The organism is Nocardia sp. NPDC052566 (assembly GCF_044547285.1).
GTDB lineage: Bacteria > Actinomycetota > Actinomycetes > Mycobacteriales > Mycobacteriaceae > Nocardia.
The window spans coordinates 1483348-1538436 of record NZ_JBIUAF010000002.1; the positions used below are offsets into that span (position 1 = coordinate 1483348).

The 55089-nt window shown below is 68.9% G+C and carries 49 protein-coding genes and 1 riboswitch (1 of these 50 only partly in view); of the genes, 24 read left to right on the forward strand and 25 right to left on the reverse strand.

Annotated elements, in window-relative coordinates; translation table 11 throughout:
* A protein-coding gene (locus tag ACIG5A_RS13875; RefSeq protein ID WP_397240521.1) for a hypothetical protein crosses the window boundary here: on the forward strand, positions 1 to 93 show its final stretch. The gene continues 801 nt to the left of window position 1, outside the view; the window shows 93 of its 894 coding nt (coding positions 802–894); the start codon falls outside the window, past its left edge; it ends in the stop codon at positions 91 to 93.
* Here ACIG5A_RS13875 and ACIG5A_RS13880 read toward each other — a convergent pair whose 3' ends face one another.
* Genes ACIG5A_RS13880 through ACIG5A_RS13890 form a run of 3 tightly spaced genes read right to left on the reverse strand, consistent with a single transcriptional unit; the run spans position 94 to position 2728 of the window.
* The gene (locus tag ACIG5A_RS13880) at positions 94 to 603 is read right to left on the reverse strand and encodes a hypothetical protein (RefSeq protein WP_397240522.1); all 510 of its coding nucleotides are present in this window, start codon (positions 601 to 603) and stop codon (positions 94 to 96) included. It lies immediately after the preceding gene.
* A complete protein-coding gene (locus ACIG5A_RS13885) occupies positions 600 to 2369 on the reverse strand; it encodes an alpha/beta hydrolase (protein ID WP_397240523.1) in 1770 nt (589 codons plus the stop codon). The genes ACIG5A_RS13880 and ACIG5A_RS13885 overlap by 4 nt, the downstream gene beginning before the upstream one ends.
* Entirely contained in the window at positions 2369 to 2728 is a 360-nt protein-coding gene (locus ACIG5A_RS13890) for a hypothetical protein (RefSeq protein ID WP_397240524.1), read from the reverse strand. Before ACIG5A_RS13890 ends, ACIG5A_RS13885 begins: the two co-directional genes overlap by 1 nt.
* A gap of 97 nt (positions 2729 to 2825) precedes the next feature.
* Between ACIG5A_RS13890 and ACIG5A_RS13895 the strand changes: the two genes are divergently transcribed.
* A complete protein-coding gene (locus ACIG5A_RS13895) occupies positions 2826 to 4718 on the forward strand; it encodes a PQQ-binding-like beta-propeller repeat protein (RefSeq protein ID WP_397240525.1) in 1893 nt (630 codons plus the stop codon).
* Here ACIG5A_RS13895 and ACIG5A_RS13900 read toward each other — a convergent pair.
* The 22 genes from ACIG5A_RS13900 to ACIG5A_RS14005 form a co-directional block, all read right to left on the reverse strand.
* Positions 4693 to 5265, reverse strand: a complete 573-nt coding sequence (locus tag ACIG5A_RS13900; protein ID WP_397240526.1) for a hypothetical protein — start codon at positions 5263 to 5265, stop codon at positions 4693 to 4695. The genes ACIG5A_RS13895 and ACIG5A_RS13900 overlap by 26 nt on opposite strands.
* A gap of 152 nt (positions 5266 to 5417) precedes the next feature.
* A complete protein-coding gene (locus tag ACIG5A_RS13905; RefSeq protein WP_397240527.1) occupies positions 5418 to 7445 on the reverse strand; it encodes a CocE/NonD family hydrolase in 2028 nt (675 codons plus the stop codon).
* Positions 7446 to 7575: 130 nt separating this feature from the next.
* Entirely contained in the window at positions 7576 to 7854 is a 279-nt protein-coding gene (locus tag ACIG5A_RS13910; protein WP_397240528.1) for a hypothetical protein, read from the reverse strand.
* A gap of 132 nt (positions 7855 to 7986) precedes the next feature.
* On the reverse strand, positions 7987 to 9132 hold the full coding sequence (locus ACIG5A_RS13915; protein WP_397240529.1) for an LLM class flavin-dependent oxidoreductase: 1146 nt from the start codon (positions 9130 to 9132) through the stop codon (positions 7987 to 7989).
* Positions 9129 to 9944, reverse strand: a complete 816-nt coding sequence (locus ACIG5A_RS13920) for a DUF1684 domain-containing protein (RefSeq protein WP_397240530.1) — start codon at positions 9942 to 9944, stop codon at positions 9129 to 9131. The genes ACIG5A_RS13915 and ACIG5A_RS13920 overlap by 4 nt, the downstream gene beginning before the upstream one ends.
* Positions 9941 to 11326 carry an NtaA/DmoA family FMN-dependent monooxygenase gene (locus tag ACIG5A_RS13925; RefSeq protein WP_397240531.1) on the reverse strand — a complete coding sequence of 462 codons (1386 nt, stop codon included), beginning with the start codon at positions 11324 to 11326 and terminating at the stop codon, positions 9941 to 9943. Before ACIG5A_RS13925 ends, ACIG5A_RS13920 begins: the two co-directional genes overlap by 4 nt.
* Positions 11327 to 11360: 34 nt before the next feature.
* Positions 11361 to 12467 carry an LLM class flavin-dependent oxidoreductase gene (locus ACIG5A_RS13930; protein ID WP_397240532.1) on the reverse strand — a complete coding sequence of 369 codons (1107 nt, stop codon included), beginning with the start codon at positions 12465 to 12467 and terminating at the stop codon, positions 11361 to 11363.
* Complete coding sequence (locus ACIG5A_RS13935) at positions 12467 to 12718, reverse strand: hypothetical protein (protein ID WP_397240533.1); 252 nt, start codon at positions 12716 to 12718, stop codon at positions 12467 to 12469. The genes ACIG5A_RS13930 and ACIG5A_RS13935 overlap by 1 nt, the downstream gene beginning before the upstream one ends.
* Complete coding sequence (locus ACIG5A_RS13940) at positions 12715 to 14355, reverse strand: dipeptide ABC transporter ATP-binding protein (RefSeq protein WP_397240534.1); 1641 nt, start codon at positions 14353 to 14355, stop codon at positions 12715 to 12717. The genes ACIG5A_RS13935 and ACIG5A_RS13940 overlap by 4 nt, the downstream gene beginning before the upstream one ends.
* Positions 14352 to 15221 (reverse strand): ABC transporter permease, encoded by an 870-nt coding sequence (locus tag ACIG5A_RS13945; protein WP_397240535.1) that lies wholly within the window; start codon positions 15219 to 15221, stop codon positions 14352 to 14354. Before ACIG5A_RS13945 ends, ACIG5A_RS13940 begins: the two co-directional genes overlap by 4 nt.
* On the reverse strand, positions 15214 to 16203 hold the full coding sequence (locus ACIG5A_RS13950) for an ABC transporter permease (RefSeq protein ID WP_397240536.1): 990 nt from the start codon (positions 16201 to 16203) through the stop codon (positions 15214 to 15216). Before ACIG5A_RS13950 ends, ACIG5A_RS13945 begins: the two co-directional genes overlap by 8 nt.
* 2 nt (positions 16204 to 16205) lie before the next feature.
* Positions 16206 to 17828 carry an ABC transporter substrate-binding protein gene (locus tag ACIG5A_RS13955; RefSeq protein ID WP_397240537.1) on the reverse strand — a complete coding sequence of 541 codons (1623 nt, stop codon included), beginning with the start codon at positions 17826 to 17828 and terminating at the stop codon, positions 16206 to 16208.
* Positions 17825 to 18895, reverse strand: coding sequence for an LLM class flavin-dependent oxidoreductase (locus ACIG5A_RS13960; protein WP_397240538.1), 1071 nt, complete (start codon positions 18893 to 18895; stop codon positions 17825 to 17827). The genes ACIG5A_RS13955 and ACIG5A_RS13960 overlap by 4 nt, the downstream gene beginning before the upstream one ends.
* Positions 18892 to 19434, reverse strand: a complete 543-nt coding sequence (locus tag ACIG5A_RS13965; RefSeq protein ID WP_397240539.1) for a GNAT family N-acetyltransferase — start codon at positions 19432 to 19434, stop codon at positions 18892 to 18894. The genes ACIG5A_RS13960 and ACIG5A_RS13965 overlap by 4 nt, the downstream gene beginning before the upstream one ends.
* Positions 19435 to 19441: 7 nt before the next feature.
* The gene (locus ACIG5A_RS13970) at positions 19442 to 20401 is read right to left on the reverse strand and encodes an ABC transporter substrate-binding protein (RefSeq protein ID WP_397240540.1); all 960 of its coding nucleotides are present in this window, start codon (positions 20399 to 20401) and stop codon (positions 19442 to 19444) included.
* 19 nt (positions 20402 to 20420) lie between these two features.
* Positions 20421 to 21194: an amino acid ABC transporter ATP-binding protein gene (locus tag ACIG5A_RS13975; RefSeq protein WP_397240541.1), complete on the reverse strand. Its 774-nt coding sequence runs from the start codon at positions 21192 to 21194 to the stop codon at positions 20421 to 20423.
* Positions 21191 to 22171: an amino acid ABC transporter permease gene (locus tag ACIG5A_RS13980; protein WP_397240542.1), complete on the reverse strand. Its 981-nt coding sequence runs from the start codon at positions 22169 to 22171 to the stop codon at positions 21191 to 21193. The genes ACIG5A_RS13975 and ACIG5A_RS13980 overlap by 4 nt, the downstream gene beginning before the upstream one ends.
* A 179-nt stretch (positions 22172 to 22350) precedes the next feature.
* A riboswitch (SAM riboswitch) is annotated at positions 22351 to 22443 on the reverse strand.
* A gap of 716 nt (positions 22444 to 23159) precedes the next feature.
* Positions 23160 to 24305, reverse strand: coding sequence for a glycosyltransferase (locus tag ACIG5A_RS13985; RefSeq protein ID WP_397240543.1), 1146 nt, complete (start codon positions 24303 to 24305; stop codon positions 23160 to 23162).
* Between the two features lie 3 nt (positions 24306 to 24308).
* A complete protein-coding gene (locus ACIG5A_RS13990) occupies positions 24309 to 25049 on the reverse strand; it encodes an LppM family (lipo)protein (protein WP_397240628.1) in 741 nt (246 codons plus the stop codon).
* Between the two features lie 50 nt (positions 25050 to 25099).
* Positions 25100 to 26092 (reverse strand): carotenoid biosynthesis protein, encoded by a 993-nt coding sequence (locus ACIG5A_RS13995; protein WP_397240544.1) that lies wholly within the window; start codon positions 26090 to 26092, stop codon positions 25100 to 25102.
* A gap of 214 nt (positions 26093 to 26306) precedes the next feature.
* On the reverse strand, positions 26307 to 27872 hold the full coding sequence (locus tag ACIG5A_RS14000) for a phytoene desaturase family protein (protein ID WP_397240545.1): 1566 nt from the start codon (positions 27870 to 27872) through the stop codon (positions 26307 to 26309).
* Between the two features lie 166 nt (positions 27873 to 28038).
* A complete protein-coding gene (locus ACIG5A_RS14005; RefSeq protein ID WP_397240546.1) occupies positions 28039 to 28650 on the reverse strand; it encodes a GNAT family N-acetyltransferase in 612 nt (203 codons plus the stop codon).
* 154 nt (positions 28651 to 28804) lie between these two features.
* Here ACIG5A_RS14005 and ACIG5A_RS14010 point away from each other — a divergent pair, with 154 nt between their 5' ends.
* The 22 genes from ACIG5A_RS14010 (at position 28805) to ileS (ending at position 54960) form a co-directional block, all read left to right on the forward strand.
* A complete protein-coding gene (locus tag ACIG5A_RS14010) occupies positions 28805 to 29245 on the forward strand; it encodes an SAV_6107 family HEPN domain-containing protein (RefSeq protein ID WP_397240547.1) in 441 nt (146 codons plus the stop codon).
* 122 nt (positions 29246 to 29367) lie between these two features.
* Positions 29368 to 29793 carry a DUF3040 domain-containing protein gene (locus ACIG5A_RS14015; RefSeq protein ID WP_397240548.1) on the forward strand — a complete coding sequence of 142 codons (426 nt, stop codon included), beginning with the start codon at positions 29368 to 29370 and terminating at the stop codon, positions 29791 to 29793.
* A 419-nt stretch (positions 29794 to 30212) separates the two neighbouring features.
* The gene (gene mraZ / locus ACIG5A_RS14020; protein ID WP_397240549.1) at positions 30213 to 30644 is read left to right on the forward strand and encodes a division/cell wall cluster transcriptional repressor MraZ; all 432 of its coding nucleotides are present in this window, start codon (positions 30213 to 30215) and stop codon (positions 30642 to 30644) included.
* Between the two features lie 181 nt (positions 30645 to 30825).
* Positions 30826 to 31824: a 16S rRNA (cytosine(1402)-N(4))-methyltransferase RsmH gene (rsmH, locus tag ACIG5A_RS14025; RefSeq protein ID WP_397240629.1), complete on the forward strand. Its 999-nt coding sequence runs from the start codon at positions 30826 to 30828 to the stop codon at positions 31822 to 31824.
* A complete protein-coding gene (locus ACIG5A_RS14030; protein ID WP_397240550.1) occupies positions 31821 to 32678 on the forward strand; it encodes a hypothetical protein in 858 nt (285 codons plus the stop codon). The genes rsmH and ACIG5A_RS14030 overlap by 4 nt, the downstream gene beginning before the upstream one ends.
* Positions 32675 to 34585, forward strand: a complete 1911-nt coding sequence (locus ACIG5A_RS14035) for a peptidoglycan D,D-transpeptidase FtsI family protein (protein ID WP_397240551.1) — start codon at positions 32675 to 32677, stop codon at positions 34583 to 34585. Before ACIG5A_RS14030 ends, ACIG5A_RS14035 begins: the two co-directional genes overlap by 4 nt.
* A 128-nt stretch (positions 34586 to 34713) precedes the next feature.
* Positions 34714 to 36339: a UDP-N-acetylmuramoyl-L-alanyl-D-glutamate--2,6-diaminopimelate ligase gene (locus ACIG5A_RS14040; RefSeq protein ID WP_397240552.1), complete on the forward strand. Its 1626-nt coding sequence runs from the start codon at positions 34714 to 34716 to the stop codon at positions 36337 to 36339.
* A 22-nt stretch (positions 36340 to 36361) separates the two neighbouring features.
* A complete protein-coding gene (murF, locus tag ACIG5A_RS14045) occupies positions 36362 to 37978 on the forward strand; it encodes a UDP-N-acetylmuramoyl-tripeptide--D-alanyl-D-alanine ligase (RefSeq protein WP_397240553.1) in 1617 nt (538 codons plus the stop codon).
* Positions 37979 to 38054: 76 nt separating this feature from the next.
* Entirely contained in the window at positions 38055 to 39131 is a 1077-nt protein-coding gene (gene mraY / locus ACIG5A_RS14050) for a phospho-N-acetylmuramoyl-pentapeptide-transferase (RefSeq protein WP_397240554.1), read from the forward strand.
* Between the two features lie 50 nt (positions 39132 to 39181).
* The gene (murD, locus tag ACIG5A_RS14055; protein WP_397240630.1) at positions 39182 to 40621 is read left to right on the forward strand and encodes a UDP-N-acetylmuramoyl-L-alanine--D-glutamate ligase; all 1440 of its coding nucleotides are present in this window, start codon (positions 39182 to 39184) and stop codon (positions 40619 to 40621) included.
* Between the two features lie 83 nt (positions 40622 to 40704).
* Positions 40705 to 42153, forward strand: coding sequence for a putative lipid II flippase FtsW (ftsW, locus tag ACIG5A_RS14060; RefSeq protein WP_397240555.1), 1449 nt, complete (start codon positions 40705 to 40707; stop codon positions 42151 to 42153).
* Positions 42150 to 43271, forward strand: a complete 1122-nt coding sequence (gene murG, locus ACIG5A_RS14065) for an undecaprenyldiphospho-muramoylpentapeptide beta-N-acetylglucosaminyltransferase (RefSeq protein ID WP_397240556.1) — start codon at positions 42150 to 42152, stop codon at positions 43269 to 43271. The genes ftsW and murG overlap by 4 nt, the downstream gene beginning before the upstream one ends.
* A gap of 203 nt (positions 43272 to 43474) precedes the next feature.
* A complete protein-coding gene (murC, locus tag ACIG5A_RS14070; RefSeq protein ID WP_397240631.1) occupies positions 43475 to 44941 on the forward strand; it encodes a UDP-N-acetylmuramate--L-alanine ligase in 1467 nt (488 codons plus the stop codon).
* 56 nt (positions 44942 to 44997) lie between these two features.
* A complete protein-coding gene (locus ACIG5A_RS14075) occupies positions 44998 to 45705 on the forward strand; it encodes a cell division protein FtsQ/DivIB (protein ID WP_397240557.1) in 708 nt (235 codons plus the stop codon).
* Positions 45706 to 46066: 361 nt separating this feature from the next.
* A complete protein-coding gene (gene ftsZ / locus ACIG5A_RS14080; protein ID WP_397240558.1) occupies positions 46067 to 47287 on the forward strand; it encodes a cell division protein FtsZ in 1221 nt (406 codons plus the stop codon).
* Positions 47288 to 47391: 104 nt separating this feature from the next.
* Positions 47392 to 48120, forward strand: coding sequence for a peptidoglycan editing factor PgeF (gene pgeF, locus ACIG5A_RS14085; RefSeq protein ID WP_397240559.1), 729 nt, complete (start codon positions 47392 to 47394; stop codon positions 48118 to 48120).
* Positions 48121 to 48122: 2 nt separating this feature from the next.
* A complete protein-coding gene (locus ACIG5A_RS14090; RefSeq protein ID WP_397240560.1) occupies positions 48123 to 48866 on the forward strand; it encodes a YggS family pyridoxal phosphate-dependent enzyme in 744 nt (247 codons plus the stop codon).
* A gap of 253 nt (positions 48867 to 49119) precedes the next feature.
* A complete protein-coding gene (locus tag ACIG5A_RS14095) occupies positions 49120 to 49923 on the forward strand; it encodes a cell division protein SepF (protein WP_397240561.1) in 804 nt (267 codons plus the stop codon).
* Positions 49924 to 50012: 89 nt separating this feature from the next.
* The gene (locus tag ACIG5A_RS14100; RefSeq protein WP_397240562.1) at positions 50013 to 50315 is read left to right on the forward strand and encodes a YggT family protein; all 303 of its coding nucleotides are present in this window, start codon (positions 50013 to 50015) and stop codon (positions 50313 to 50315) included.
* Positions 50316 to 50384: 69 nt separating this feature from the next.
* Complete coding sequence (locus ACIG5A_RS14105) at positions 50385 to 51239, forward strand: DivIVA domain-containing protein (protein WP_397240563.1); 855 nt, start codon at positions 50385 to 50387, stop codon at positions 51237 to 51239.
* A 75-nt stretch (positions 51240 to 51314) separates the two neighbouring features.
* On the forward strand, positions 51315 to 51515 hold the full coding sequence (locus tag ACIG5A_RS14110) for a hypothetical protein (RefSeq protein WP_397240564.1): 201 nt from the start codon (positions 51315 to 51317) through the stop codon (positions 51513 to 51515).
* A gap of 268 nt (positions 51516 to 51783) precedes the next feature.
* On the forward strand, positions 51784 to 54960 hold the full coding sequence (gene ileS, locus ACIG5A_RS14115; protein ID WP_397240565.1) for an isoleucine--tRNA ligase: 3177 nt from the start codon (positions 51784 to 51786) through the stop codon (positions 54958 to 54960).
* The last annotated feature ends 129 nt before the right edge of the window (positions 54961 to 55089 follow it).

The window sequence follows — 55089 nt, forward strand, 5'->3', positions numbered from 1 at the left end:
GACGCACTCGTGGTCGAGCTGTCTGTGTCCGCGGACGAGGGGTATCGCAACACGGCGGAATTCATCGCGCGAAAAGTCGGCGAGGTCCGGTGATCACTCCGCCGCGCACGGTGAGGTGACGGTGACGTCGAGGCGGGCCGGGGTGTTCGCGTCGCGGGCGGGGGTGAAGTCGCTGGTGATGGTGTAGCCGCGGGCGTCGCGGTAGTCGCGGTCGGCGGGGTGGTTGTCGACGACTCCGGGTGGTTGCCGGGTAAACCCCTGTGCCGTCATGGCATCCAGGCGCGACAGCACCTCGTCGATGAGTTCCGGTGACGGGTTGGGCTGGGTCGCGGTCGCGCGCAACCACCACGGGGGGCCGTAGCTCGTCATCGACGCGGTGTTGCGGCAGCCGATGCGTTCGGCGGTCCGCGGAATCGGCCGGGTGAGTTGCGGATTCGCCGCCGGCCAGACGGCGTACAGGTTGGCGAGCAGTGTCCGTTCGGCCTCGGCGACGGTCAGCCCGGTCGAGGTTTTCACCTCGTCGTTGCTCGGTCCGTCGGGGAAGACGCACGCAGCGGCGAGAAGTGCTGTGGCGCAGAGGAATAGGGTGCGTAGCGGTGTCATCGGACCGGGATCCTCGGTCCGAGCTCGGGATTGATCGTGACGTGCGGATTCCCGTAGGGATTGTCGTTCGCCCAGTACCTGCCCTGCAGGACGTCGTGGATCTCCCTGCCCCAGTTGTTGGCGTCGCCGATGTGCGCGTCCACGTGATTGGACAGGATCTCGCGGTCGACATACCCGGTCACCTCGCCGCCCGCGATGACCCCGACGATGTTCTGGAACGCGTCCGATGTCGGGTCGTTCCAATACTTTCCGTGCCCGTTGGGCCCGAATACCGGTTCGTTCCTGCGGAATCCGTCGCCGTCCTGATGGTAGTAACCGGTGTCGAGCCGGGTGACGCCCGGCGCCGTATCAGGGTCGGCGCCGAGGCTCTTCTGGCTGGTCGATTGGTAGGCGCCGATCGGGTCGGCCGGTGCGGTCATCGAGTACCGCTGGACGTTCGGGTTCGGGTCGTGCCAGCCGCCGGAGTGGCTGCCGGTGCCCGCGGAGGAGGCGTGCAGTATTCGGTCGGCACGCAGACCCTCCTGTTCGGCGGTGCCGACGATGGCGCCGCCGTAGGAGTGCCCGACGTAGGTCACCGGTGTCCCCGGTGCGTGGGCCGCGACCTCGCGATCGACCTCATGGCCGAAGTGTACGAGCTTCGGCGCCATCTCCTGCGTCCAGCGCTTGTCCGCGGCCTGTCCGAAGTCCTGTGGGAAGTCGCCCTCCATATACAGGAAGATCGGCGATTTGGTCTGGTGCGCGAGATTCCAGGCCGCGGTGGTGTTGGTGTCGGAGCCGTTGAGGTTGGTGCCGGTACCTGGCACGTACACGCCGATGCCCGGCACGCCGGGCGTCATGGCGCCGACCATCTCGATCATCCGCCCGTTGCCGTCGGGGGAGAACATGACGAATTTGCGGTCGATCATGTTGTCGGGGGCGGCCGAGCCGGGCCCGTCCGTGGGAATCGCCTGTGTCCGGCTGTCGGACTTGGCGGGATCGGGAATCGGGGCGAGCATGCGGCGCAGTTGATCGATGCGCGACTGGTTCCGGTCGGGTTTGCGCTCCTCGGCCGCGAGCGCGTTGCGGATGTTCAGTTCGTTGGCGGCGATCCGGGTGTCGAACGGGACGCCGTTCATGTTGCCGATCTTGTCCGGTGCGGCGATCACCAGCTGCTGCACATCGGCGGGGCTCATTCCGGCGAGGAAGGTGGCCACCTGATCCGGCGTCATCGTGGCGAGCATGGCGACCACCGCATCCGGATCGCGGCGCTCGCCGCCGGGGATGGTGACGTCCTGCTGGCCGTCGCGGATGGCGCCGAGCTGGGCCTGGACATCGCGCAGGGTCGCGCCGAAGGTGGTGTCGATCCGTTCGACCTCGTCCAGGCCGCTCATGATGTTCAGCTGGAATACGCCCGCGTCGCCCTCCTTTTCGGTGTTCGGCGCGGTGACGGTGCCGTCGGGCGCGACCGTGCACCCCTGCTGCACGGCGTGATCACGCTGGGACAGTACGTATTTCACCGCGTGTTCGAAGCCGCGATGCGCGTCGTCGGCGTCATCGGCGAAGCGCAGCAGCAGGTTTCGGACCTCGCGGCCGTGGTCGGTCTCCTCGTTGGTGCGCTGCCACGCCGCCTCCTTGGTCTTGCCGATCCAGCCGCCGGCGGCGTCGACGGCACGGGAGCAGTCGTCGAGTGAGCCGTCGAGCGCGTCCGCGTTCTCGCGTGCGACGTCGGCCGCGTGGCGCAGGGTGTCGAGCCGCCAGCCGTCCAATTGGGGCAGGGTAGGACGCATCAGCGGGGCCGCAGCCTTCCGATCTCGAATCCGATCTCCTCGTCCAGTGCGCCGACGTCGGCCGAGAACCGGTCGACGAGGTCGGCCAGCGTGGCGTATCGGGTTTCGATCGAGGTCATCGCCTGTTTCGCCGGATCAGCGGTGCCACGGACGGCGGCAAGCACCTCGCTGCCCTCGCCGACGGCCTCGGACAGCGTCGCCCATGGCAGCTTCGCGATATCGGTGGCCTCGCGCCGCCAGGTGGTGACGATGGTCTTCAGTTGATCCGGCTGGACGCCGAGGATGGGCGGGGCCGGTGGCGGCTGCGGCACCGGTCCGGTCGGTATGGATCCGCCGCTGTCATTCGGATCGGGGCTCATGGGTCCCCCCTTACTACTGGTCTTATTGTCTTCGACGCAGCGGGGCGCCGATCGGTTCCCGCTGGCCGAAGATCGACTCCGGTACCGTGAGGCTGCGATGAACGATCTGGGCGGCACACCGAATTCGGACGAAACACCGGCGTCGAACGGCGCGCCACGCTGGCGATCACGCGGTGCCGCCGGTGCCGCGGCCGTCGGGATCGGCCTCATCTCGGGCGGTACCGCCCTCGCCGTCTACAGCCGGTTCTTCGCCTCGGCCGAGCATCTGGACGATCGGATGGCCGACGGGTCCGACTGGTTCGGTTCGTTCCGTGCGCCCGTGGCCGGGGTGCCGGTCCGGTTCGCGACGGCGGCGATCCTGCTCGGTGTGGCATTGATCGCCGTTGCCGTCGCGGTCGCGGTCCGCGGCGGGCGCGCCAGGGCGGGATCGGGCCGGGCCGGCGTCTTCGCGCTCGCGGTGCTCGCCTGTGTGGCGGTGTGGGGCGGGTTCGCCGTCAGGGCCCATCTGCCCGGCATGTGGGACAGCATTCGGTTCGACTATCCGTGGTTCGCCCAGTTGCCGACCGCGCTGGCCGCCACTGCGCTGGTGCTCATCGGTGGTGTGCTGATGCTCGGGCTCGCGCTGTATCCGGTGAACGTGCGCCGGATCGGGCGCGGGGCGATGGCCACGCTGATCGCGGTAGGGCTCGCGGTGGCGGCGGGCGTCGCGGTGCTCGCGGTGCGTGCGGGTGATGACGACGCGAATGTGGACCACAGCACTGCGGCATCGGTGACCATCCCGCCCGTGCCGCGGCGGCTCGGCAATGAGCGGTATCGGGTGGCGCTGCCGGTGCAGATCGATGCGCGCGATGCCAACCGCAAGCGTGCGGCGGATGTGGTGGTGGCAGGCGCCGGGTTCGTGGTCGCCTCGACCGAAGGTCTCACCGCCTTCGACGGGGCGACCGGTCAACCGCGCTGGCATTACCTGCGTAAGAACGTGCGGCGCGGCGATCAACTCGGTGTCGAGTACATCCGGGCATCGCTGATGTCGGCCGACGGCGGGAGCGTCGTCCTCGCGCGCTGGGACAACAAGGGCTGGGTCGCGCTGGACGCGGTCACCGGTGCGGTGCTGTGGACCGATTCCGAATTCACCCGCAGGCTCCCGGATCCGGACCTGTCCTCGGCGTCGGAGAAGAATCCGTGGCGGATCGCCGACGACGAGTTCCGGCCGACCGCACGGTATCTGGTGCTCACCGATGGTTCGCATATCGAGCGGTACGACGCGCGCACCGGTGCGCGGATGTGGTCGGCCGACGGCTGTGGCGACCGGCGCCAGGAAGTCGCGGTCACCGACCCGGCGATCTATCGAATCACACACTGCGTCAACGGGAACGAGATGACGATCACGGCGAACGCGCTGGATCCGGGGACGGGCACGGTGACCGCCACCCGTGAGCTCACCCGCCTCGCCACCGAGAACGCGCCGCGGGTTTTCACCAGGACCATCGCCAATACCGTTGTCATCGACTGGTTCTCGGATTCGGTGCGGATGCGGGGCAGCATTGTCGTCGACCGGCCCGCACATCTGACCACGGCTCCCGATACCACCGCATCGTTGCACCCACTCGCCGCCGATCCGAACAGCGACGAGATTCTGGTCTCCCGGCCGACCCAGCCGGTCGATGTGCATGCCTACCAGGTTGTTTCGATCGACGGGACCGTCAAGTATCCGGTCGACGGAATCCAAGAGGACTACATTCACAGCTCTTCCGACGACATCTTCCTCGCCGACGAGCTCGTCCAGGCCGCACATTACGACGTGGACGGCGGCTCTCGCACCGAGGTGCGGGTGTGGAGCCGTACCGATGGCAGCCGGGTCGCCGCATACCCGCTCAGTCCTGGCGACGGTCACTACGAGATCACGATGCCGATGGCCGCTCCCGGCGCCGTCCTCATCCTCTGTATCGGACCGAAGAACGTCGATCTCATCGGGTTCGCGCCAGGCGCGTAGGCGCGATGAGCGGAGCCAGGGCGGCGAGCATGCCGAGGCCGGTCACCGGCAGCAGGTCGAGCGTGAGCAACGGCAGCAGCCCGCTGACCAGCATGACCGCGGGGCTCCACCAGCGCAGCAGCCCGGCCCTGGTCAGCAGCACGGTCAACGCGACCATGCCGAGGAAGAACAGCGGCGGCGCCCCGGCGTAGACGAGGAACTCCACGCCGGGGATCTCCTTGAATTGATGGCTGAGCCGCGACATTTCGGCCTTGTCCGCCGCCAGCGCCCCGAACGCGATATCCGCGCCGAACTGCACGATGGACGCCGCCAACCCGATCAGCGTCACGGCGACGCCGCCGGTGCGCCACCCGCCGCGTGGGAGCAGTTGCCCGAGCTCGAGTACCACCGGCACGAACAGCACCATGCCGGTCAGCCCGGCGAGATGCGCGGTCTGCCAGTCGATACCGGGTCCGTAGCGTCCGTCGGAGAGTCCGATGAGGCGCAGCACTCCGTATCCGGAGATACACGACGAGGCCGAAACAAGCAGCACACCTAGCGATTTCACGAGGAAATCGTGGCATCGGTGTGGGGTGCGTCACCTCAGGGAAAACCCTTGTTCCATCCCCGAAATCCTTGCCTCGGCCGCGCGGACACTTTTCGTCCGAATCGGTGGGATTCCGGCCGGATCCAGCGAAAAGTGCCAGCGCAGTTGAGCACTCACCAGCCCGATTCCGTACCTATCGGCACGTTGACAAAGCTCGGCACCGCCGGATCCAGTTGCAGATGCTGCGGTTTCAGCTCGGTGGCATCGAGGAACGGGCGGATCGGCACACCCTTGGGCAGATTGCTGGCGAAGATGTCGACCCGAAGCCGGTGTCCCGGTTGCAGTATCGCGTCCGTGGGGGCGAGACCCACGTCGAGCTGGGTCGCCACGCCCGGCACGATCGGCAGGCGCGCGGCCAGTGACATCAGCGGGAAGGGATCGGTGTAGTCGCCGTTGGCGGAGCGCTTGCTCTGCGCGTCGTCGACGGCGCGCAGCGAGGCGATGAGCTGCCCGGTGGTCAGCGTCGTCGAACGGCCGTCGGGGGCAACGTCGTTGAGGGTGGCGACCCAGTAGCCGTCGGTGGCGTCGTGGACGGTGTTCAAGTGGACGTTGATCGGTCCCGAGATCGGCGTCGGCGCGACGGCCGGGGGACCGGTGAACGTGAGCGCGTTGAGTTCCTCGATGCGCGCCTCCTTACCGCAGCCGGAGAAGACCAGGATGCCCGCGGTGCCCTGCGCCGAATCGGCGGAGCACAGGCTCGCGAGGCCGGGGCTGACCGTCAGGCGCGCGGTGCCGGTGGTGGGCTCCGGGGTGAGGCTGCCGTCGTGCACGCTGGTGTTCGTGGTGCCACTCGGGGTGGCGGACAGGTACATTCGCCGGTGCGTCGTACCCGGCCGGGGGAACTCTCCGGCGCTGGTCCAACCGGCGCCCTGCTGCCACATGGTTACCGGGCCGTAGTGGTCGATGCCGTTGTCGATGCCCTTGAGCCACTTGTCGAACCAGGCGCGCTGCAGCACGTCGATGCGCGGCGGCTCACCGTTCTTGCCGCGCATGTCGAAGCCGGTGCTCACGTGGTAGCCGTTGCCCATGACGAGCTGCTTCTGTCCCGGCGGTAGCGGGATGTCCTGGTAGATGCGCGGCGCGCCGTTGGCGAAGTTGTCGTGCCAGCCATCGATCACCAAGGTGGGCAAGGTGATTCGCTCGGGATGGCCGAGCCAGGCCTGGCGGATGGGACTTTCGGGGTTGAGCACCTGCTCCAGCTGTGGCGGCACAGTATCGAAGGATTCGGTGGTCAGTGTCTGAATTCCGACGTCCATGAACGACATCGGGCTGGCCAGGCGGTCGGCGAGCCATTTGGTGTCGAAGGTGCCCCTGGCGATCGACACCAGGTCCGGCAGCAGCTTGGCCGCGTTCACCGCGAGCAGATAGGGCAGCAGGATGCCGATGGCCGCACCGCCCGGCGCGATCATGTCGCGGACCAGATCATTGCCCGGCACCACCGGCACGATGGCTTTCAGTGCGGGCGGCTGCTTTTCGGCGGCCTGCACCTGGTTGATGCCGGAGTAGGAGGCGCCGGTCATGCCGACCTGGCCGTCGGACCACGGCTGCGCCGCCGCCCAGGCGATGACCTCGGGGGTGTCCTGCTGATCCTTCGGGCCCCACGGCTCCCAGATCCCCTGGGAGAAGCCGGTTCCGCGCACGTCGACGACGATCTGGGTGTAGCCGCTGCGCACCAGTTGCGGATCGACCGCGAAGCTGCGCATGAACCCGCCGCCCGCCACGCGGGTGGCATCGGTGAGCGCTTCCAGCGGCGTGCCGTCGAGTTGGAAGTCGCGCAGGAATCCGGTGATCGCGTCGGAGAGCACCGGAATCGACAGCCCGGTCTGCGCGATCATCGACAGCAGCTTCGTGTACGGCGTCATGTTCACGATGGTCGGAAAGGGTGTCCGGATCGGCCCGTTCGCGTCGGCGGGCCGATAGACGTTCGCCTCGAGCACCGTTCCGTCGCTCATCGTGATCGGCACGTCCCAGTCGATGTGCATCGACGGATACCGCTGCGGCCCATCGTGGAGCGCCGTCCACTGCGGCTCGCCCGTGGGCTCCGCCGTCGCGGACGGCGCCACCACCTGGCTCGAAACCACAAGCGACGCAAGCACACCGACGAACCACCGGCTTCCCCGGCGGACAGGTGAGTTCCTCATCGATTCCCCTCTCCGGCATCCGAACACGCAGAAATATACATGCACGACTGTATGTTTTTAACCGAGCGGCGGAGAATCGACATCCGACCAACAAGCGGCCCGTCGGGTTGGGCACGCTGCCGAACGGCGCTCAGGACGCGGTGTGCCGCCGGTATCGGCGGGCGAGCTCGGCGGCCGCGGTGAGCGCCGCGGCGGAGACCACGAAGCCCGCCATGAGCAGGCGGCCCGCGAGCGCGCCGTACTCGCGATGGTCGAACAGCGCCAGGGGCCGGGTGCCTCTGGTGATGGTGGCAAGCCCGTTGCCCGCGCCGTACAGGACGGTGAAGGCCGCCGCGAGCAGCAGCGGTCCGCCACCGCCGAATCCGGCGACGAAAGACAGCACGAGCAGTCCCATCTCGGTGGGCGTCATCGCCGGAGCACTGTCCGGCCGCTGCGGAACCCACCGCCAACCATTGCTCAGATCATGCACCAATTCGATTCGGCGGGCTGGCATTCGGTGCGTGGGCCCGATGGTGTGGCGTGCACCGCCGGGCCCACGCGGTCAGGCGGCTTTCACCGCCCGCAGGCCCCACGCATCGGCGAGGAGACGGTGGGACTCGAGCCGGTCCTCGTGGCGGTGGGTGACGCTGGTGACGAGGAGTTCGTCGGCGCCGCTGACCCGTTGCAGCGCTTCGAGTCTGGCGACGACGGTCTCCGGTGCGCCGACGAACTGGGTGGCCAGGCGGTCGTCCACGAGGCGGTGCTGCTCCGGGGTCAGTGGTGCGGCGGTGTCCGGGTCGAGATAGACGGCCGCGCCCGCGCCGCTGCGGATGCTGTGCACCCAGTGGCCGTAGGTGGAGGCGAGGTGCTGGGCGGTCGAATCATCGGGCGCCACCACCACATCCGCCGACACCAGCACGTAGGGCTCGGACAGCTGTTCCGACGGGCGGAATGCCGCACGGTAGGCGTCGACCGCGTCCAGCGCGGTGCCGGGGGAGACGTGGTAGGCGGCGGCGAACGGGAGGCCGAGTTTGCCTGCCAGTTCGGCGCTTTCGCTGGCCGAACTGCCGAACAGCCACAGCTCGACCTGTGCGTTCTCACCGGGCACCGCATGCAGCGCGACACCGCTACTCGTGGTGTAGGTGCCCCCGAGCAGTGCACGGATCTCGTCGACCTGGTCGGCGAAGTCCAGCGATTGCGCGCCGGGCAGCTGCAACGCCTCCAGGGAGGCGAGGAACTTCGAGCGGTCGGTGATCCGGCCGTAGTCGAACGGCGGCGGCACCACGACGCCGTCGCGCACCTCGGTGCGTCCGGTCGCCGTATCCGTCACGGAGCGAGCGCTTTTCGCGCGCTCCGCACCGTATTCGGTGCGCCGATGTCCGGAGCGGCCGATGCCGAGGTCGATCCGGCCCGGGTAGAGCGCATCGACGATGCCGAACGACTCCACGACCGAGATCGAAGTGTGCTGCCCGACCTGAACGGCGCCGGACCCCACGCGGATTCGCGAGGTCGCGGCGGCGACAAGTCCGATGAGGGCGGTCGACGAGGAACTGGCCACCGAGACGAAATGGTGCTCGGCGAGCCAATACCGGTGGTAGCCCCACTGTTCGGCGTGCTTGGCCAGATCGATGGTGTTGCGCAGCGCCTGCTGTGCGGTGGAGCCCGCGCTGATCGGCGCGAGGTCGAGGATCGATAGCGGGATGGTCATGAGCGCACCGCCGAATCCTGCCTGCGCGGATGCTGTTCGCCCGCTTCGATGGCCGCACGCAGCCGGTTCTCCGCGGGCGCGAGCGGGCAGGTCGCGTAGTCGGTGAACGCGCACGGCAGATTGGCCGCCCTGTTGAAATCGAGCCGCACGGTACCGTCCGCGTCCGCCGCACCGACCGCGAGCGAACGCGCCGCGGGATAGGTGGTGACGCCGCTGGTGGCGTCGGTGAACAGCACCCGCAGATCGCTGGGCGGGCCGAAGGCGATCACCCGCTCGGTCACCCCGCCGACGCCGAAAACGATGGTGCCCGCGGCGGTGTGATGGTGTTCGAGGCCGTCGACGACCGCGCCGGTGGTCACCGTGCGCGGTTCGGCGAACGGTTCGAACTTGCCTTCCAGCACCCAGCTCGGATCCGGAGCGTAGGCCGGAATCCCGTCGAAGCTCAACAGGCCCGGCGCGAGCGGATCGTGCACCCGCACCGCGTACTGCCCGGTGCGTCGGATCACCTCGAGCACCCGATCCTCGTGCAGCACAGTGAGTCCCGGCGCGCCTTCGGCCGGGGTGAGGATGTGCACGCCCGCGAGGCCCGCGCCGTCGTATTCGAGGCGGTCGGCGGGTTGCGCGGTGATGAACACCTTGTCGTCGGTGACCCACCAGGTGCCGGGCACCTCGGGCAGTCGCTCCGGTTGGTCGGTGAGCCAGTGCAATCCGGTGAGGCTCAGGAAACCGAGCGGGTCGCGCAGCTGATCCTCCCTGGCGTGATGCCAGGTCGCCCACTCGGTCTCGAACAGGGTGGTGGTGCTTGCGGTCATGATGCTCGGGCTCCTTCGTGGGCGGAGAGATAACGGTGGGGATGGCTGTGTTCCGGGTGTGACAGACCGAGATGGTCGCGCAGGGTGCTGCCGGTGTATTCGGTGCGGAAGCTGCCGCGCTCCTGCAGTTCCGGGACCACACGGTCGACGAATTCGTCGAGGCCGCCCGGGGTGAGATGCGGGACCAGGATGAATCCGTCGCTGGCGTCGGCCTGGACGTAGGCGTCGATCTGCTCGGCCACCGCGGCCGGGGTGCCGATGAACTGCTGGCGCGTGGTGACGTCGATGATCAGCTCACGGATGCTGAGGTTTTCGGCCTCGGCCTTGGCCCGCCACGCGTCGGCGACCGCGCGCGGATCCTTCGCGTGCCGCACCCGGCCCCTGGTGATGTTCACGTTGTCGGCGGGTTCGACCTCCGGCAGCGGACCGTCCGGGTTGTAGCCGGAAAGGTCACGGCCCCATACCTGTTCGAGGAAGGCGATGGCGGTCTGCGGGCCGACCTGTTGCCGGCGGATGTGCCGCGCCCGATCCTGGGCCTCCTGCTCGGTGTCACCGAGTACGAAGGTGGCGGCGGGTAGGATCTTCAAATCGTCTTGTCCACGACCGTATTTGGCGAGGCGCCCCTTGACGTCGGCGTAGAAGCGCTGGCCCGCCTCGAGCGTGCCGTGCCCGGTGAAGATGGCGTCCGCGCTCGCGGCGCCGAATTCGCGGCCGTCGTCGGAGTCGCCCGCCTGCAACAGCACCGGATGCCCCTGCGGGCTCGGCGGCAGGACGAAGCGGCCGATGATGTCGAACTGCGAACTGCGGTAGTGGGTTTCGGGGACGTCATGGGAGAACACGCCCGCCTCCCGGTCCACGGTCAGCGCCTCGGCGGGCCAGCTGTTCCACAGCGCCCTGGTGGCGTCGACCACCTCGGCGGCGCGCCGGTAGCGCTGGCTGTGCTCCAGATAGCCGCCGCGGCGGAAGTTCTCGCCGGTGAACGCGTCGGAGGAAGTGACGACATTCCATGCCGCCCGCCCACCGGAGAGGTGATCCAGCGAGGCGAACTGCTTGGCCAGTTCGAACGGTTCGTTGAAGGTGCTGTTGATGGTGCCTGCCAGGCCGAGCTTGTCGGTGACCCCGGCCAGCGCGTTGAGCACGGTGAAGGTGTCCGGCCTGCCGACCACGTCGAGATCGTGGATGCGGTCGCGATGCTCGCGCAGCCGCAGGCCCTCGGCGAGGAAGAAGAAGTCGAACAGCCCGCGCTCGGCGGTGCGGGCCAGGTGCACGAAGGAGTCGAAGTCGATCTGGCTCTCGGACTCCGGATCGGCCCACACGGTGGTGTTGTTGACACCGGGGAAGTGGGCGGCCAGATGCACGGTCTTGCGGGGTTTCGCGCTCATCACGACCTCCGTCGAATGGTGGATGCGGTGGTTGTCATGCCGCGCTCACCGCGTATCGGCTCACCGGCCTGGTGAGCCCGAGGCGGTCGCGCAGGGTGGTGCTCGCGCGGGCTTCGCGCGGTGGTGCGGCGGCAAGGTGTTTCAGTGCGGTGGGCAGCGCGAGCGGACGCAGGACAACGCCGTCGATGCCGTCGGCGAGTTCTTCGAGCAGTGCGCGCAGGGTGGCGGCGGTGCCGAGGTGGCGCAGGCCGTGCGCCTCCTGCACCGACCACTGATTCAGCTGGGCGAGTTCGTCTTTCGCCGCGGCGTCCGATTCGGCGAGGTGGATGTCGAGGTCGAGCAGCACCCCCACCTGGTCGGGATCGCGGTCGGCGGCCACCAGCGCGGTGCGCAATTCGGTACGGCGCGTGCGTGCTTCGTCGAGATCGGCCGCGGTGATGCGGATCAGGTCGGCGCGCCGGACCGCGACGGCGGTGCTCGCTGGATCATCGGCGCGCACCGCGACGATCGGCTGGCCCTGCGGGGAGCGCGGCGTGATCGACGGGCCCTTCACCGAGAAGTTGTCGCCCGCGTAGTCGATGTAGTGCAGCTTGTCCCTGTCGATGAAACGCCCGGTCGGCACATCGCGGATCTCCGCGTCGTCCTCCCAGCTGTCCCACAGCCGGGTGACCACCTCGATGGCCTCGTCCGCCTCGTGCCACAGCGCGTCGGCATCCTGAACGTCCTTGCGGCCGAACGCCTTCGCCTGTTCCTCGGTCGCCGAGACGGTGACCTCCCAGCCCGCTCGCCCGAGGGTGGCGAAATCGAGGCTGGCGATCGCCTTGGACAGGTGGAACGGCTCGGTGTGGGTGACCGGTGCCTGCGGCAGCAGCCCGATCCGGTGGGTGCGCGCCGCGACCCGCGCCGCGATCGCCACCGCGTCGAGCCTGCCCCTGGTCGCCCCGGCCCCGCCGGGCTGCAGTTCGAACGAGTCCGGCAGGAAAACCGCGTCGACACCGGCGTTCTCGGCGGCGGTGAGCGCATCGACCCAGTAGCCGCCGGTGAACAGCTCCTCGGCGCGCGAATCCGCCCGCCGCCACGACGCGGGATGCGCGCCGGTCCCGGCGAATTCGGCCGCCAGGAAGAAGTTCGAATCGGCCATCAGTAGAGTCCTTTCCGATCGATGAGGTCCCGCGCCGCTGTATGACTGCCATAGCTGACGGCATCGGGTGCGAACAGGCAGGAGTACTGCCACAGCTCGGCCTGGGTATAGGCGGGGACGGTATTTCGTGCCCGCAGCGCATCGAGCCGCGGTGCGAAGGGACGCGCGTGGTGGAACCGGTCGGCCGGCGCCGGGTGGGCGGCCGGGGCGGTGTCACCGCGCAGGCGGGACCACAGAGTGCGCAGCATCATGACGCTCCTTTCGCCGCGGCCGGAGTTGGTATGGCCGACAGCAGTTCCCGGGTGTACTCGTGTCGAGGTGTCTCGAAAATGTCTTCGGTGCGGCCGGATTCGACGATGCGGCCGCGGCGCATCACCGCAACGTGATCGCTGATCCGGCGCACCACCGCGAGATCGTGCGAGATGAACAGGTAGGACAGGCGTAACTCGGTCTGGAGGCGGTCGAGCAGCTCCAGAATCTGTGCCTGCACCGAGGCGTCCAGCGCGGAGACCGGTTCGTCGAGCACCAGCAGATCCGGATGCAGGGCCAGTGCCCGTGCGATGGCGACGCGCTGACGCTGCCCGCCGGACAGCTCCGCGGGTCTGCGCCGCGCGAACTGCTCGGGCAGCGCGACCTGATCGAGCAGCTCACGAACGCGCGCCTGCCTGGCGCCGCGATCGCCGATGCCGTACGCGCGCAACGGTTCCTCGATGATCGCACCGACACGGAAGCGGGGATCCAGTGAGGAGTAGGGGTTCTGGTACACCACCTGGAACCGCTGCCGCAGCGCGCGCAACCGCGACCGCTTGGCCTGGCTCAGGTCCTGTCCGTCGAACGTGACGGTGCCGCGGTCGGGTTCGGTGAGCCGCAGCGCTATGCGCGCGGTGGTCGACTTGCCCGAGCCGGATTCGCCGACCAGCGACAGCGTTTCGCCCCGGCCGAGCTCGAAGCCGACACCGTCCACCGCGGTCACCGCGCCGCCCGCCTGCGCGTGGAAACGCTTGTGCACCTGGCGCAGCACCAGCAGCGGTTCGGTGTCCCGTTCCCGCGGTTGCTGATACGCGCCGGGCGGTGTCAGGCTCGGCGACGCGGCGAGCAGCCGGCGGGTGTACGGATGCTGCGGTTCGGCGAGTATCCGTGCGGTCGGGCCGTGTTCGACGATCTCGCCGCCGCTGAGCACGACGAGCCGATCGGCCCGCTCGGCGGCGACCGCGAGATCGTGGGTGATCAGCAGCACCGCGGTGCCACGCGCGGCGATCTGCGTGGCGAGCTGATCCAGCACCCGCCGCGCCACGGTGGCATCCAGCGCGCTGGTCGGCTCGTCGGCGATGATCAGCTCCGGTCCGCACGCCAGCGCCGCCGCGATCAGCACCCGCTGACGCTGCCCGCCGGACAGCTCGTGCGGATATTGCGTGGCCCGCAGCTCCGGCCGATCGAGGCCCGACTCCGCCAGCAGTTCGACCGCCCGCCGCAACGCCGCCTTCCGATCCGCCTTGCGATGCACCACCAGCGCCTCGGCCACCTGATCCCCGACCCGCCGCACCGGATTCAACGACAACCCCGGATCCTGCGGCACGAACCCGATCCGTGCCCCGCGCAGCCGCCGCAGCGCCCGCTCGGACCGGTAGTCCACCGGCTCGCCGTCGAAAGCGACAGTGCCGCCCGCGATCTCGGCGTTAGCTCCGAGCAGCCCGATCACCGACTGCGCGAGTGTCGACTTACCGGAACCGGATTCACCGACGAGCGCGACCACCTCACCGCGCGCGACGGTCAGCGACGCGCCCGCCAGCGCCGTCACCGGGCCGTCGTCGGAGCGATATCGCACCTGGAGGTTGTCGATGCGCAGCAGTGGAGCAGGTTCGACATCGTTGACAACTTTGCCGCTCATGCTTGCCCTCTCCTTCCGGCGGCGCGGCCGAGGCGTTGCGCGGACAGGACGACCGCGACGATCACCAGGCCGGGCAAGGTGGTCATCCACCACGCGGTGGCGAGGAAGTTGCGGCCCTCGGAGATGAGCGAACCCCATTCGGGGGTGGGCGGTTTCGCGCCGTAGCCGAGGAAGCTCAGTGCCGAGACCGACAGCACCGCCATACCGAATTCCACGGCGGCCAGCGCGAGGACGGGCTGGTAGGCGTTGGGCAGCACGTGGCGGGCCAGCACGGTGTACCAGCGGACGCCCGAGGCGTGGGCGGCCTCGACGAAGGGGGACTGGCGCACCCGCAGGACCTCCGAGCGCATCACCCTGGCGAAGTTGGCGATGAGTGAGATACCGACGGCGATCGCGACATTGCGGGTGCCGAAGCCGAGCGCGGTCACCAGGGCGAGGGCGAGCAGCAGTGCCGGAATGGACAGCAGCACATCGACGAATCGCATGATGACGGTGTCGACGACACCGCCCGCCGCACCGGATAGCAGCCCCAGGATGGACCCCGCGATCAGCGCGATGGCAACGGCGGACAGCGTCGCGGTGAGCGAGAGCCCGGCGCCGTGCACCATGCGGGTGTAGAGGTCGCGGCCGAGGTTGTCGGTGCCGAACCAGTGTTGCGCGCTGGGGGATCGGAACTTCTGTACGGGTATGCCGGTCAGCGGATCGCCGGAGGCGAACACCGAGGGGAACAGCGCCCAGCCGAGGGCGAGCAGCGCGACCGCACCGGAGAGCAGCAGGAAGGCGTTGCGTCGCAGCAGATCCCATCGGAAGTTCGGCCGCCGCAGCCCGATCAGGGCGCGCGGTCGTTCATCGATCGCGTCAACCATGGGCAATCGCCTCCTCGGTGGTGTCCGGAGCCTCGAATGTCCTGCGCCCGCGCCCGCCGATGCGCGGATCGAGCAGCGGGTAGAGCAGGTCGACCGCGAGGTTCACGGTGACGAAGACCGCCGAGGTGAGCAGCACGATGCCCTGCACCACCGGAATGTCCTGTGCCAGTACGGCGGTCTGGGTGAGCCGCCCGACGCCCTGGCGGGCGAAGACGGTCTCCACCACCACCGATCCGGCCAGCATGTTGCCGACCAGCACACCGGCGATGGTGAACGCGGGCACGCTCGCAGGCCGGAGCACATGCCTGCGCTGCACCCACCACCGCGAACCGCCCTTGGCCAGCGCTACGTCGGTGAACGGCTGCCGCCACGTCGATTCCAGCCCGGCCGTCAGCACCTGCGCGATCACCGCGCCGATCGGAACGGCCAGCGTGAGCGCGGGCAGTACGGTGCCCGCGAAGCCGTGCCCGCCGAAGGCGGGGGCGAGCCGCCAGCGGAACGAGAACACCTGCAGCAGCAGCAATCCGGTCCAGAAGGTCGGCACCGCCACCCCGACGGACGGCAGCCCGGCCAGCGCGTTGCGCAGCCACGGGCGGCGGGTGTGACTGGCCGCGAAGGCCAGCGAGACGCCGCCGAGCACCGCGAAAAGCAGAGCGAGCGAGGCCAATCCGAGTGTCCCCGGCAGCGCGTCGCCGAGCGCGTCGGTGACCGGCTGCCCGGTGGTGATGGACCGGCCGAGATCACCGCCCACCGCATGGGTCAGGGCGGTCCAATACTGGTCCCACAGTGGCCGATCCAGCCCGTAGCGGGCCTGGAGTTCGGCGATCGCGGCCTTGTCGACCGGCGTGCCCGCTCCGCCGCCGTCGGCGGCGATGGACACCGGGTCGGCGGGCAGCAGGTACAGCACGACGAACGAGATGGTGAACGCCGCCCACAGCACCGAAATCGCCTGCAGCACACGCAGTAGTACATAGCGAGCCATGGTCAGCGCCCGCTCAGCCAGGTGTCGAAGAACTGCAACCGCGCCGAGGCCTCGAACTTCAGGTCGTGCACCGCGGCGTTCACGCCGATCGCCTGTGACAGCTCGACCGTCGGAATCCACAGCCCCTGGTCGAGGATCGTCTGTTGCGCGGTGCGCAGTTGTGCGTTGCGCGCGGCCTGGTCCACCGAGCTCAACTGGCCGTCGAGCGCGTCGTCCAGCTGCGGAATCCGCTCCCGCACATTGAGATTGCGTCCGTCCACGCTGAACTGGGTGCGCAGGATGTCGCCGTCGGCGCGGGTCGAGTTGTAGTAGGTGGCGTCGTAATCCTTGCTGTTCTGCCGTGCGCTGGTCTCCGCGAACGACACCAGGTCCAGCTTCAGCTCGACGCCGACCTGGCGCACCTGCTGCTGGAGCAGCTCGATGATCGCCTGATTGCCCGCGAACACCTGGCTGAACATCACCGAGAAGGACAGCCGTTCACCGTTTTTCACCCGGATGCCATCCGGTCCGGGCACCCACCCGGCCTTGTCGAGGATGGCCCGCGATGTGGCCGGATCGTAGGCGATCACCGCCGACAGATCCTGGTAGCCCGGTGTCGCGGCGGCGAGCGCGCCGGTCGCGGGCTTGAACTGGGGGCCGAGCACCGTATCGACGAGCTGCTTGCGGTCGACGGCGGGCAGCAGCGCCTGGCGCACCGCGGGATCGCGCAGCGGCCCGCGGGTCACATTGGGCTGGAAGCCGAACGGCACACCGGGATTCGCGGTGGTGAGCACCCGCCCGCCTGTCGCCTCGATCTGCGGTGCGTCCTGCGGGAGCGCGTCGCTGACGGCGTCGAGCTGCCCGGAGGCGAGGCTGCCGGTGCGCACTCCGGATTCGGGAACGACGGTGAACTCGATCCGGTCGAGATAGGCCTCGCCGCGATGGGCGAATACCGCCGAGCCCCAGTGGTATCCGGCGCGCTTGGCCAGCGTGGCCGAAATGTCCTGGCGGTAGTTCGCGTAGGTGAAGGGCCCGCTGCCGATATTGTCGCCGCCGCAGCGCTGTTCGGCCGGTTTGGCCGTGGTGGCGTCGGCGAGTATGCCGAGCGCGGTGGTCGAGGTCGCCTGCAGGAATTGCGTGTTGGGCTTGCTGAACTCGACCCGCGCGGTCAGCTTGTCCACCGCGGTGGTGCCGACGTAGTTGGCCAGATAGCTCGCGCCGAGCGGCGATTTCGCGCCGGTGAGCACCTTGACGATCGAATCGAACGATGTGCGCACCGAATCCGCGGTGAGCGGGGTGCCGTCGCTGAAGGTGACGCCGTCGGCCAGGTGGAAGGTGAACACCTTCGCCTCCGGCCCGATCTCCCAGCTCTGTGCCAGCCACGGCTTCAGCTCGCCGGTTTTGGGATCCTGGTCGGTGAGTGAATCGACGACCTGCCTTGTCACGTACAGGCTTTGGTTGTTGGTCGCCTGCGCCGGATCGGAGCAGCTGACGGCCACCGAAAGCCCGTAGCGCAGTGTGCCGCCCGGTCGCGGCGGTCCCGCGTCGGCGCCGGACGGGCCCGAGGTGTCGCCGCAGGCGGCCAGCGGTGCGGCCGCGAGGACGGCGGCGGCGAGCGTCGCGAGGCGATGGCGGGGTCGGATCACGCGGTGACTCCCGCTAGTTCGGGACTGTTGGCCAGCGGCCTGCTCGGGATGCGGCGGCGCAGTTCGGGCGCGACCTCGGCCTGGAAGAGCTCGAGGCTGGTGCGGTAGTCGGCCTCGGGGCGGCCGTCGCGCTCGGCGGACAGGTGGATGACCTCGTGGCCGAACGCCTCGTGCTGGCGGCCGACCTTGTCGATCACCTGCTCCGGGCTGCCGACCAGAGCCGAACTGCGGGTGACGAAGTCGTCCAGCGTCTCGAACACCACGGGCAGGCCGAGCTTGCGCGCCAGCGTGAGTTTCGCCTCGAAGATCGGGCGATAGATCTCGAGCGCCCGCTGCGAGGTCGGCGCGACATGGAAGCCCGCGGTGCCCGCGCCGACCAGTGCGTCGGCGGGGTTGTGGCCGTAGTGCGCCCAGCGTTCGCGGTAGTGACGCACCAGTTCGGCATAGGGTTCGATCGGGTTGGTGACGTTCGCCGAGAACAACGGATCGCCGTGGCGCGCGGCCAATTCCACCGAATCGCGGCTCGTCGCGCTGCCGTGCCAGATGCGGATCCTGTCCTGCCACGGCCGCGGCAGTGCCTTGGCGTCCTTCAGTTCCGGCCGGAACCGCCCGGACCAGGTGACGCTGTCGCCGGCCCACAGCTGCCGGAACAGTTCGTAGCCTTCGCGATTGCGGTCCCACTGATCATCGGTGGTGACGTGATACAGCTGGGCCTGCGCCGCGCCGTTGCCCTTGCCGATGATCAGCTCCAGCCTGCCGCCGGACAGGTTGTCCAGCGTCGAGTAGTCCTCGAAGGCGCGCACCGGATCGAGCAGGCTCAGCGTGGTCACCGCGGTGAACAGGGTGATCCGCGAGGTGACCGCGGCGATATGGGACAGGATCACCGGCGGCGCGGCGGACAGGAACGGATCCTCGTGCCGCTCACCGACGGCGAACCCGTCGTAGCCGAGTTCCTCGGCCAGCCTTGCCTGTTCGACGACGGCGAGCAGGCGCTCCCTGGTGCCTGGCAGCCGCCCGGTGCTCGGGTCCGGCACGCGGGTGACGAGGGTGAACAACAGAAATTTCATGCGAGAACTCCGACGGATTCACGGGCGGGCGACTGCTTTCGGGCGGTCAGCCGCTTGTCGAACGGATGCGGGCCGATCTCCTCGGCGGGCAGATCCGGGTCGTACAGGGCGGTATAGCCCGCGCGCAGGTAGAGGCCGACGGCCTCGGGCTGACGCGGGCCGGTGGTCAGGTAGATGCGGCGGTAGCCGCGCCGGGCGATCTCGGCCTCCAGTTGTTCGAGGACGAACAGTCCGAGCCCCTGTCTGCGGTGTTCGCGCGCGGTCCAAATCCGTTTCAGCTCAGCGGTTTCGGCGTCGTATCGCTGAAAGGCGCCGCCAGCCACGGCTTCCGCGTTTCTGGTGACCATCAGCAGCGCGCCGTGCGGCGGTGCGAACTCGGCGGCCGGGTAGTCGCGCAGATCAGCGTGCACTTCGCCCGCCGTGCCGCCGTAGCGGCTGCTGTATTCGACGGCGAGCTCGGCGAGCAGCGGCGCGGCCAGCGGATCGTCCTGCGCCACGTGACGTACGCGCAGCTCGGGGAGGTTGAGTCGTCGTGTCATCCGGCGGTCACTTCTTCTTCGGCAGGCCGGGCGGGTTGATCCGCGACGCGGGTACCGTTTCGTTCTGCAGGCCCCAGCGGTCGATCACCTTCTGGTAGCTGCCATCTTTGATGGCGTGCTCCAGCGCCTTGTGCACGGCGCCGATCAGGCCGTTGTCCTTCTTCGTCAGCACGGCGATCTCACCCTGTAGCGCGTCACCCGCACCGGAGAAGGTCGCGAGGATCTTGGTCTGCTTAGCGGTGGCGACGTGGTAGACCGAGGCAGGGTTGGGGCCCACGTAGCCGTCGAGACGGCTCGAGGCGAGGGCGAGGAAGTAGTCGCTGGTCTTGTCGAAGTAGGCCAGGTCGATCGCGGGCAGGCCCTCGGCGCGGTTCTGCTCGTTCCACTTCAGCAGCAGCTGCTCCTGGTTGGTCGCGGTGCCGACACCGATTCGCTTGCCCGCCAGTGACTTACGGTCCTTGTAGTCGAGGGTGCTCGACTGCGGCACCTCCAGCGCGACGGTGTCGGTGCGGTAGGTGGCGAAATCGTATTTCTCCTTGCGCTCCTCGGTAACCGTCACGTTGGAGATGAACACGTCCGCCTCGCCGGAATCGACGCGAACGAAGTTCTGCGACCAATCCGCCACCTGGACATCGACTTTCAGGCCGAGCTTGTCGGCGACGAGTGTCGCGAAGTCGATTTCGGAGCCGATCACCGTCTTGTCGTCGTTGGCGTAGAAGCGCAGCGGCGGCACGGTGCCCGACGATCCGGTGACCAGCAGGACGCCGCGATCGCGAATGGCCTGCGGGACAAGGGCGGCGATGTCGTCGACCTTGGCCGCACGTACCCGTCCGGTTTGTGCGGCGCTCAGGTCATAGGTGACCGAGCCCGCGGTCTGCGTCGTCGCGTCCGCGTCGGGATCGTTGCCGCAGCCGGTGGCCAGCACGGCGACCGTAGCGACAATGCCGATCAGGGCGGGGATTCTCATCGGGTACCTGTTCATGGGATCAACGGACTCGGGAAAGGAAGGCGCGGGTGCGCGGGTGCTGCGGATCGTCGAGCACCGCGGCGGGCGGGCCCTGTTCGACGATCGCGCCCGCGTCGAGGAACACCACGGTGTCGGCGACCTCACGGGCGAAACCGATTTCGTGCGTGACGATCACCAGCGCGGTGCCGCCGTGCGCGAGATCGCGGATGACATCGAGGACTTCGCCGACCAGCTCGGGATCGAGGGCGGAGGTCGGCTCGTCGAAGAGGATGACCGGCGGCCGCAACGCGAGCGCCCTCGCGATGGCGACGCGCTGCTGCTGCCCGCCGGAGAGCCTGCGCGGATAGGCGTCGGCGAGTTCACCGATGCCGACGCGTTCCAGCAGGGTCCGCGCCTCCCGCTCGACCTCGGCGCGCGGGCGGCGCTGCGCGGAAATCGGTGCGAGCGCGACGTTTTCCAGCGCGGTCAGATGCGGGAACAGGTTGAACTGCTGGAAGACGAACCCGATCCTGGACCGTTGCCTGCGCACCTCGGTCTCGGACAGCGCGTGCAACTTGTTGCCGCGCAACCGGTATCCGATCAGCTCACCGTCGATGTACACGGTGCCCGCGTCGAGCGTCTCGAGATGGTTGAGCACGCGCAGCAGAGTGGATTTACCGGAGCCGGACGGGCCGATCACGGCGACCACCTCGCCGGTGCGCACGGTCAGATCGATACCGCGCAGCACCTCGGTGGTGCCGAAGGATTTCCGCACGCCGGTGACATGCACCGCCGGTGTGCTCGGCGCCGTCATCGGGTGGCTCCGCGCGGTGCGGCCGCGCTCGCGGCGGCGATGTCACGGACCTTCTGCCGCACTCGTTGCAGCGGTGTCGGCGGTGGCGTGCGATGCGCGCCCTTCGCGTAATGCCGCTCGATGTAGTACTGCGCGACCGACAGGATCGTGGTCAGCACGATGTACCAGACCGTGGCAACCATCAACAGCGGCACCACCCGGCCGCTGCGGCCGTAGATCACCTGCACCTGGTAGAACAGCTCGGCGATCGCCATCACCGACACGATCGAGGTGCCCTTGAACAGGCTGATCACCTCGTTGGTGGCATTGGGCAGGATCGAGCGCATCGCCTGCGGCACCACGATGGTGCGGAACTGCCGCCAGCGCGGCAGGCCGAGCGCCGCGGCCGCCTCCAGCTGGCCGTCATCGACGGAAAGGAAGCCCGCGCGGATGATCTCGGCCGAATACGCCGCCTGATGCAGCGCGAGACCGATCACCGCCGCGCTGAACCCGCTGATCACCCCGTTCACCTCGAAGCTGAAAAAGGCTGGGCCGAACGGGATCCCGACCGAGAGCCGCTGATACAGGTAGGCGATGTTGAACCAGAACAGCAGCTGCACGATCAGCGGAATCGAACGGAACGCCCAGATGTAGACCCATGAGATCACCCGCAGCACCGGGTTGTTCGACAGTCGTGCCACCGCGAGCAGGGTGCCGAGTAGGAAGCCGAGCGCCGTACCCCACAGGGTCAGCTCGAGCGTCACCTTCAGCGCCGAGAGCACCGATTGCGCGGTGAAGTACTTCGCGAAAGTCGGCCAGTCCCAGCCGGGATTGGTGACGAGCCCGTGCGCGAACTGGGCGAGCAGCACCAGTATGGCGGCGCTGACCACCCAGCGCCACGGATGACGGGCGTTGGCCACCGTCGGCGGCGCGTCGGCCACCGAGCGCGCGCCCGAAATGCCGGGTATCGCGACATCGGGTGCGAGAGACGCATTCATAGCGGGGATCCCAAACAGGAGAACGAACGAGACCGTGCCCTCGGGCCGGTCGCATCACCCGGCCAGCGACGGGTGCACAGTCTGGCTGCGTCTCACCGGCAACAGCCGGTCGAGGTGATCCGGCACTGATCGATATGCCGCCGCCTGGAGAAATCGATGGTGCGGTAGTTCATTTCGTTCCTCCATCGTTCCCGGCGGAAGCACCCGCACCCGCGAACGGGGGGTTGCTGCGACGTCATAGAGCCAGGTCTCTCGATCGCTCTGGATGGTCTGCACGCGTCGGAAGGCGCGCCGAAGAATAATGCGCCCCGAGAAGACCGCCCGGAAGGGTAGAAATCACGCTGAACGTAGCCCTTGCCGCCACCCCCCATTTCAGCGATAGTTGCCCCGCGCTCGACGAACACCCGCAACACATGCCACACGCCACCCGGTTGCCCCGCCCCGACCGCACTGCAACTACCGCGATATTCCGTGCGCGGCGGAGACAAGTGCGCGCGACAACACTGCCCCCGGATGCACTCCGCGGCCTGCCCCCTTCCCTCGAGCACATACCCGCAACTCTTGCCGCACACCAATCGCGCCGCCGCGCCGCAGTTATCCCATTACCCCCTGCGCGTCAGACAAATGAGCGCGCGAGACTGCCCTGATCCAGCGCCGAATCCCCTCCGCCGCCCGCCCCTTCTGTCGAGCGCAGTCGAATGGCCGTGCGACACGCGATGTAGGGCGGCCATTCGACTGCGCTCGACGAACGTCCGCAACTATTACTGCCCGCAAGCTAGGTGCCGCGCACGGATGGTGGCGCCCCGCTGCGGTTCTCGCGTTATTCCGTGCGCGGCAGATGAATGAGTGCACGGGCCGCGTTGGTTCGGTTTCGCACCCGGCCGCGGATGCGCTCCGCCGCTCACTCTCTTGTGCCGAGCGCAGTCGAATGGCCGTGCGACACGCCGTGCAGGGCGGCTATTCGACTGCGCTCGGCGATGGGGCGTGGTCAGTGGGGTGCGGTGAGGGGGCGGCCTTTCCATTGGAGGGCGGCGCGACGGTTCGCTTGGTGCGAGCGGGTCCAGAGGCGTAGGTAGGCGGCGATGGAGAGGGGGTGGGCCAGGGCGGCGAGGAGGTCGGGGCGGGTGATGGGGGCGCCGCGTTCGGTGGCGCGGGCGAGTAGGCGGGCGGTGACGGCGGCGAGGTATCCGGCGAGCCCGGCGCGGCGGGTTGCGCCCTTGCCGCACAGGGCGGCCAGGGGTGGTAGCCAATAGGCAAGAGCGGCAACGGTTCCCACCGCGGCACCGCCGAGGCGGGAACCGCCGTAGGCGGACCATAGCCAGCGGGTGTAGCCGGATTCGAGCTCGGTTGCGTCGCAGTACATTCGGGTGCTTGCCAGATCTCCGGCGGCGACCAGTGCGGTGCGGCGGCCCGAACGGCGCAGGGCGCGTGCGATATCCAGGTCTTCGGTAGGACTGGCGGCGACCGCGGCGTGGCCGCCGATGGCCCGGTAGGCGGCGGTATCGAAGACGAGGAACTGTCCGCAGGCCACCGCGGTGGCGGGGCGCAGGCTGCGGTTGGCGAGTGTCATCGGCAGCGATGACGCCCACGACCAGCACAGCAGCGGCTGCACCAGCGCCTCGGATACCGAACCGAAGTCCTGACGCGGCCATGGGGACAGCAGTGCGCCGCCCTGTCTGCGCAATTCGCTTGCCGCGCTTGCGATCGCGGCGGGCGCCAGCCGCACGTCGGCATCGAGGAAGATCAGTACCGGGGTCGTCACATCCTCGGCCAGCCTGGCGCAGGCCGCGGCTTTTCCGGTCCAGCCGGGCGCAGGTTCGGTCTCCGCGCGAATCACGGTGAAGCGAGGGTCATCGCCGAGGGCGGCGAGCGCCGCGGCCTCGGTGCCGTCGGTGGAGGCGTCGTCGAGGATCACCACCCGCAGCCGCGGCACGCCGACCTGCGCGCGCAGATCCGCGATCAGCCCGGGTAGTCGCGACGCCTCATCGCGGGCGGGCACACAGACGGTAATCGGCTCGATCACGCTCGCGGGCCGCCGCGGCAGTCGCCGCACCGTGGCCCAGTTGTACAGCGCCACCGCGCATCCGGCGGCCGCGACACCCGCGCCCGCCCGCGCGGCGGCGCGGAAGAGCACGGCTCAGCGGCCCGTCGTCTCGTGCCACCACCGCGACAGCGAGAAACCGGATTCCGGGGTGCGCGGCATCGCGGGATTGCGGTTCATGTACGCCACGGCCGCGACGATCGCGGCGACGGCCAGCGTGATCCCGCCGACGATGCCCGCCCAGCCCGCGAACGAGCGGGTGTTCGGATCGGCGTAGCTCACCTCGGCGCGCAAGGTCGACACATCGCCGGGCGGTAGCTTCCACGACACCGTGGAATCGTCCTCGCGGTTGCCGTTGGTCTTGGCCACCCTGGACGGGAACGCGATGGTGAACTGCACGTCGGAGCCGTGCGGCGGAAGGGATTTCAGGTCGACCCGCCCGGTCATGCTGACCAGATCGCCCGCGCGCTGGAACTGCAGCGAGAACATGCCCTGCGTCTGCTCGGACAGTCCGCCGAGCTGCTGCACCTCGCCGAAGGACAGATCCTCGAAGAACACCTGGCTGCCCACGTAGCCGTCCTGCGAATACGGCTCGACACGCATCTTGCCCGCCAGCGCCTCCGGCTGCTTCAGCTGCGGCCCCTTGTCCTTGGGGTCGGCGGGGACGGCCGCGGCGACGATCCGGCCGGACACTCTGTCGTTGGAGGAGACACCCATCGATACCTGCACCCGCAGGCATCCCGCGAGCAGCGGCGCGAGCAGCGCCGTCAGAAGAACGGCCGCGGCCACGCGCCTGTGGTGCGACCGCTTCGACGGTCGGGCCTGGGCATCGGGCATCGTGGTGAGAGGACTCGGCTGCACGGCTCACATCGTGCCAGGCGAGCCCGTCAGACTGCCACGCGACGGGCGGTTCGCCCACCGCTCTTTCCCCGGCGCTCCCGAATCAGCCGCACGAGCAGCGGAACCCCGAGCACCCCCAACCCGATTCCGCCGTAACAGGCCGAATACGGCAGGCCGAGAAATACCGCGTGTGCGAGGGCGGACCCGAGCCAGGTCCACAGGAAGATGGTCACCGGCACCACGTTTGCCGATGCGGAGTGAGCGGGTCTGGCCGGACACAACTCGTATCGAAGTGGCAAATTTCGCCGCAAGGAGGCGAAAAGTGTCCGCCTAGCAGCGTCGGTCGATGTGCCCGCCGCCGCAGCGGGTCCGGCATGCGCCGCGTGCTCCCATATCGCCAGCAGCGTCGCCATGATCAGCGCGACGGCGAACCAGCCCAGGTAGTTCGTGTACGGGATATCCGCTATGCCGGGCAGCCCCGGAGAGTCGGCGCACCATGTCCATTGCCCGTCGGCCACCATCTGCGGGTCGAGGAACAGATCCCAGCCGACCGCGCCCGCCGCCGTCAACCCGATCCGCGCGCTGGTCCGCCGGACCAGCATCCCCGCCACCACCCACACCGGATACAACCCACCGGTCCACGCCAGCGCCACCACCAACGGCACCCCCGCCACCGCGATCCCGAGCCTGCCCTCCGCGTACCCATAACACCCGAACGGCACCCCGGTCGCCGTCCCCACGACCTCGGCCATCAGCCCCACCCCGGACACGATCACCAAAAACCCTGTCGCATACCGCAACCCGCGCACCATCCGCGCATGCGCCAACGCGGTCCCCGCCGAAAGCAACACCACAACCACCGTCACCCGATCCCGCGCTTCCCCCGACGCCAGCGGATAACAAATCTGCGCGAGCACCAGCAACACCGCGAACACCCCAGCGCCCCAACCGACCCCCCGCCACCACCGCGCCGCTGCCGCCAACCCCCAGCCGCCGACCGCAGTCAGATGGTCGTCGTCCACGGCGTGTCGCACGGCCATTCGACTGCGCTCGCCGAGTGTTTCGGCCGCACGGCTCTCCTCGGCTTTCGCGTGTTCACCAGGGCTATGGGGCGAATGCGTCATCGCTTGCGCCGCCATCGCATGGCCGCCGAGGAGGTCGAGCCGCCGAGCGCAGTCGAATGGCCGCCCTGCACGGCGTGTCGCCCGGCCATTCGACTGCGCTCGACGGCGGGGTGTTTGTCGCGGGTGGGGGTCAACGGAGGCGGGGGAGGGGGAAGCGGCGGGGGCGGTGGTCGCGGAGGGCCAGGGCGGCGGCACTGCGGCCGCTGGCGCCGGAGACGCCGCCGCCGGGGTGGGTGGAGGCGCCGGTGAGGTAGAGGCCGGGGGCGCCGGGGACGCGTTGGCCCGACAGTTCGGGGAGTGGGCGCCAGAGCATCATTTGGTCGAGGGACATTTCGACGTGCATGACGTTGCCGCCGCGCAGACCGAGTTCGCGTTCCAGGTCGACCGGGGTCTGGACGAAGCGGCGGAGCACGGTGTCGGCGAAACCCGGTGCGTAGGAGTCGACTTCGGCGATGATGCGATCGGCTTCGGGTTCGGCATGGGCGGACCAGTCGCTACCGTCGGCCAGTCGATACGGGTGCCATTGGGCCCACAGCGAGAGCTGGTGTTCACCGGGGGCGGCGATGGTGGGGTCGAGTGCGCTGAAGCTCATGGCGAGGACGACCGGGCGCGGCGGCAGGTCACCGGCCAGGGCGGCGCCGTGGGCCAGGCGCAACTGGCGGCGGTCGCCAACCAGAAATTGGAGGCCGCGGGCTGATTCGCTGGTCGAGCTGCCCGGGTACCGCGGCAGCGAGCTCGTCGCGGCGCGCACCACCATCCCGATCCCTGGCCCGACCCTGATGCGCGACTGCCAGTCGTCGAGTACGCCCGCGTCGAATCCGCCCGCGCGCAGCAGATCAAGCGTGGTGAGGATGTGGGTGCCCGCGATCACGGTGTCCGCGTACAGGTTTCGGCCCGACGCGGTGCGCACCCGCCAGCCTTTGCCGTCCCGGTGCACCGAGGTGACCGCGTCGCCCGCCGAAACCACGCCGCCGTCGGCGCACAGCCGGGCGACCAGGGCCGTTGTCAGCGCACCGCTTCCACCGACCGCGCGTCCGGGCGGCAGGGTATGCATGAGCGCGGCGAACCCGACCATCGGTGCGGTGCCCGGCTCCGACATCGGCGGCCCGGACTGCGCGCCGAACCAGGCGAGGGACGCCTTCAGCCGCTCATCCTGAAAGTAGGTGTCGAGCAGCGCATCCCCGGACTGCAAGAACTCACGCGACAGCGCGCTGCCGCCGCCCTTCGCGTCAAGTCCCCAGAACGAGCGCAGCAGGCGACCGGGCGTGGGGGAGCCGCCGAACGCGCGCATCACCCTGGCACTGCGCGGTCCCCACACGCCGACGAACCGCCGATAGGCCTCGGCATCCCGCGCACTGCACGCGGCCGCGATGGACGCGCATGTCCGATCGAGGTCGCGATGGAACACGATCGGTGCACGCTCATCCGACCCGGGCGTGAAACCCCAAGGGTCGCAATCGATGTAGCGCAGCCCGAACCGATCGAGCTCGAGCTCCTCGATGATCCCGGTGTGCCGCACCATAATGTGTGCCGAGGAGCCCCGATCGACCAGATGCCCGGGGAACCGCGCCACCGTCGACACGGCCCCGCCGAGCACCTCGTCACGCTCGAGCACCTCGACCCGCTGCCCGGCGCGCGCCAGATAACACGCGGCGACCAGCGCATTGTGCCCGGAACCGAGCACCACGGCGCTCACAGTGGTGCTCCAGCTCCGGTGTGCCGCACCATGACGTGCGACGACCCCGTGGAGGCGGTCCGGCCGAGCACCTCGTCGCGCCCGTGCGCCGCTGCCTGTTGCCGAGCGCGCACCTGGCAATCTGTGTTGACCAGAGCGTTGTGCCGTGGACCGAGCACCACAACGCTCACAGTGGCAGCCGTCGGCCGAGGATCGCGAAGGGTCTGCTGTCGCCCGCGAAGACGAAATTGCGGATGACGTCGCCGAATCCCTGACGGCGGTAGAGGCGCCATGCCCGGTTGTCCTCGCCGTCGACCTCGGGGGTCGACAGCAGCACGGCCTTCTCCTGGCGGTCGCGCAGCAGGCGGTCGAGCAGGGTGCCGCCGATGCCACGGCCCTGCGCCGCGGGGTGCACGTGCAGTTCGGTGAGTTCGAAGTAGTCCGAAAGTAGTTCGCGCGCAGAGTGTTCCGGCCAGCCGGAGCGGCGCATGCCGCTGTGCACCTGCTGATGCCACCACTGGTGCGCCGCGCCGCGGTAGCCGTAGGCGATCGCCACGATCGGGTCGGAGCGTAGGTCGATGTGCCCGTCGTCGTTCGGGACGAGCGCGGCGACCGCCTGCCAGCCCGGGCGCGTGGTGTGCTCGGTCCACATCGGCGCGCGATGGTGCTCGGTACCGCGTGGATAGTCCATCGCTGCGACGTATACCGCGAGCGCATCGTGCAACCGGGATCGCAGATTCGCGATCGTCAGGTCGACAACAACAGGTGCGGGAGTGTGATTGGGCTTGACGGCGGTCATATCTCTCGTCGGTCCGGCGGGCGGGAGCGCGGAAGTTTGTCGGTGGTCGTCTCTATATTCAAGCTCAATTCAAACGTTCGAATACCTGTTCGGTCCGCTCGGTTGGCGATTGCACACCAAGGGCCGGGGTGCGCGATTGTGAAGGAGCGGGGAGATGGCCGGTCGAAACGATCATCCCGGACAGCCCGGGCGTGCGGGAACGCTGCTCAAACGGGCCGATGGGCTGCTCATGCAGGCGGCGGGTGAGCCGGATCCGCGTGAGCGGTTCCGCACGGCTTATCTGGCCGCGCTGCGCGGTGCGGGCGCGGTGCTGGCGCTCACCGGTGCGGATACCGGGCCGCGGGCGCGTTCGCGTAACGCCTGGGTGCTGATGCAGCGCGCCGCACCGGAATTCGTGATGTGGGCCGACTACTTCAGTGCCCGTTCGGAGTTGCGGGCGGCGCTGGAGGCGGGGCTCGATCGCCATGTCGATGATCACACCGCCGACGAGTTCTCTTCGCGGGTGGGCGCATTCCTCCACGACGTGGAAGATCTGCTCGCCACTGCCTCGCGTTTGCGGCCGTCGGCGGGGTGGTCGAACGGCATGACCGCTTAGTTATCGGCGAGTAGGTGGTACGGCCCTGATCGAACTCGTATCATTGGTGTCAGATAGCCGCCAGGGGTTATCAGCCGCCTACCCGGAGGCGGCAGCCACGTCCTAGTGCCGGGGGAGGTACCGTGCCACTCTCCGAGCACGAGCAGCGCATGCTCGAACAGATCGAGAGCGCGCTCTATGCTGAGGATCCGAAGTTCGCCTCGTCCGTCCGCGGCGGACGCCTTCGCTCGACCTCGAGTCGTCGCAGACTCCAGGCCGCGGCCTTGTTCGTCCTCGGTCTGTTTCTACTTGTCGCCGGCATCGCCGCTCCGTGGAAGCCCGGCGGCTTCCCGATCATCAGCCTGATCGGATTCATCGTCATGTTCGGTGCCGGCGTGCTCCTGCTGCTCGGCACCTCGAAGGGCGGCGGCAAGGGCACGCGCCCCACCGACGCGCCGAGTGGCGGATCGAGCGGCGGCGGATCCAATGGGCCTGGGCGACAGCGCAAGTCCGGTGGTTTCTCCGAGCGTATGGAGGATCGATTCCGGAGACGATTCGAGCAGGAGTAGTTGCTCGTCCGTAGCCTGACACTTTCAGACAAGACGGCGACGCCGCACCGAAACCGGTGCGGCGTCGCCGTCTTGTGTATGCGGGACCTGATCACCGGATGATCTCGATGTGATCTCGCGGCACCGCCCCAACTTCCCCCACAAAGCTCCCCACCGCGATGGCCCGTGATCGGGCGAAAGGGGACGACCAGGGCGTTTGCTGGTTGTTTTCGGGGCTTTGTCCGATCCCCGTGCGCGTGTCGGCAGAACACGCAAAAAGTTCTCCACGCCGGTGATAGCTGGGATGACCTGCGTAATTGGAGAGGCGGGGAGCCAGATCACCGCTGGTTTCGATTGAAAGTGGGGGAAAGTGGGGTAATGTGGAGCGCGCACTACAGGCGAGGCCGACCATCGAGGTGATCGACTAGGGAGGTATCGAGTTGTTTCTCGGTACCTACACACCTCGCCTGGACGACAAGGGGCGACTCACGTTGCCCGCAAAGTTTCGAGACGATCTGGCGGGAGGGTTGATGGTCACGAAGAGTCAGGACCACAGCCTTGCCGTGTATCCGAAGGAAGAGTTCACCGCGCTCGCCCGGCGAGCGGCGGCGGCGTCTCGAAGCAACCCGCAGGCGCGCGCGTTCGTTCGCGCCCTCGCGGCCGGAACCGATGAACAGCGTCCGGACACCCAAGGCCGGATCACGTTGTCGGCCGACCATCGTCGCTACGCGAATCTCGATCGGGATTGCGTGGTGATCGGCTCGGTCGACTTCCTCGAAATATGGGACAAGCAGGCGTGGGAGTCCTACCTCGCCGAGCACGAGGAGGATTACGCGCAAGCGAGAGACGAGTCGCTGGGCGGAATCTTCTAGCCCCGAGCGAGCGAGTGCCACGCGGCCTCTGCCCGGACGCGGACCCTGACGTACTTCCCCGACGCCAGGTGCCGTATTCGGTCAGAGACCACGGGGCATTCGCTATCGGTACCAGTTCTTATTCGAAATGCACTGTGTAACAAGGCGACCCGTGCGAGCGGTGCAGGCGACGACGCGAGGCATGATCCGGGAGGTCGAGGTGAACCGTGAACAGCGCGGCCCGCTGCATGTTCCGGTTCTGCTGCAACGAGCCGATGCCCTCTTGGGACCGGCACTCACCGAACCCGGCGCCGTCTATATAGACGCCACCCTCGGCCTCGGCGGCCACGCGGAACATTTCCTACGCACGTATCCGAACGTGCATCTGGTCGGGCTCGACCGCGACACCACCGCGCTGAAGCTGGGGGGTGAGCGGCTTGCGCCCTTCGCGGACCGAATCACCTTGGTGCACACGCGCTACGACGGCATCGCCGCGGCGCTGGAGCAGGCGGGCCTGCCCACCACCGGTTCGGTCTCGGGCATCCTGATGGACCTCGGCGTGTCCTCCATGCAGCTGGACGAGGCCGACCGCGGTTTCGCCTACTCCATCGATGCGCCGCTGGATATGCGGATGGACCCGACGACGGGGCCCACCGCCGCCGACGTGCTCAATACCTACAGCCACGGCGATCTCGCCAGGGTGCTGAAAACCTATGGCGAGGAACGCTTCGCTGGCAAGATCGCCAGCGAGGTACTGCGCCGCAGGCAGCAGAAACCCTTCACCACCAGCGCTGAGCTGGTGGAGCTGCTGTACGCGACGATCCCCGCGGCGGCGCGGCGCACCGGCGGGCATCCGGCCAAGCGCACCTTCCAGGCACTGCGGGTCGAGGTGAACGGCGAGCTCGATTCGCTGCGCGCCGCGCTGCCCGCGGCGCTGGACGCACTGCGGGTCGGCGGCCGGATCGTGGTGATGTCGTATCAGTCACTGGAAGACCGGGTGGTCAAACAGGAGTTCGCGCCGCGGATCGCGTCGCGCACACCGGTCGACCTACCCGTCGAATTGCCCGGTATGGGACCGGAATTCAAGATGCTGACTCGGGGGGCCGAGAAGGCGACAGAGCAGGAGATCGAGGAGAACCCGCGGGCGGCGCCGGTACGGATGCGAGCGGCCGAGCGGATTCAGGAGGGGACAACCCGATGAGTATGCGCATGCGCACCGAGGAGAAGCCGGGCCGGGTCGCCCGGCGCGTCCAGGAGTCCGACCGCGTCAAATCCGGTGCGGCACAGCGGGCCTACGCGCGCCGCAAGCTGCGTGCCGAGGGGCGCGTCGACGCGCCGGAGCTGCCGAAGCGTCGCGCGTCGGCGATGGCGTCGCGCATACCGTTCGTGGCGGCCATCATCGCGCTGCTCGGCTGCGGTCTCGCGCTGACACTGCTGCTGACCACCCGCGCCGCCGAGGACAGCTACCAGCTCAGCGACGCCAGGACGGCCAATCGCAAACTGTCCGAGGAGCGTGACTCGTTGCAGCGCGAGGTGAAGGCCGCCGATTCGCCGCCCGAACTCGCCGCGCGGGCACGCGAACTCGGCATGATCCCGGCGAAGGATCCGGCGCGCCTCGTCATCGGGCCCGACGGCACCGTCACCGTGATCGGCAAGCCGACGCCCGCCCAGGGCGCACCGGTTCCGCCGCTGAACGTTTCGCCGTCGGCGCCGGCCGCGCCGCAGGTGGGTAACGCGCAGGCGCGCGATGAGCGGCCGGTGCCGGTGGTGACGAGCCGACCGCCCGCGCCGACCCCGCCACCGGGCCAGCCCGAGCCGCCCCCGCAGGACGCGGTGGCGAATTCCGTTGCGGCCCAGGGTGCTCCGGCGCCGACACCGGCACCCGCGCCCGGTGTCGCCGGACCCGAGGTCCCCCCGGCCCCCGCACCGGCGCAACCCGCTGCCCCCGCCCCCGAGGCGCCCGGTCCGGTCGCGGAAACCCCGCCGCCCCCGGCTCCGGTCGAAACGCCCCACCCACAGCCGCAACCCCTGCCGGAAGGGGCAGCCGCACGGTGAACAGGGACTCCTACACCCGCAAGACGAGCAGGCCCGCGCCGCGCCAGCGACGCGGGCCGGCCCCGTCCAAGGCCGCGAGACCCAGGCAGGCGCCGCCCTCGGCGGAGCGGCCGCTACGGCTGCGGCTCGGTTTCAGCCGGATCGTGATGCTGGTCGCACTGCTCGTCGTCGCGCTCCAATTGCTCTGGATCCAAAGCATTTCCGCGCCGACGCTGTCCGCGCAGGCGGCCAGCCAGCGCACCGCGCACGATATCGAGGCGGCCATCCGCGGCCCGATCACCGACCGCAACGGGAAATCGCTGGCCTTCACCATCACCGCGCGCGCACTGAGCTTCCAGCCGGTCGCGGTCCGCAAGCGCCTCGCCGATGCGAAGGCCAAGAAGGACGACGCGCCCGATCCGGACGAGCGGCTCAAGGCCATCGCCAAGGCCATCCACGACAAACTCGGCCAGGACGCGCCCGCCGAAGCGGAGCTGCTCGACAAGCTGCGCAGCGACAAGACCTTCGTCTACCTGGCCCGCAGCGTCGATCCGCGGATCGCCTCCGACATCGTCGGGCAGTTTCCCGAGGTCGGTTCGGAACGCCAGGATCTGCGCGAGTACCCGGGTGGTTCGCTGGCGGCCAACGTGATCGGCGCCACCGGCTGGGACGGGCACGGTCAGATCGGCCTGGAAGACGCACTCGATTCCGTGCTCGCGGGCACCGACGGCTCACAGACCTACGACCGCGGTTCCGACGGTGCGGTGATCCCGGGCAGCTGGCGGGACAAGCAGCCCGCGGTGAACGGCTACGGCGTCGAACTCACCTTGGACACCGACCTCCAGTACTACGTGCAGCAGCAGGTGCAGCAGGCGCGCGAATTGTCCGGCGCCAAGGGCGCTTCCGCGGTGGTGCTGGACGCCAAGTCCGGCCAGGTGCTCGCCATGGCCAACGACAGCACCTTCAATCCCAAACTCGGACCGCAGAACTGGGGTTCGGCCGATATGGGCAACCCGTCGGTGTCCGACCCGTTCGAACCCGGCTCGGTGAACAAGATCGTCACCGCGTCCGCCGCCATCGAGTACGGGCTCACCAATCCCGATGAGGTGCTGCAGGTTCCCGGTTCCATCCGGATGGCGGGCGTCACCGTGAGCGACGCCTGGGAGCACGGCACGGTGCCGTACACCACCACCGGCGTCTTCGGTAAGTCCTCCAACGTCGGCACGCTGATGCTGGCGCAGCGGGTCGGTGAGGACCGCTACGCGGACATGCTCAACCGGTTCGGACTCGGTCAGCGCACCGGCGTCGGCCTGCCCGGCGAGAGCGCGGGCCAGGTGCCCGCCCGCGACCAGTGGTCCGGCGGATCGTTCGCGAACCTGCCCATCGGACAGGGCCTTTCGATGACCACCCTGCAGATGACCGCCATGTACCAGGCCATCGCCAACGACGGCCTGCGCATTCCGCCGCGCATCGTCAAGGCCAAGATCGCCCCGGACGGCACGCGCACCGACGAGCCGCGACCGGACGGCGTGCGCGTGGTCAGCCCGCAGACCGCGCAGACGCTGCGCACCATGTTCCAGGCGGTGGTGCAGCGCGATCCGCGCGGCGTGCAGATGGGTACCGGCGCACCGGGTGCGGTCGAGGGCTATCAGATCGCGGGCAAGACCGGCACCGCCCAGCAGATCGACCCGCGCTGCAAGTGCTACTCGAGCTCGGCCTACTGGATCACCTTCGCCGGTATCGCGCCGGCCGACAACCCGCGCTACGTGATCGGGCTGATGCTCGACAACCCGGTGCGCAGCTCCGACGGCAGCGGTGGCCAGTCGGCCGCGCCGCTGTTCCACAGCATCGCCTCCTGGGCGCTGCAGCGCGACCGTATCCCGCCGTCGACGGTCCCGCCGCGGCAGTTCGTGCTGCAGGCGAGCTGACCCGGTGCCGGTTATCCGTGGGGCATTGTCGGGCCCGGACCGCGCGTCGGTAACCTGACACGTCGTTCCACCGTGCCGCATCAGATAAGCCAAGCCATCAGATCAGTGCCCGTATAGAGAGGAGCAATGTGCCCGCGCAGTCCGGCCAGCACGCGCTCCGGCCCGCCCATCCGCCGTCGACACCGCTGTCGGTGGTGCTCGAGCTGACCGGCGCCCGCTCTGCCGCCCCGGTACCAGCGGATCTCGCGGTGACCGGTATCGAGCAGCGCTCGCACGCGGTGCGCGCCGGTGACCTGTTCGCGGCCTTGCCGGGCGCCAACGCGCACGGAGCGCGGTTCGCCCGCGACGCCGTCGAGCGCGGCGCGGTCGCCGTGTACACCGATGCCGAGGGTGCGGCTCTGCTGTCGGGTCACTCCGCAAGCTCCGTTCCGGGCGCAGGCGAACTCGGCGTGCCTGTCCTGGTGCGTGAGCAGCCGCGCGCGGCGCTCGGCGAGCTGTCCGCCGCGATCTACGCCAATCCCTCGGACAAGCTGCGCATCGTCGGCATCACCGGCACCTCGGGCAAGACGACCACCGCGTATCTGGTGGAGGCCGGGCTGGCCGCCGCGGGCCTGTCCACCGCGTTGATCGGCACCATCGAGACCAGGATCGGCGGCCGCAGGGTGCCGAGCGCGCTGACCACGCCGGAGGCGCCGCAGCTGCACGCGATGTTCGCGCTGATGGTCGAGCAGGGCGTCGACGCGGTCGTGATGGAGGTGTCGAGCCACGCGCTCGCGCTCGGCCGGGTCGACGGCGTGCGTTTCGCGGTGGGCGCGTTCACCAATTTGTCGCAGGACCACCTGGATTTCCACAGCGACTTCGAGGACTACTTCGCCGCCAAGCGCAGGCTTTTCGACGCGGGCTCGCCGATCGCCGCGCGCACCGCGGTGATCTGCGTCGACGACGAGTGGGGCCAGCGGCTCGCCGAGGCGCTCGACGGCCCGATCACGGTGTCCACCAACGATTTCGCCGACTGGAGCCTGGCAGGCGAGGTGCGCACGCACGGCGCCGAGCAGGAATTCCACGCCACCGGCCCGCACGGCAATGTCGTTGTGCGCCTTCGGCTTCCCGGCCGCTACAACGTCGCCAACGGCCTGCTGGCCGTCGCGGTGTGCGCGGCGGCCGGCGTCGACGGCGCGGTCGCGGCGCAGGCGCTGGCCCAGGTCGACGTGCCGGGCCGGATGCAGCGGGTCGAGCGCGGGCAGGATTTCCTCGCCATCGTCGACTACGCGCACAAGCCCGCCGCGCTGGAGTCGGTGATCGCCACGCTGCGTGGACATCTCGCTGCCGCGGAGCCCGATGGCAGGCTCGCCGTCGTTGTCGGCGCAGGCGGCGATCGGGACGCCGGTAAACGCCCGCTGATGGGCGCCGCGGCCGCGCGCGGCACGGATCTGGTGATCATCACCGATGACAACCCGCGCACCGAGGATCCAGCGGTCATCCGCGCCGCGGTACTCGCCGGTGCGCGGCAGGTGCCCGCGGGCGAACGCGGCGAGGTGCGCGAGATCGGCGATCGCGGCGAGGCCATCGCCGCGGCGGTGGCATGGGCGCGGCAGGGCGATGTGGTGCTGGTCGCGGGCAAGGGACACGAAGCGGGGCAGGAAATCCAGGGCGTGAAGCAGCCGTTCGACGACCGCGATGTGCTCGCCGCGGCGCTGGAACGGAATCTGCACGGCGACCCGGCGCCGCAGGGTACGAGGAGCGCCGCCAATTGAACACAGAGGACTTGACGGTTTCATGATCGAGATGACACTGCGGGAGATCGCGGACGTCGTCGGCGCCACGCTGCACGACGTACCCGACCCGGAGGCGAAGGTAACCGGTTCGGTGGAATTCGATTCGCGCCGAATCGGTTCCGGAGATCTGTTCCTCGCCGTGCCCGGCGAGCGGGCGGACGGGCACGACTTCGCGGCGGCGGCCGTCGCCGCCGGCGCGGTGGCGGTGCTCGCGGCACGGCCGGTGGGCGTACCCGCCCTCGTCGTCACGCCGAAGCCGGGCGCGGTTCCGGCGACTTCGGTTGCGCTGGCCCATGATTCGGACGGATCGGGCGCCGCGGTGCTCGCCGCGCTCGCCGCGCTGGCCCGGCACAGCGTCGAACGCCTCGTCGCGGCGGGAGCGACGGAGGAGGCAGCGGAGCGTAACCACGGAGGGCCCCCCGAGCGCCGCCGATCAGACAGAGCGACAGGTGGACTCACGGTGGTGGGGGTGACCGGGTCGTCCGGTAAGACCTCCACCAAGGATCTCCTGGCCGCGGTACTGGCCCCCCTCGGTTCGGTCGTCGCGCCACCAGGCTCGTTCAACAACGAGCTCGGCCACCCGTGGACGGCGTTGCGCGCCAACGCCGATACCCGCTTCCTCGTGCTCGAGCTTTCCGCGCGCGGCCCCGGCCATATCGCCGCGCTCACCGAGGTGGTGCCGCCGACCATCGGCGTCGTGCTCAACGTCGGCACCGCCCACCTCGGCGAATTCGGCAGCCGCGAGGCCATCGCGCAGACCAAAGGTGAACTGGTGGAGGCGCTTCCGTCCACCGGGCTGGCCGTGCTCAATGTCGACGACCCGCAGGTCGCCGCGATGGCCGCGCGCACATCGGCGCGGGTGGTCGGTGTGGGCCGGGCCGAGCGCGCCGAGATCAGGGCCACCGAGGTCCGCCTCGACGCCGAGGCGCGCGCCGCCTTCACCATGCACACCCCGAAGGGCAGCGTCGCCGTGCGCCTCGCGGTGCACGGCGAACACCACGTCGGCAACGCGCTCGCCGCGGCCGCGGTCGCCCTCGAATGCGGCGCCGACCTCGACACCATCGCGCTGGCACTGTCCGGCGCGCAGGCCGCATCGGCACGCCGCATGGACGTGCGCACCACCGCCGCGGGCGTCACCGTCGTCAACGACTCCTACAACGCCAACCCCGATTCGGTGCGCGCCGCGCTGAAAGCGCTGGTCACCATGTCCCGCGCCGGGGAGACGCCGCGCCGCAGCTGGGCCGTACTCGGCGAAATGGGCGAACTCGGCGAAGAATCCGTGATCGAACACGACCGGATCGGCCGCCTCGCGGTGCGCCTCGATGTCGACCGGCTCGTCGTGGTCGGGACGGGAAGGCCGTCCCGGGCGATGCATCAGGGAGCAGTGATGGAAGGCTCATGGGGCGAGGAGTCGGTCCTCGTGCCCGATATCGGCGCGGCCATCGCGCTGCTCGACGACGCCGTCGAGGCGGGCGATGTGGTGTTGGTCAAGGCATCCAAATCCGTCGGCCTCTGGGAGGTGGCCGAGCACCTGATCGGTGCGCACAGCAGGGGTAGCAGCGCGGAGGCAGGGGTTGTGAACGAGCTCAAAGGCATAAATAGCGAGGCGCAGTCGTGAGCGAGCGTAGCGAGCGAACCAAAGGCACAGCGACCTTTGGTCGAACGACGGAGCCGAGCGCTAGCGAGGCGCAGTCGTGAGACAGATTCTGTTCGCGGCGGGGATCGCGCTCGCGGTCTCCATCCTGCTGACGCCGCTGCTGATCAGGATTTTCGCCAAACAGGGCTTCGGCCAAGAGATCCGGGTCGACGGTCCGGCCAGCCATCAGGCCAAGCGCGGCACCCCGACCATGGGTGGTGTCGCCATCCTGGTCGGTATGTGGTGCGGCTACCTCGGTTCGCACCTGATCGGCATCGGCTACCACGCGGACGGCCCGTCGGCCTCCGGCCTGCTCGTCCTCGGGCTGACCACCGTGCTCGGCATCGTCGGCTTCCTCGACGACTTCATCAAGCTGCGCAAACAACGCAACCTCGGCCTGTCCGCGGCGGGCAAGTACATCGGCCAGGTCGGCGCGGCGGTCATCTTCGGCGTACTCGCGCTGCAGTTCCGCGGCGGCAGCGGGCTGACACCGGCGAGCAGGCACATCTCCTACGTCCGTGACATCACCACGGTGTCGGTGGGCGCGATCATCTTCCTCGCCGTGGTCTGCTTCCTGGTCGTGGCCTGGTCCAACGCGGTGAACCTGACCGACGGCCTCGACGGCCTCGCGGCGGGTTCGATGAGCCTCGTCCTAGGCGCGTACGTGATCATCACCTTCTGGCAGTACCGCAACGCGTGCGCGACGGTGCCCGAGGCCGGTTGCTACAACGTGCGCGATCCGCTGGACCTGGCGCTGGTCTGCGCGTCGGCGGCCGCCGCGTGCGTCGGCTTCCTGTGGTGGAATGCCGCGCCCGCCAAGATCTTCATGGGCGATACCGGCTCGCTCGCCCTCGGCGGCATGCTGGCCGGTCTATCGATCACCACTCGGACCGAGCTGCTGATGGTCGTCATCGGCGCGCTGTTCGTCGCCGAGGCGGTGTCGGTGGTGTTGCAGGTGGCGGTGTACCGGACCACCCGCAATCGACTGTTCAAGATGGCGCCGTTCCACCATCACTTCGAGCTCAGCAAATGGGCGGAAACGACAGTGATCATCCGATTCTGGTTGCTCGCCGCCATGGCGTCTGCTGTCGGTCTCGGTTTGTTCTACAGCGAATATCTCTCCGCGGTCGGGTGAAACTAACGATGGTCGAACATTCTCCGAGGGCCCTGCGATCACCGGGGCCCATGCTCGAATTCCTGCGCGGCCGTGACGTTCTCGTCGCGGGCTGGGGCGTCTCCGGTCGCTCGCTGATCGAACCGCTGCGCGATATCGGCGCGCGCCCGGTGGTCACCGACGCCGGAGCGAAGGCGCTGGCCGAGGCCGCCGAACTCGGCCTCGACGTCGCCACCTGTGTCGAACTCGAGACCGCGGACTGGAGCCGGTTCGCGCTGGTGATCACCAGCCCGGGCTGGCGGCCGGATTCGCCGGTGCTCGCTTCGGCGGTCACCGAGGGCATCCCGGTCTGGGGCGACGTCGAATTCGCCTGGTGGGTCGATCAGGCCAGGATCTACGGCCCGGTACGCAAGTGGCTCGTGGTCACCGGAACCAACGGCAAGACCACCACCACCTCGATGGTGCACTCGATCCTGCGCGCCGCGGGCATCGCCAGCGTGGCGTGCGGCAATATCGGGCTGCCCATCCTGGATGCGTTGCGCCGCAACCCCGGTCCGCAGGTGCTCGCCGTCGAGCTGTCCTCGTTCCAGCTGCACTGGGCGCCCTCGGTGCGCCCGGAGGCGGGCGTTGTGCTCAATGTGGCCGAGGATCATCTGGACTGGCACGGCGGCCTCGACGCCTACGCCGCCGCGAAGGCGCGCGCACTGGTCGGCCGGGTCGGCGTCGTCGGCCTCGACGATCCGGTGGCCGCCTCGCTGGCCAGGCGCTCCAAGGCACGGCGCACCGTGGGTTTCCGCATCGGTGTGCCCGCCGACGGTGAGCTCGGCGTCGTCGACGGCAAGCTGCTCGATCGCGCGTTCACCAAGGCCGCCATCCTGGCCGAGGTCGGCGACATCAGCCCGCAGGGTCCGGCCGGTGTCGCCGATGCGCTGGCCGCCGCCGCGCTGACCAGGGCCATCGATGTGGCGCCGCAGTTCGTGCGCGAGGGGCTGATCGAGCACAAGGTCGGCCCGCACCGCGCCGCGTTCGTGCGCGAGCTCGGCGGTGTCGAATTCATCGATGACTCCAAGGCCACCAACCCGCATGCCGCGCGCTCGTCGATCCTGGCGCATCCGCAGGTTGTCTGGGTGGCGGGCGGACAGCTGAAGGGCGCCGCCGTCGAGGATCTCGTCGAAGAAGTCGCCGACCGGCTCGTCGCCGCGGTACTGATCGGGACCGACGCGCCGGTGATCGCCGCCGCATTGGCGCGACACGCGCCGGAAGTCCCCGTCGTCGAGGTGCGCTCGGGAGACGATGCTGTGATGGGAGACTCGTCGATTACCGACAAGGCCGACGCCATCATGGCCGAGGCCGTACGGGCCGCGGCGGGATTCGCCAGTAGCGGCGACACCGTGCTGCTGGCTCCGGCCGCGGCCTCACTGGACATGTTCGCCGACTACACCCACCGCGGGCGCAGCTTCGCCGCCGCGGTGAACTCTCTGGAAGACGGTGACATCGGGCGGCGGCTATGACGGAGGCGGCCCGCGGCGCGAGCTCAGGGCCCGGAGGCGGTAGCGGAGCGTCACCACGCAGGGTCCAGGGAGCGACGCCGAAGATGCAGCGGAAGGGGCAGGCGGGCACGACGCGGTTCGGGGCCTGGCTGGCGCGGCCGCTGGCGTCGTTCCACCTGGTGGTCACCATCGCCACGCTGCTCACCGTGCTCGGCCTGGTGATGGTGCTCTCCGCGTCCAGTGTGGAGGCGTATGCCGATGGGGGATCGGCGTATTCGCTGTTCATCACGCAGGCGCTGTTCGCCGCGATCGGCTGCGCACTGTTCTATCTCGCGCTGCGGATTCCGCTGAAACGGTTGCGGCAGTGGTCGTTTCCGATGTTCGCCGGTTCGGTGCTCGCGCTCGTCCTCGTGCTGATTCCCGGCATCGGGTCCGAGGTGCAGGGCGCGCGCCGCTGGTTCGTCTTCGGCCCGATCTCGGTGCAGCCCTCCGAGGTCGTGAAGGTGACGCTGGTGGTGTGGGGCGCGCATCTGCTCGCCTCGCGCCGCTCGGAACACGCTGGGCTGAAAGACATTCTGATTCCGCTGGTGCCGGCGGGCCTGCTGGTGTGCCTGCTCGTCGTGCTGCAGCCGAACCTGTCGACGACGATCGCGCTCGGCATCGTGCTCGCCGCGCTGCTCTGGTTCGGCGGGCTGCCGGTGCGGCTCTTCGTGACGATCGCGGTGTCCGGCATGGTCGCCGCCGGTGTGCTCGCGCTGTCCGCGGGCTATCGCTCGGACCGCATGCGCGCCTTCTTCAATCCTGGTGACGACCCGCAGGGCATCGGATATCAAGCGCGCCAAGCGCTGTACTCGCTGGCCGACGGCGGCATCTGGGGCCGCGGCCTCGGGCAGAGCCGGGCCAAGTGGAGCTATCTGCCGAACTCGCACAACGACTTCATCTTCGCCATCATCGGCGAGGAACTCGGATTCCTCGGCTGCGCGCTGGTTCTCGGCCTGTTCGCGCTGTTCGTCTACACCGGCCTGCGCATCGCCAGCCGCTCGGTCGACCCGTTCCTGCGGCTGCTCACCGCCACCGCGACCACCTGGATCACCGGGCAGGCACTGATCAACATCGGCTACGTGGTGAGCCTGCTCCCGGTGACCGGCCTGCAGCTGCCGCTGGTCTCCGCGGGCGGCTCGTCGCTGGCCATCACCCTGTTCATGTTCGGCATCATCGCCAACGCGGCGCGGCACGAACCGGAAGCGGTCGCGGCCTTGCACGGCGGGCAGGACGGCCGGTTCAGTAGGCTGCTGCGACTGCCCAAACCCGAGGTGTACTCCCCGGCCCGCGCCGACGCCGCGCGCGCACGCTCGGCCGCGAAGGCCAAGGCCGCCGAGCGCGCCAAGGCGGAGCGGTCCAGGCAGGCGCCACCGCGGCGCTCGCTACCCGCGCCGGATACGGGCAGGCGGCGCGCCCAGGACAGCCGCGGCACCGGTTCGTTGCGAGCCACCAGGGCCTGGGAACCGAATTACCCGATGCCACATGCGAGAGAACGAGGTAGATCCAGGTGAATGACCTTCGGCCAGGTCTGTCGGTGATCGTCGCCGGCGGCGGTACCGCGGGCCATATCGAACCAGCGCTCGCCGTGGCGGACGCGCTGCGCAGACTGGACGACTCGATCAGGGTCACCGCGCTCGGCACCGAACGCGGGCTGGAGACCCGGCTGATTCCCGAGCGTGGCTATCCGCTCGAACTCATTCCCCCGGTGCCGTTGCCGCGCAAGCCCACCGCCGACCTGCTGCGCCTGCCCGGCCGGGTGCGCGCCTCGGTGGCCAGGGCACGCGAGGTGATCGACGCCGTCGAGGCCGACGTGATCATCGGTTTCGGCGGCTACGTGGCACTGCCCGCCTACCTGGCCGCCGGATCGGGCCTGCTGCGCCGCAGGCGCGCGGTGCCGGTGGTGGTGCACGAGGCGAACGCCAAGGCGGGTATCGCCAACAAGGTCGGCGCCCGCCGCGCCGCCAGGGTGCTTGCCGCGGTACCGGATTCGGGCCTGACCGGCGCCGAGGTGATCGGCATCCCGGTGCGCGAATCCATCACCGCGCTGGACCGGGCCGGGCTGCGCGCGGAGGCGCGCGCCCACTTCGGGCTGCCTGCCGAGGGCCCGGTGCTGCTGGTGACCGGCGGCTCGCAGGGCGCGCGCAGTCTCAACGAGGCCGTCTCCGGCGCCGCGCCGCATCTGCTCGCCGCTGGCGTTTCGGTGCTGCACGCGCACGGGCCGAAGAACAGCCTCGACCTCGACACGGTGGGTGACGACGCGGCGCGCTATGTGGCGGTGCCGTATCTTTCGCGGATGGATCTCGCCTTGGCCGCGGCCGACGCGACGGTGTGCCGCTCCGGCGCGATGACCGTCGCCGAGGTGTCGGCCGTCGGGCTGCCCGCGTTCTATGTGCCGCTGCCGCACGGCAACGGCGAGCAGGAGCTCAATGCCAGGCCCATCGTCGCCAAGGGCGGTGGCACAATTGTGCCGGATTCCGAACTGACACCCAGATATGTGATCGACGAGGTGATACCGCTGCTCCAGGACTCCGCACGGCTGCAGGAGATGGGCCGCGCCGCCGCAGGCGCGGGCCATCGCGACGCCGCCGACACCGTGGCGCGCATCGCCGTGGAAGTGGCGAGCCGATGAGCGAGGACGAGGTTCACACCCCGGCGCGAGCTCAGGGCCCGGAGGCGGCAGCGGAGCGTGACCACGGAGGGCCCAGGGAGCGCCGCCAATTGGACACAGCGCGAGCTCAGGGCCCGGAGGCGGCAGCGGAGCGTGACCACGGAGGGCCCAGGGAGCGCCGCCAATTGGACACCGATCTTCCCGCCGCACTGCAGCGCGTGCACATGGTCGGGATCGGTGGTGCGGGCATGTCCGGTATCGCGCGCATCCTGCTCTCGCGCGGCGGTGCGGTCTCCGGCTCCGACGCCAAGGAGAGCCGTGGTGTGCTCGCATTGCGCGCCCGCGGCGCGCAGGTGCGCATCGGCCACGACGCCAGCGCGCTCGATCTGCTCGACGGCGGCCCGACCGCGGTGGTCACCACCTACGCGGCCATTCCGAAGACCAATCCCGAACTGGTGGAGGCGAACCGGCGCGACATTCCGGTGCTGCTGCGCCCCGCCGTGCTCGCCTCGCTCATGCGCGGGCATCGCACGCTGCTGGTTTCGGGTACGCACGGCAAGACCTCGACCACCTCGATGCTGATCGTGTCGTTGCAGCACTGCGGATTCGACCCGTCCTTCGCGGTCGGCGGCGAACTCAACGAGGCGGGCACCAACGCCCACCACGGCACCGGCGACATCTTCGTCGCCGAGGCCGACGAGAGCGACGGCTCGCTGCTGCAGTACGACCCGGACGTCGCGGTGGTCACCAATATCGAATCCGACCATCTGGACTTCTTCGGCTCGGATGAGGCCTACGTCAAAGTCTTCGACGATTTCGCCGACCGGCTCGCCGACGGCGGACTGCTGGTGGTCTGCCTCGACGATCCCGGTTCGCGCGCGCTGGCCGAGCGCGTCGGCCCGCGCCTGGCCGAGCGCGGCGTGCGCGTCCTCGGTTACGGCTCCGGCGAACTCGCCGACGCGCCGGTGCGGGTCGGTGTCCGGATGCACAGCTGGGAGCCGCGCGATGTCGGCGGCGTCGTCCAGTTCCAGCTGCACGATGAACCCGCGCCGCGCACCCTGCGGCTCGCGGTGCCAGGCAGGCATATGGCGCTCAACGCGCTCGCCGCACTGCTCGCGGCCAGGGCGGCGGGCGCCGATATCGACGAGATCGTCCAGGGCCTGGAGGGTTTCGGCGGCGTGCATCGGCGCTTCCAGTTCGCGGGCCGGGAGAACGGCGTGCGGGTCTTCGACGACTACGCCCACCACCCGACCGAGGTGCGTGCCGTACTCGGCGCCGCCGCCGAACTGGTGCAGCAGGAGGCGCGCGACGGTGCTCGTTCGCGGCAGGGCCGGGTGATCGTGGTCTTCCAGCCGCATCTGTACAGCCGCACCGCGACCTTCGCCCAGGATTTCGGCGCCGCGCTGAGCCTGGCCGACGAGGTGGTCGTGCTCGACGTGTACGGCGCGCGGGAGGAACCGCTGCCCGGTGTGAACGGCGCGCTGGTGGCCCAGGCGGTCACCAAACCGGTGCACTACCAACCGGATATGTCGCGGGTGGGCAGGCAGGTCGCCGGGCTCACGCTGCCCGGTGACGTGGTGATCACCATGGGCGCCGGCGATGTGACGATGCTCGGCAGCCAGATTCTCGATGGGCTCAGGGCGCGTCCGCGCGGCGCGAACTCAGGGCCCGGCGGCGGTAGCGGAGCGTGACCACGCAGGGCCCGGTGAGCGCCGCCGATACAGCACAGTACGGGCGGTGAGCTGAGTTGCGGCGGATCGAGTTCGGCCGCGTCGGCCGTGGCGTAGGCGCCGCGCCGTGGCGGCGGATCTGGCTGTTGACCGCGCTGGCCGTCGTCGTGCTCGTCGCGCTCGGCGCCGTCGCCTGGTTCACCCCGGTGCTCTCGGTGCGCAACGTCAAGGTCGAGGGCGTGGTCGCCGTCCCCGATCAGCAGGTGCGCGATCTGCTCGAAGTCCCCGAGGGGCGGTCGATGTTGCGCATCGACACCGATGCCATGGCCCGGCGGATCGCCGCGCTGCCGAAGGTGCGCAGCGCGCGGGTGCAGCGGGTGTTCCCGTCCAGTGTCAAGGTGACTGTCGTCGAGCGCACCCCGGTGTTGTTCTGGGACAGCGCACAGGGCGCGCATCTGATGGACGCCGAGGGCGTGGAGTATTCGATCGAGGCGCCGCCCATCGGGGTGCCCAAGCTGCTCGCGGACCGTCCTGGCAGCAATGACGCGGTGACCAAGGCCGCGGTCGCGGTACTGTCGGTACTGCCGCCCGCGCTGTCCATCCAGGTGGACGAGGTTGTCGCACGGTCGATTTCAGATATTTCGCTGAACCTGAAGGACGGTCGCACGGTACTGTGGGGCGGCACGAACGACGCGCAGCGCAAGGCGCAAGTGGTTCTTCCCCTGTTGACCCGTGAGGGAAGGGTGTTCGACGTTTCGAGTCCCAATCTTGTCACGGTAAAGTGATCGACACCCATTGTGCCCAGGGATTTTTCGGGGGCGCCGGGTCCTGCGGGACACGGTGGCCGCGGGAAATCCGGGTTCCGGGGGGCAACCGTCCACCATACGGTGTGTTGTGCGGCGAAACGAGAGGGATCACACAAGATTCTGTCACTCGTTTCGGCGCGCCTGCGCGCGTATCGCGGCGGCTGCGAATAGCGTTCCGCACCAGTCGGATACTTGACATAACGCTAACCCTATGGTTGAGGTTTAGGGTTTGCCCGGGCGACGGATCGCTGAGTTCGGCGGCCCGAGCCAACGACCGGGACCGGCGGAATGTCCGGAATCCGAAAACGACAGGCTTTAGATCGAAGGAAGGCGAGAGCCCATGACGCCCCCGCACAACTACCTTGCGGTGATCAAGGTCGTCGGTATCGGCGGCGGCGGTGTGAATGCCGTCAACCGGATGATCGAACAGGGTCTCAAGGGAGTCGAGTTCATCGCGGTGAACACCGACGCGCAGGCCCTGCTGATGAGCGATGCCGACGTCAAGCTCGACGTCGGCCGCGAGCTCACCCGCGGCCTCGGCGCCGGCGCCGATCCCGAGGTGGGCCGCAAGGCCGCCGAGGATCACAAGGACGAGATCGAAGAGGTGCTCAAGGGCGCCGACATGGTCTTCGTGACCGCCGGTGAGGGCGGTGGTACCGGCACCGGCGGCGCGCCCGTCGTTGCCAGCATCGCGCGCAAGCTCGGCGCGCTCACCATCGGCGTTGTCACCCGGCCGTTCTCGTTCGAGGGCAAGCGCCGCGGTAATCAGGCCGAGGTCGGGATAAACCTGCTCCGCGAGTCCTGTGACACGCTCATCGTCATCCCGAACGACCGGCTGCTGCAGCTCGGCGACGCGGCGGTGAGCCTGATGGACGCCTTCCGCTCCGCGGACGAGGTCCTGCTCAACGGTGTGCAGGGCATCACCGATCTGATCACCACCCCCGGTCTGATCAACGTCGACTTCGCCGACGTGAAGAGCGTGATGTCCGGCGCGGGTAGCGCGTTGATGGGCATCGGCTCGGCGCGCGGCGAGGGCCGCTCGGTGAAGGCGGCCGAGTCGGCGATCAACTCGCCGCTGCTCGAGGCGTCGATGGACGGCGCGCACGGCGTGCTGCTCTCGATCGCGGGCGGCTCGGATCTCGGCCTGTTCGAGATCAACGAGGCGGCGTCGCTGGTGCAGGAGGCCGCGCATATCGAGGCCAACATCATCTTCGGCACCGTGATCGACGATTCGCTCGGCGACGAGGTGCGCGTCACCGTGATCGCCGCGGGCTTCGACGGCGGCGGGCCCGCCCGCCGTACCTTCGAAGCCGGCCGCGGCACCATCGGTGCGGCGCGTGCGGGCGAGGTCTCCTCGGCCAGGTCCAGCGCCGAGGTCGCGGCGCGCGGCGACAGCACGACGGGTACTTCCAGCCGGGTGCCGGTGCCGAGCTACCGCGACACCGAACGCGCCCGCCTGGCCGAGCCGACGGTCGCGGCCAACCCGCGCTCGCACATCGAACCGCCGGACGCCGACGACGATGACGACGTCGATGTGCCGTCGTTCATGCGCCGCAGCTAGGGCGGATACCTGAATCCCTGATCGGCCCGGGTCGTGAGTTCTTCACCACCCGGGCCTTCGTGCGTTTTCGGTACGGTGCGCCGAGTCCTACTACGCTCGGCGGCATGACTGTTGCGCCTACCTTGACCGTTCGCCGGGTGGTGACGACGCGAGCCGGAGGGTTCTCGTCGCCGCCGTACGACTCGTTCAACCTCGGGGATCACGTGGGGGACGATCCGGCGACGGTGCGGCGTAATCGGGATCGCCTGGCCGACGGGATCGGGCTCGCGCCCGAGCGCCTGGTGTGGATGGAGCAGATCCACGGCCGCAACGTCGAAATCGTCGACGGCCCACGGGCCGAGCCGGTGCCCGCCACCGACGCGCTGGTGACCACCGTCCCCGGGCTCGCGCTGGTGGTGCTGACCGCCGACTGCGTGCCGATCCTGCTCTCCGACGACGAGGCTGGCGTGATCGCCGCCGTGCACGCGGGCCGTATCGGCGCCCGAATCGGTATCGTGCCAAAGGTTCTGGAGGCGATGCTGTCCGTCGGTGCCAGGATGGACCGTATCGGCGCCTTCCTGGGCCCTGCGGCCTCCGGACGCCAGTACGAGGTGCCCGCGGCCATGCGCGCCGATGTCGAGGCGCATCTGCCCGGCAGCGCGACCACCACCGTGCGCGGCACACCGGCGCTCGACCTGCGCGCCGGAATTCGCAGGCAGCTCACCGAGGCCGGGGTCGGCGCCGTCGCCGTCGACCCGCGCTGCACCATCGAGGACCGCACCCTGTTCAGCCATCGCCGCGGCGCGCCGACGGGGCGGCTGGGCGGCGTCATCTGGATGCAAGCGGGGGAGTGACCATGGAAACGCTTGCGGGACAGGCTCTGGCGGCCAGGACGGCCGAGCTGGCGGCCAATCTGGACGGTCTGCTGGCCAGGATCGATGCGGCATGCCGCGCGGCGGGGCGGCCGCGCGACGCGGTGCGGCTGCTGCCGGTGACCAAGTTCTTCCCGGCCGCCGACGTGGAGATTCTCTACCGGCTCGGGCGCCGCGAATTCGGGGAATCCCGCGAGCAGGAGGCCTCGGCGAAGGTCGACGAGCTGCGCGAACTCCCGGATGTCCAGTGGCACATGATCGGTCGGTTGCAGCGCAACAAGGCCAGGCAGGTGGCCCGGTGGGCGCACACCGTGCACTCGGTCGACAGCGAACGCCTGGCAACGGCTCTTGACGCGGCCGCGGTGGCCGCGCTGGACGCCGGGGAGCGCACCGAACCGGTCAGGGTACTGCTGCAGGTGAGTCTCGACGAGGACCCCGAACGGGGTGGGCTTGCCCCGAAAGACCTTGTCGCGCTCGCCGATCGGATCGCCGCCGCGCCGGGGCTGCGCCTGGGTGGCCTGATGGCCATTCCGCCGCTGGGGGCTGAGTCTGATAGTTGTTTTGCACGTCTTGCGACTTTGCACACGCTGCTACTAGCCGAACACCCCGGCGCGACCGAACTTTCCGCAGGAATGTCGGGGGATCTGGAATCCGCCATCGAACACGGCTCCACCGTTGTGCGTGTCGGTACCGCCTTGATGGGCGCTCGACCGATAACCTCGGCGTAGCAAAGAAACCTCATCAGTCACATTCGACACATATGCTTGAACTGACGAGGTGTGCGCAAGACTTCAACACCCGGCCGCCACCGGGGCCGAAGGAAGGTCGACCAGATGAGCGAGCGCAGCGAGCGAGAAATCAACGCAGCCACGAGCCTGCTCGTGCTGGAGTCGAGCGCTAGCGAGGTGGAGGAATGAACGAGCGCGGCGAGTGGAAGATGGACGTACTTGTGTCGGAGCCGAGCGCTGGCGAGGTGGAAGCATGAGCACGCTGCACAAGTTCAAGGCTTACTTCGGCATGGTTCCGCTGGAGGATTACGAGGACGATTACGTCGCCGAGCACGACATGCGCGCTGCGGAAACGCGCGCTCCCCGTGGCACGGAAGGCGCCCGTCGGTCCCGTCCTCGCGACTATGCCGAGCGGGGCGGCTACACCGACCGCTATGGGGATGACCGGTACGGTTCCGACCGTTTCGAGGACGAGTCCGATTACCCGGAGCCCGCTTACAAAGCGCCGTACAAGGCCGGTTACCCGGTCTCGCGTCGTGACGACTACGCCGATGAGCCCTACGGCGACGACCGCTACGAGTCGCCGCGGCGGCCGACCAGGATCGAGTCCGCCTCGTCGGGCCGGTTCCGTGCCGGTGGCGGCGCGCCGATGCTGCGGGGAGCCACCAGGGGTGCGCTCGCCGTCGATCCCGAGGCCGAGGAGCGGCGGTTGGAGGAGCGCGTGCGCCCCGAGCCCGCCCCCGCGCGCAGGCCGGGGATCTTCGAGGACGGAGGTCCCTTGTCCAAGATCACGACGCTGCGCCCGCGCGACTACAGCGAGGCCCGCATCATCGGCGAGCGCTTCCGCGAGGGCAACCCGGTGATCATGGACCTGGTGGATCTGAGCAACGCCGACGCGAAGCGGCTGGTGGATTTCGCCGCGGGCCTCGCGTTCGCACTGCGGGGTTCGTTCGACAAGGTCGCCACCAAGGTGTTCCTGCTCTCACCGGCGGACGTTGATGTATCAGCGGAAGAACGCCGACGCATCGCCGAAACCGGCTTCTACAACCAGAAATAAGGTTGTGATCTGGGGGGTGATGCAGACCGGGGGACGGTGGGGCGGCGCGGTCATTTTGCGCGGCGGGGATTTTCGGGCAGAGTGAAGTCGTGGCCTTGTTCGCGGTGCTGTACTTCGTACTGTTCATCTTCTGGCTGTTGCTGATCAGCCGGGTGATCGTCGAGTTCATCCGTAGCTTCGCCCGTGACTGGCGCCCTACCGGCGTCGTAGTCGTGATGTTGGAGGTGATCTTCACGATCACCGACCCCCCGGTGAAACTCCTGAGGCGGTTGATACCCCCGGTGTCACTGGGAGGAATTCGGCTGGATCTGTCGATTATGGTCCTGCTTTTCATCGTCTTCATCTTGATGTCGATCGTGGGCAGGCTCGGGCAACCAGTAGCCCCGGTGTGACAGAATGGGCCGAGAAGACAGCTTGCTAGATCTGCTAGATCTCCAAAAGACGCGTGAAGGGATCCTTCGATGCCGCTGACCCCAGCCGATGTGCACAACGTCGCGTTCAGCAAACCACCGATCGGAAAGCGCGGCTACAACGAGGATGAAGTCGACGCCTTCCTGGATCTCGTAGAGCAGGAGCTCTCGCGTCTGATCGAGGAGAACGCCGACCTGCGTCAGCGGGTCGCCGAGCTCGACGCGGAACTGGCCGACGCGAAGAAGAACCGCGGCCCGGCCAACGTTGCGCAAACGGTGAAAGCCCCTGTGCAGCAGGCGCCCCCGCCGCCGCCGGAGCCGATCAAGCCGCCGGTGCAGCAGGCGCCGCCCGCGCCGATGCCCGCCCCGGTCAAGGATGCGCCGAGCGCGGACGCGAACCTGCAGGCCGCCAAGGTGCTCAGCCTGGCCCAGGAGATGGCGGACCGGCTCACCAGCGACGCCAAGTCGGAAGCCGAAGGGTTGCTTGCCAATGCGCGAGCGAACTCCGAGCGACTGGTCGGCGATGCGAGAACCAGGTCCGAGGCCATGATCGCCGACGCCCGCCAGAAGTCCGACGCGATGCTCTCCGACGCACAGACCCGTTCCGACAGCCAGCTACGGCAGGCCAAGGAAAAGGCCGACGCGCTGCAGGCCGACGCCGAGCGCAAGCACACCGAGATCATGGCGACCATCACCCAGCAGCGCAGCGTGCTGGAGAGCCGGATCGAACAGCTCAAGACCTTCGAGCGCGAGTACCGGGTGCGGCTGAAGTCCTACCTGGAATCGCAGCTCGAGGAGCTGGAGAACCGTGGCTCGGCGGTGCCGGTCGACGGTGGCGAGTTCGGTGCGGAGGCCAACACGGCCAACAACCTGGCGCCCGCCTCCTTCGCCAAGGGCGGCAAGTAAGCCGACCAGGCGAACCAGCTGTAGTCGAGTAGCTAGAGGTCCTGTCAAGCCGCCTGGCATGCTAGGGGGATCACCATGCTCGTCTTGACGCTAGCCCTTGCCGCGATCGGATTCGCCCTGCTGGTCACCGCGCTGACCACCGGATCGGTGATCTGGGCGTGGGGTTGCATCCTCGTGTGTGTGGTCGGTGCTGTGCTGTTGCTGGTAAGTGCCCTTTCCATGCGTGGACCGAACGGGGACGCCGCGCCGCCGCCGGGACGACATGCGAAACGCTGATGTATCAGGGGCACGGAAAGTGGTTTGACCGCGCTGGCTAGAATCAAACATGAACATGACGTCGATCCGGCCATCACCGGGGAGTCTTCGGAAGAACGGCGCAGCCCGCAGGGGTCGCGCTCACTAGAACCGAACGGGTGAGCCCGTCACAGCTCCTACGAGAGGTCCGGTGCGGTTGCCGGACAAGCGGGGTGGTACCGCGGTATCGGCGCACGGGCGCCGGCATCGTCCCCGTGCCCACTGACACGGCACGAGGAGACGCACCGCGATGGCGGACGAAACTTCCAAGAGCAGCGCCTACCCGCGCGTCGACCTGGCGGTCGGTACCGGGGGATGGCAGTCGGCGGAGCCGACGGGGCGGGTAAGTGCTGCTGCGTCGTTCCCGGACATGGAGCGACGCGTCCTGGACGCGTGGGCCGCCGCCGACACCTTCCGTACCAGCATCGACAACCGCACCGGCAGCGGGGAGTTCGTCTTCTACGACGGCCCGCCCTTTGCCAACGGGCTGCCGCATTATGGCCATTTGCTCACCGGATACGTCAAGGATCTGGTACCGCGTTTCCAGACCATGCGCGGTAAGCGTGTCGACCGGCGTTTCGGGTGGGACTGCCACGGATTGCCCGCGGAAATCGAAGCCGAAAAGCAGCTCGGTATCACGGACAAATCACAGATCGATGAGATGGGGCTGGCCGAATTCAACGCCGCCTGCAAATCGTCGGTCCTGCGCTACACCGGGGAATGGCGCGACTACGTGACGCGTCAGGCCCGCTGGGTCGACTTCGACAACGACTACAAGACACTCGATCTCGACTTCATGGAGTCGGTGATGTGGGCGTTCAAGTCGCTGCATGAGAAGGGCCTGATCTACCAGGGTTTCCGGGTACTGCCCTACAGCTGGTACGAGCAGACACCGCTGTCGAATCAGGAAACCCGCCTTGACGACGCGTACAAGATGCGCCAGGACCCGGCGGTCACCGTCGACATGGTGCTGAGCGTCCCGGCCGAGCATCCGCTGCACGCGCTCGACGGCGCCAACGCGCTCATCTGGACCACCACCCCGTGGACGCTGCCGTCCAACCTGGCTATCGCCGTGCATCCCGACGTGCGCTACGTCCAGCTGCGCGCCGCCGACGGCAAGCGCTATCTGCTGGCCGCCGAGCGGGTTTCGCACTACACCCGCGAGTTCGGCGACGAGCCCGAGGTGCTCGGCGAGTACGACGGCGCGGCACTGGCCGGGCTGTCCTACGCGCCGCCGTTCGACTTCTTCGTCGGCCACCCGAACGCGCACCGTGTGCTCAACGCCGACTACGTGACCACCGACTCCGGCACCGGAATCGTGCACCTCGCACCGGCATTCGGTGAGGAGGACATGGACGTCGCCACCGCCAACGGCATCGAGATCGTGCAGCCGCTGGATCAGGGCGGCAAGTTCACCTCGATGGTGCCGCCGTACGAGGGCCTGATGGTCTTCGACGCCAACCCGGTGATCATCAAGGACCTCAAGGCCGCGGGAAAGCTGCTGCGGCACGAGACGATCGAGCACTCCTACCCGCACAGCTGGCGCTCCGGCCAGCCGCTGATCTACATGGCGGTGCCGTCCTGGTTCGTCGCGGTGACCAAGTTCCGCGACCGGATGGTCGAGCTGAACCAGCAGATCACCTGGGTGCCCGAGCACATCCGCGACGGCCAGTTCGGCAAGTGGCTCGAGGGCGCGCGGGACTGGAACATCAGCCGGAACCGGTACTGGGGCAGCCCGATCCCGGTCTGGGTGTCCGACGATCCGGCCTACCCGCGGATGGACGTGTACGGCTCGCTCGACGAGCTCGAGCGTGACTTCGGCGTGCGCCCCGACGATCTGCACCGCCCGATGATCGACGAGCTGACCCGGCCGAATCCCGATGACCCGACCGGGAACTCGACCATGCGCCGGGTGCCCGAGGTGCTCGACTGCTGGTTCGAATCGGGCTCGATGCCCTATGCCCAGGTGCACTACCCGTTCGAGAACAAGGAGTGGTTCGACAGCCACTTCCCCGGCGATTTCATCGTCGAGTACAACGGGCAGACCAGGGGCTGGTTCTACACCCTGCACGTGCTGTCCACCGCGCTGTTCGACAGCCCGGCCTTCAAAACCGTTGCCGCGCACGGCATCGTGCTCGGTGACGACGGCCTGAAGATGAGCAAGTCCAAGGGCAACTACCCGGACGTGAAGGAAGTCTTCGATCGCGACGGCTCCGACGCGATGCGCTGGTTCCTGATGAGCTCGCCGATCCTGCGCGGCGGCAACCTCATCGTCACCGAGCGCGGTATCCGCGAGGGAGTGAGCCACGCGCTGCGCCCGCTGTGGAACGCGTGGACCTTCCTGCAGCTCTACGCCTCGAAAGCCGGGACGTGGCGCACGGATTCGCCGCATGTGCTGGATCGGTACATCCTGGCGAAGCTGGCGCGGACCAGGGACACGATGACCGAGGCGCTCGAGGTGTACGACATCGCCGGTGCTTGTGACGAGCTGCGCCAGTTCGCCGACGCGCTGACCAATTGGTATGTGCGCCGGTCGCGTTCGCGGTTCTGGGACGAGGACCGGGACGCGGTGGACACGCTGCACACGGTGCTCGAGGTGGTCACCAGGCTGGCCGCGCCGCTGCTGCCGCTGATCTCCGAGGTGATCTGGCGCGGGCTCACCGGCGAAGAGTCGGTGCACCTCGCCGATTGGCCGAAGGAGGGTGAGCTGCCCGCAGATCCGGAGCTGGTTGCCGCGATGGACGAGGTCCGTGTGGTCTGCTCGACGGTGCTCAGCCTGCGCAAGGCGCAGAACCTGCGGGTGCGGTTGCCGCTGGCCGAGGTCACCATCGCCGCGGCCGATGCCGAGCGGCTCACCCCGTTCGCCGAGCTGATCGCCGATGAGGTGAACGTCAAGAAGGTCGACCTGACCACCGATGTCGCGGTGCACGGCCGGTTCGAACTGGTCGTCAACGCCCGTGCCGCCGGTCCGCGCCTCGGTAAAGAGGTGCAGACGGTGATCAAGGCGGTCAAGGCCGGTGAGTGGAGCGAGGGCGCCGACGGCGTCGTCACCGCCGCGGGCATCGCCCTGCTGCCGGAGGAGTACACCCAGCGCCTGGTCGCCGCCGAACCGGAATCGACCGCGGCGCTGCCCGGCAATGCCGGTCTGGTGGTGCTGGATTCGAAGGTCACCGAGGAACTGGAGGCCGAGGGCTGGGCCCGCGACCTGATCCGCGATCTGCAGGAGACGCGGAAGTCCCTCGGGCTCGACGTCTCCGACCGGATCAGCGTGGTGCTCGAGGTGCCCGAGGAGCGGCAGGACTGGGCGCGGACGCACCGCGACCTGATCGCCGGTGAAATCCTCGCCACCGCGCTCACTTTCGGTGCGGCCGGTGCGGCGGCGTCCGAGATCGTCGGCGGTGTCCGGGTTTCGGTCACCAAGGCCTGAGACCGGGTGGTGGGGGGGGGGGGGGGGGGGGGGCCCCCCCCCCCCCCCGGGGGCCCCCCCCCGGGGGGGGGGCCCCCCCCCGCCCGGGGTTGGTGGAAGACGAATAGTAGGAGATTTTGTTTGATGATT

What these genes read in the sequence shown, in the direction of transcription:
- ACIG5A_RS13880 (WP_397240522.1), bottom strand. Translation starts at nt 603, where the DNA reads ATGACACCGCTACGCACCCTATTCCTCTGCGCCACAGCACTTCTCGCC.
- ACIG5A_RS13885 (WP_397240523.1), bottom strand. Translation starts at nt 2,369, where the DNA reads ATGCGTCCTACCCTGCCCCAATTGGACGGCTGGCGGCTCGACACCCTG.
- ACIG5A_RS13890 (WP_397240524.1), bottom strand. Translation starts at nt 2,728, where the DNA reads ATGAGCCCCGATCCGAATGACAGCGGCGGATCCATACCGACCGGACCG.
- ACIG5A_RS13895 (WP_397240525.1), top strand. Translation starts at nt 2,826, where the DNA reads ATGAACGATCTGGGCGGCACACCGAATTCGGACGAAACACCGGCGTCG.
- ACIG5A_RS13905 (WP_397240527.1), bottom strand. Translation starts at nt 7,445, where the DNA reads ATGAGGAACTCACCTGTCCGCCGGGGAAGCCGGTGGTTCGTCGGTGTG.
- ACIG5A_RS13910 (WP_397240528.1), bottom strand. Translation starts at nt 7,854, where the DNA reads ATGACGCCCACCGAGATGGGACTGCTCGTGCTGTCTTTCGTCGCCGGA.
- ACIG5A_RS13915 (WP_397240529.1), bottom strand. Translation starts at nt 9,132, where the DNA reads ATGACCATCCCGCTATCGATCCTCGACCTCGCGCCGATCAGCGCGGGC.
- ACIG5A_RS13920 (WP_397240530.1), bottom strand. Translation starts at nt 9,944, where the DNA reads ATGACCGCAAGCACCACCACCCTGTTCGAGACCGAGTGGGCGACCTGG.
- ACIG5A_RS13925 (WP_397240531.1), bottom strand. Translation starts at nt 11,326, where the DNA reads ATGAGCGCGAAACCCCGCAAGACCGTGCATCTGGCCGCCCACTTCCCC.
- ACIG5A_RS13930 (WP_397240532.1), bottom strand. Translation starts at nt 12,467, where the DNA reads ATGGCCGATTCGAACTTCTTCCTGGCGGCCGAATTCGCCGGGACCGGC.
- ACIG5A_RS13935 (WP_397240533.1), bottom strand. Translation starts at nt 12,718, where the DNA reads ATGATGCTGCGCACTCTGTGGTCCCGCCTGCGCGGTGACACCGCCCCG.
- ACIG5A_RS13940 (WP_397240534.1), bottom strand. Translation starts at nt 14,355, where the DNA reads ATGAGCGGCAAAGTTGTCAACGATGTCGAACCTGCTCCACTGCTGCGC.
- ACIG5A_RS13945 (WP_397240535.1), bottom strand. Translation starts at nt 15,221, where the DNA reads ATGGTTGACGCGATCGATGAACGACCGCGCGCCCTGATCGGGCTGCGG.
- ACIG5A_RS13950 (WP_397240536.1), bottom strand. Translation starts at nt 16,203, where the DNA reads ATGGCTCGCTATGTACTACTGCGTGTGCTGCAGGCGATTTCGGTGCTG.
- ACIG5A_RS13960 (WP_397240538.1), bottom strand. Translation starts at nt 18,895, where the DNA reads ATGAAATTTCTGTTGTTCACCCTCGTCACCCGCGTGCCGGACCCGAGC.
- ACIG5A_RS13965 (WP_397240539.1), bottom strand. Translation starts at nt 19,434, where the DNA reads ATGACACGACGACTCAACCTCCCCGAGCTGCGCGTACGTCACGTGGCG.
- ACIG5A_RS13970 (WP_397240540.1), bottom strand. Translation starts at nt 20,401, where the DNA reads ATGAGAATCCCCGCCCTGATCGGCATTGTCGCTACGGTCGCCGTGCTG.
- ACIG5A_RS13975 (WP_397240541.1), bottom strand. Translation starts at nt 21,194, where the DNA reads ATGACGGCGCCGAGCACACCGGCGGTGCATGTCACCGGCGTGCGGAAA.
- ACIG5A_RS13980 (WP_397240542.1), bottom strand. Translation starts at nt 22,171, where the DNA reads ATGAATGCGTCTCTCGCACCCGATGTCGCGATACCCGGCATTTCGGGC.
- ACIG5A_RS13990 (WP_397240628.1), bottom strand. Translation starts at nt 25,049, where the DNA reads ATGCCCGATGCCCAGGCCCGACCGTCGAAGCGGTCGCACCACAGGCGC.
- ACIG5A_RS13995 (WP_397240544.1), bottom strand. Translation starts at nt 26,092, where the DNA reads ATGGCCGTGCGACACGCCGTGGACGACGACCATCTGACTGCGGTCGGC.
- ACIG5A_RS14005 (WP_397240546.1), bottom strand. Translation starts at nt 28,650, where the DNA reads ATGACCGCCGTCAAGCCCAATCACACTCCCGCACCTGTTGTTGTCGAC.
- ACIG5A_RS14010 (WP_397240547.1), top strand. Translation starts at nt 28,805, where the DNA reads ATGGCCGGTCGAAACGATCATCCCGGACAGCCCGGGCGTGCGGGAACG.
- rsmH (WP_397240629.1), top strand. Translation starts at nt 30,826, where the DNA reads ATGATCCGGGAGGTCGAGGTGAACCGTGAACAGCGCGGCCCGCTGCAT.
- ACIG5A_RS14030 (WP_397240550.1), top strand. Translation starts at nt 31,821, where the DNA reads ATGAGTATGCGCATGCGCACCGAGGAGAAGCCGGGCCGGGTCGCCCGG.
- murF (WP_397240553.1), top strand. Translation starts at nt 36,362, where the DNA reads ATGATCGAGATGACACTGCGGGAGATCGCGGACGTCGTCGGCGCCACG.
- murD (WP_397240630.1), top strand. Translation starts at nt 39,182, where the DNA reads ATGCTCGAATTCCTGCGCGGCCGTGACGTTCTCGTCGCGGGCTGGGGC.
- ftsW (WP_397240555.1), top strand. Translation starts at nt 40,705, where the DNA reads ATGCAGCGGAAGGGGCAGGCGGGCACGACGCGGTTCGGGGCCTGGCTG.
- murC (WP_397240631.1), top strand. Translation starts at nt 43,475, where the DNA reads ATGGTCGGGATCGGTGGTGCGGGCATGTCCGGTATCGCGCGCATCCTG.
- ftsZ (WP_397240558.1), top strand. Translation starts at nt 46,067, where the DNA reads ATGACGCCCCCGCACAACTACCTTGCGGTGATCAAGGTCGTCGGTATC.
- pgeF (WP_397240559.1), top strand. Translation starts at nt 47,392, where the DNA reads ATGACTGTTGCGCCTACCTTGACCGTTCGCCGGGTGGTGACGACGCGA.
- ACIG5A_RS14090 (WP_397240560.1), top strand. Translation starts at nt 48,123, where the DNA reads ATGGAAACGCTTGCGGGACAGGCTCTGGCGGCCAGGACGGCCGAGCTG.
- ACIG5A_RS14095 (WP_397240561.1), top strand. Translation starts at nt 49,120, where the DNA reads ATGAGCACGCTGCACAAGTTCAAGGCTTACTTCGGCATGGTTCCGCTG.
- ACIG5A_RS14105 (WP_397240563.1), top strand. Translation starts at nt 50,385, where the DNA reads ATGCCGCTGACCCCAGCCGATGTGCACAACGTCGCGTTCAGCAAACCA.
- ACIG5A_RS14110 (WP_397240564.1), top strand. Translation starts at nt 51,315, where the DNA reads ATGCTCGTCTTGACGCTAGCCCTTGCCGCGATCGGATTCGCCCTGCTG.
- ileS (WP_397240565.1), top strand. Translation starts at nt 51,784, where the DNA reads ATGGCGGACGAAACTTCCAAGAGCAGCGCCTACCCGCGCGTCGACCTG.